Source organism: Streptomyces bungoensis, from assembly GCF_001514215.1.
In the GTDB taxonomy this organism is placed as follows: Bacteria; Actinomycetota; Actinomycetes; order Streptomycetales; family Streptomycetaceae; genus Streptomyces; species Streptomyces bungoensis.
In genome coordinates, this window is the sequence record NZ_KQ948851.1 from 707192 (window position 1) to 763976 (window position 56785).

Annotated in this window: 59 protein-coding genes and 1 pseudogene (2 of these 60 cut by a window edge); 37 read left to right on the top strand and 23 right to left on the bottom strand. The window is 68.9% G+C overall.

The features are described from left to right. From AQJ66_RS02805 to AQJ66_RS02835, 7 genes are all read right to left on the bottom strand, one after another. On the bottom strand, positions 1-83 hold the 5' portion of the coding sequence (locus tag AQJ66_RS02805; RefSeq protein ID WP_061915821.1) for a TraC family protein. The gene continues 1432 nt to the left of window position 1, outside the view; only the first 83 of its 1515 coding nucleotides appear in the window; it begins with the start codon at positions 81-83; its stop codon lies off the left edge, out of view. A gap of 28 nt (positions 84-111) precedes the next feature. After that, positions 112-564, bottom strand: coding sequence for a DUF6238 family protein (locus AQJ66_RS02810; protein ID WP_079060034.1), 453 nt, complete (start codon positions 562-564; stop codon positions 112-114). Between the two features lie 55 nt (positions 565-619). Then, positions 620-2092, bottom strand: a complete 1473-nt coding sequence (locus tag AQJ66_RS02815) for an SCO6880 family protein (protein WP_061915824.1) — start codon at positions 2090-2092, stop codon at positions 620-622. A gap of 81 nt (positions 2093-2173) precedes the next feature. Then, entirely contained in the window at positions 2174-3556 is a 1383-nt protein-coding gene (locus tag AQJ66_RS02820) for an SCO6881 family protein (protein WP_061915827.1), read from the bottom strand. Between the two features lie 37 nt (positions 3557-3593). Continuing rightward, complete coding sequence (locus AQJ66_RS02825) at positions 3594-4289, bottom strand: dihydrolipoyllysine-residue succinyltransferase component of 2-oxoglutarate dehydrogenase complex (protein WP_061915831.1); 696 nt, start codon at positions 4287-4289, stop codon at positions 3594-3596. Then, a complete protein-coding gene (locus tag AQJ66_RS02830) occupies positions 4289-4603 on the bottom strand; it encodes a DUF6112 family protein (protein WP_006143162.1) in 315 nt (104 codons plus the stop codon). The genes AQJ66_RS02825 and AQJ66_RS02830 overlap by 1 nt, the downstream gene beginning before the upstream one ends. A gap of 144 nt (positions 4604-4747) precedes the next feature. After that, positions 4748-5881: a C40 family peptidase gene (locus AQJ66_RS02835; RefSeq protein ID WP_061915834.1), complete on the bottom strand. Its 1134-nt coding sequence runs from the start codon at positions 5879-5881 to the stop codon at positions 4748-4750. Between the two features lie 515 nt (positions 5882-6396). On the opposite strand from AQJ66_RS02835, the gene AQJ66_RS02840 reads away from it, so the two are divergent. From AQJ66_RS02840 to AQJ66_RS02930, 19 genes and pseudogenes are all read left to right on the top strand, one after another. Then, entirely contained in the window at positions 6397-7152 is a 756-nt protein-coding gene (locus AQJ66_RS02840; RefSeq protein ID WP_006143159.1) for a DNA-methyltransferase, read from the top strand. A 254-nt stretch (positions 7153-7406) separates the two neighbouring features. Then, complete coding sequence (locus AQJ66_RS02845) at positions 7407-7949, top strand: DUF4913 domain-containing protein (protein ID WP_061915836.1); 543 nt, start codon at positions 7407-7409, stop codon at positions 7947-7949. Beyond that, positions 7946-8431: a hypothetical protein gene (locus AQJ66_RS02850; RefSeq protein ID WP_061915839.1), complete on the top strand. Its 486-nt coding sequence runs from the start codon at positions 7946-7948 to the stop codon at positions 8429-8431. The genes AQJ66_RS02845 and AQJ66_RS02850 overlap by 4 nt, the downstream gene beginning before the upstream one ends. 18 nt (positions 8432-8449) lie before the next feature. Next, positions 8450-9122: pseudogene (locus AQJ66_RS40925) on the top strand (hypothetical protein). Positions 9123-9138: 16 nt separating this feature from the next. After that, positions 9139-9879, top strand: coding sequence for a hypothetical protein (locus AQJ66_RS02860; RefSeq protein WP_061915842.1), 741 nt, complete (start codon positions 9139-9141; stop codon positions 9877-9879). Between the two features lie 180 nt (positions 9880-10059). Next, positions 10060-10353 carry an SH3 domain-containing protein gene (locus AQJ66_RS02865; protein ID WP_061915846.1) on the top strand — a complete coding sequence of 98 codons (294 nt, stop codon included), beginning with the start codon at positions 10060-10062 and terminating at the stop codon, positions 10351-10353. A gap of 95 nt (positions 10354-10448) precedes the next feature. Further along, positions 10449-10931: a hypothetical protein gene (locus AQJ66_RS02870; RefSeq protein WP_061915850.1), complete on the top strand. Its 483-nt coding sequence runs from the start codon at positions 10449-10451 to the stop codon at positions 10929-10931. Further along, positions 10928-11371, top strand: coding sequence for a hypothetical protein (locus AQJ66_RS02875; RefSeq protein WP_006143150.1), 444 nt, complete (start codon positions 10928-10930; stop codon positions 11369-11371). The genes AQJ66_RS02870 and AQJ66_RS02875 overlap by 4 nt, the downstream gene beginning before the upstream one ends. A 10-nt stretch (positions 11372-11381) precedes the next feature. Further along, the gene (locus AQJ66_RS02880) at positions 11382-11795 is read left to right on the top strand and encodes a hypothetical protein (protein WP_061915853.1); all 414 of its coding nucleotides are present in this window, start codon (positions 11382-11384) and stop codon (positions 11793-11795) included. Positions 11796-11837: 42 nt separating this feature from the next. Continuing rightward, positions 11838-12680 carry a winged helix-turn-helix transcriptional regulator gene (locus AQJ66_RS02885; protein WP_006143148.1) on the top strand — a complete coding sequence of 281 codons (843 nt, stop codon included), beginning with the start codon at positions 11838-11840 and terminating at the stop codon, positions 12678-12680. After that, the gene (locus AQJ66_RS02890; RefSeq protein WP_061915856.1) at positions 12677-13180 is read left to right on the top strand and encodes a hypothetical protein; all 504 of its coding nucleotides are present in this window, start codon (positions 12677-12679) and stop codon (positions 13178-13180) included. The genes AQJ66_RS02885 and AQJ66_RS02890 overlap by 4 nt, the downstream gene beginning before the upstream one ends. After that, positions 13177-14412 (top strand): MFS transporter, encoded by a 1236-nt coding sequence (locus tag AQJ66_RS02895; RefSeq protein WP_061915859.1) that lies wholly within the window; start codon positions 13177-13179, stop codon positions 14410-14412. Before AQJ66_RS02890 ends, AQJ66_RS02895 begins: the two co-directional genes overlap by 4 nt. A gap of 32 nt (positions 14413-14444) precedes the next feature. Further along, positions 14445-14747 (top strand): hypothetical protein, encoded by a 303-nt coding sequence (locus tag AQJ66_RS02900; RefSeq protein ID WP_040896681.1) that lies wholly within the window; start codon positions 14445-14447, stop codon positions 14745-14747. A 215-nt stretch (positions 14748-14962) separates the two neighbouring features. Then, entirely contained in the window at positions 14963-16189 is a 1227-nt protein-coding gene (locus AQJ66_RS02905; RefSeq protein ID WP_061916709.1) for an ATP-grasp domain-containing protein, read from the top strand. After that, positions 16186-17331, top strand: coding sequence for an MFS transporter (locus tag AQJ66_RS02910; protein ID WP_061915862.1), 1146 nt, complete (start codon positions 16186-16188; stop codon positions 17329-17331). Before AQJ66_RS02905 ends, AQJ66_RS02910 begins: the two co-directional genes overlap by 4 nt. Beyond that, positions 17328-17948 carry an HAD-IA family hydrolase gene (locus AQJ66_RS02915; protein WP_061915866.1) on the top strand — a complete coding sequence of 207 codons (621 nt, stop codon included), beginning with the start codon at positions 17328-17330 and terminating at the stop codon, positions 17946-17948. Before AQJ66_RS02910 ends, AQJ66_RS02915 begins: the two co-directional genes overlap by 4 nt. Before the next feature lie 31 nt (positions 17949-17979). Then, positions 17980-18849, top strand: a complete 870-nt coding sequence (locus AQJ66_RS02920; protein ID WP_061915869.1) for an SPDY domain-containing protein — start codon at positions 17980-17982, stop codon at positions 18847-18849. A gap of 30 nt (positions 18850-18879) precedes the next feature. Beyond that, the gene (locus AQJ66_RS02925) at positions 18880-19368 is read left to right on the top strand and encodes a hypothetical protein (RefSeq protein ID WP_061915872.1); all 489 of its coding nucleotides are present in this window, start codon (positions 18880-18882) and stop codon (positions 19366-19368) included. A 53-nt stretch (positions 19369-19421) separates the two neighbouring features. After that, positions 19422-20462 (top strand): SpaA isopeptide-forming pilin-related protein, encoded by a 1041-nt coding sequence (locus tag AQJ66_RS02930; RefSeq protein WP_061915875.1) that lies wholly within the window; start codon positions 19422-19424, stop codon positions 20460-20462. Between the two features lie 247 nt (positions 20463-20709). Here AQJ66_RS02930 and AQJ66_RS02935 read toward each other — a convergent pair whose 3' ends face one another. After that, on the bottom strand, positions 20710-21594 hold the full coding sequence (locus AQJ66_RS02935) for an HNH endonuclease (protein ID WP_061915878.1): 885 nt from the start codon (positions 21592-21594) through the stop codon (positions 20710-20712). Continuing rightward, a complete protein-coding gene (locus AQJ66_RS02940) occupies positions 21594-23075 on the bottom strand; it encodes an AAA family ATPase (RefSeq protein WP_061915882.1) in 1482 nt (493 codons plus the stop codon). Before AQJ66_RS02940 ends, AQJ66_RS02935 begins: the two co-directional genes overlap by 1 nt. A 581-nt stretch (positions 23076-23656) precedes the next feature. Between AQJ66_RS02940 and AQJ66_RS02945 the strand changes: the two genes are divergently transcribed. Beyond that, the gene (locus tag AQJ66_RS02945) at positions 23657-26434 is read left to right on the top strand and encodes a protein kinase domain-containing protein (RefSeq protein WP_061915885.1); all 2778 of its coding nucleotides are present in this window, start codon (positions 23657-23659) and stop codon (positions 26432-26434) included. 302 nt (positions 26435-26736) lie between these two features. On the opposite strand, the gene AQJ66_RS02950 is transcribed toward AQJ66_RS02945, so the two are convergent. The 3 genes from AQJ66_RS02950 to AQJ66_RS02960 all read right to left on the bottom strand — a co-directional run bounded on the left by AQJ66_RS02950 (position 26737) and on the right by AQJ66_RS02960 (position 33724). After that, positions 26737-28668, bottom strand: a complete 1932-nt coding sequence (locus AQJ66_RS02950) for a UvrD-helicase domain-containing protein (RefSeq protein WP_061915888.1) — start codon at positions 28666-28668, stop codon at positions 26737-26739. Next, entirely contained in the window at positions 28665-30659 is a 1995-nt protein-coding gene (locus AQJ66_RS02955; protein ID WP_061915889.1) for an ATP-dependent nuclease, read from the bottom strand. Before AQJ66_RS02955 ends, AQJ66_RS02950 begins: the two co-directional genes overlap by 4 nt. A gap of 977 nt (positions 30660-31636) precedes the next feature. Then, positions 31637-33724 carry a hypothetical protein gene (locus AQJ66_RS02960; protein ID WP_061915892.1) on the bottom strand — a complete coding sequence of 696 codons (2088 nt, stop codon included), beginning with the start codon at positions 33722-33724 and terminating at the stop codon, positions 31637-31639. A gap of 657 nt (positions 33725-34381) precedes the next feature. Here AQJ66_RS02960 and AQJ66_RS02965 point away from each other — a divergent pair. The 5 genes from AQJ66_RS02965 (at position 34382) to AQJ66_RS02985 (ending at position 36859) form a co-directional block, all read left to right on the top strand. After that, positions 34382-34735, top strand: a complete 354-nt coding sequence (locus tag AQJ66_RS02965) for an SPDY domain-containing protein (RefSeq protein ID WP_061915895.1) — start codon at positions 34382-34384, stop codon at positions 34733-34735. A gap of 102 nt (positions 34736-34837) precedes the next feature. Continuing rightward, complete coding sequence (locus AQJ66_RS02970) at positions 34838-35128, top strand: hypothetical protein (protein WP_061915897.1); 291 nt, start codon at positions 34838-34840, stop codon at positions 35126-35128. Between the two features lie 16 nt (positions 35129-35144). Further along, positions 35145-35966 carry an SPDY domain-containing protein gene (locus AQJ66_RS02975; RefSeq protein ID WP_006143135.1) on the top strand — a complete coding sequence of 274 codons (822 nt, stop codon included), beginning with the start codon at positions 35145-35147 and terminating at the stop codon, positions 35964-35966. A gap of 262 nt (positions 35967-36228) precedes the next feature. After that, complete coding sequence (locus tag AQJ66_RS02980) at positions 36229-36384, top strand: hypothetical protein (RefSeq protein WP_199880944.1); 156 nt, start codon at positions 36229-36231, stop codon at positions 36382-36384. Positions 36385-36391: 7 nt separating this feature from the next. After that, positions 36392-36859 carry an NUDIX hydrolase gene (locus AQJ66_RS02985; protein ID WP_061915903.1) on the top strand — a complete coding sequence of 156 codons (468 nt, stop codon included), beginning with the start codon at positions 36392-36394 and terminating at the stop codon, positions 36857-36859. A 10-nt stretch (positions 36860-36869) separates the two neighbouring features. Here the strand turns inward: AQJ66_RS02985 and AQJ66_RS02990 are convergent, their stop codons facing one another. Then, positions 36870-37439: an HD domain-containing protein gene (locus AQJ66_RS02990; protein ID WP_244162720.1), complete on the bottom strand. Its 570-nt coding sequence runs from the start codon at positions 37437-37439 to the stop codon at positions 36870-36872. 418 nt (positions 37440-37857) lie between these two features. On the opposite strand from AQJ66_RS02990, the gene serS reads away from it, so the two are divergent. Further along, on the top strand, positions 37858-39144 hold the full coding sequence (gene serS, locus AQJ66_RS02995) for a serine--tRNA ligase (RefSeq protein ID WP_061916711.1): 1287 nt from the start codon (positions 37858-37860) through the stop codon (positions 39142-39144). Between the two features lie 44 nt (positions 39145-39188). On the opposite strand, the gene AQJ66_RS03000 is transcribed toward serS, so the two are convergent. Then, the gene (locus AQJ66_RS03000; RefSeq protein ID WP_061915908.1) at positions 39189-40172 is read right to left on the bottom strand and encodes a phosphotransferase family protein; all 984 of its coding nucleotides are present in this window, start codon (positions 40170-40172) and stop codon (positions 39189-39191) included. 520 nt (positions 40173-40692) lie between these two features. Between AQJ66_RS03000 and aspS the strand changes: the two genes are divergently transcribed. Together aspS and AQJ66_RS03010 are read left to right on the top strand one after the other, a co-directional pair. After that, positions 40693-42015 carry an aspartate--tRNA(Asn) ligase gene (aspS, locus tag AQJ66_RS03005; protein WP_061915912.1) on the top strand — a complete coding sequence of 441 codons (1323 nt, stop codon included), beginning with the start codon at positions 40693-40695 and terminating at the stop codon, positions 42013-42015. Between the two features lie 128 nt (positions 42016-42143). Continuing rightward, positions 42144-42713, top strand: a complete 570-nt coding sequence (locus AQJ66_RS03010) for a nucleotidyltransferase domain-containing protein (RefSeq protein ID WP_055493660.1) — start codon at positions 42144-42146, stop codon at positions 42711-42713. A gap of 241 nt (positions 42714-42954) precedes the next feature. On the opposite strand, the gene AQJ66_RS03015 is transcribed toward AQJ66_RS03010, so the two are convergent. Both AQJ66_RS03015 and AQJ66_RS03020 read right to left on the bottom strand, forming a co-directional pair. Beyond that, on the bottom strand, positions 42955-43368 hold the full coding sequence (locus tag AQJ66_RS03015; RefSeq protein ID WP_061915914.1) for an NUDIX hydrolase: 414 nt from the start codon (positions 43366-43368) through the stop codon (positions 42955-42957). 155 nt (positions 43369-43523) lie between these two features. Beyond that, positions 43524-44774, bottom strand: a complete 1251-nt coding sequence (locus tag AQJ66_RS03020; RefSeq protein ID WP_244162721.1) for a hypothetical protein — start codon at positions 44772-44774, stop codon at positions 43524-43526. Positions 44775-45511: 737 nt separating this feature from the next. Here AQJ66_RS03020 and AQJ66_RS03025 point away from each other — a divergent pair. Beyond that, positions 45512-46366 (top strand): hypothetical protein, encoded by an 855-nt coding sequence (locus tag AQJ66_RS03025; RefSeq protein ID WP_061915922.1) that lies wholly within the window; start codon positions 45512-45514, stop codon positions 46364-46366. Here the strand turns inward: AQJ66_RS03025 and AQJ66_RS39880 are convergent. After that, complete coding sequence (locus tag AQJ66_RS39880) at positions 46357-46488, bottom strand: hypothetical protein (protein ID WP_267893341.1); 132 nt, start codon at positions 46486-46488, stop codon at positions 46357-46359. The two genes, AQJ66_RS03025 and AQJ66_RS39880, sit on opposite strands and share 10 nt — an antisense overlap. A 253-nt stretch (positions 46489-46741) precedes the next feature. On the opposite strand from AQJ66_RS39880, the gene AQJ66_RS36885 reads away from it, so the two are divergent. From AQJ66_RS36885 to AQJ66_RS03060, 8 genes are all read left to right on the top strand, one after another. Beyond that, positions 46742-46951: a hypothetical protein gene (locus tag AQJ66_RS36885; RefSeq protein ID WP_055493664.1), complete on the top strand. Its 210-nt coding sequence runs from the start codon at positions 46742-46744 to the stop codon at positions 46949-46951. Next, entirely contained in the window at positions 46935-47450 is a 516-nt protein-coding gene (locus AQJ66_RS03035; RefSeq protein ID WP_055493665.1) for a DUF6879 family protein, read from the top strand. Before AQJ66_RS36885 ends, AQJ66_RS03035 begins: the two co-directional genes overlap by 17 nt. Further along, positions 47447-48280: a helix-turn-helix domain-containing protein gene (locus AQJ66_RS03040; RefSeq protein WP_061915928.1), complete on the top strand. Its 834-nt coding sequence runs from the start codon at positions 47447-47449 to the stop codon at positions 48278-48280. The genes AQJ66_RS03035 and AQJ66_RS03040 overlap by 4 nt, the downstream gene beginning before the upstream one ends. A gap of 412 nt (positions 48281-48692) precedes the next feature. After that, entirely contained in the window at positions 48693-48830 is a 138-nt protein-coding gene (locus AQJ66_RS39270; protein WP_006143122.1) for a hypothetical protein, read from the top strand. A 14-nt stretch (positions 48831-48844) separates the two neighbouring features. Beyond that, on the top strand, positions 48845-50032 hold the full coding sequence (locus AQJ66_RS03045; RefSeq protein WP_061915931.1) for a cupin domain-containing protein: 1188 nt from the start codon (positions 48845-48847) through the stop codon (positions 50030-50032). Then, positions 50029-50934: an aldo/keto reductase gene (locus tag AQJ66_RS03050; RefSeq protein WP_061915934.1), complete on the top strand. Its 906-nt coding sequence runs from the start codon at positions 50029-50031 to the stop codon at positions 50932-50934. Before AQJ66_RS03045 ends, AQJ66_RS03050 begins: the two co-directional genes overlap by 4 nt. Positions 50935-50950: 16 nt before the next feature. Next, positions 50951-51769, top strand: a complete 819-nt coding sequence (locus AQJ66_RS03055; protein WP_244162722.1) for a phosphotransferase — start codon at positions 50951-50953, stop codon at positions 51767-51769. Positions 51770-51952: 183 nt separating this feature from the next. Further along, positions 51953-52180: a hypothetical protein gene (locus AQJ66_RS03060; RefSeq protein WP_244162723.1), complete on the top strand. Its 228-nt coding sequence runs from the start codon at positions 51953-51955 to the stop codon at positions 52178-52180. A 120-nt stretch (positions 52181-52300) separates the two neighbouring features. Here AQJ66_RS03060 and AQJ66_RS03065 read toward each other — a convergent pair whose 3' ends face one another. The 6 genes from AQJ66_RS03065 to AQJ66_RS03095 all read right to left on the bottom strand — a co-directional run. After that, positions 52301-52999 (bottom strand): hypothetical protein, encoded by a 699-nt coding sequence (locus AQJ66_RS03065; protein ID WP_006143115.1) that lies wholly within the window; start codon positions 52997-52999, stop codon positions 52301-52303. Positions 53000-53081: 82 nt separating this feature from the next. Next, positions 53082-53537, bottom strand: coding sequence for a hypothetical protein (locus AQJ66_RS03070; RefSeq protein ID WP_006143114.1), 456 nt, complete (start codon positions 53535-53537; stop codon positions 53082-53084). Between the two features lie 83 nt (positions 53538-53620). After that, positions 53621-55342 carry a relaxase/mobilization nuclease domain-containing protein gene (locus tag AQJ66_RS03075; RefSeq protein WP_006143113.1) on the bottom strand — a complete coding sequence of 574 codons (1722 nt, stop codon included), beginning with the start codon at positions 55340-55342 and terminating at the stop codon, positions 53621-53623. A gap of 59 nt (positions 55343-55401) precedes the next feature. Then, positions 55402-55872 (bottom strand): plasmid mobilization relaxosome protein MobC, encoded by a 471-nt coding sequence (gene mobC / locus AQJ66_RS03080; protein WP_006143112.1) that lies wholly within the window; start codon positions 55870-55872, stop codon positions 55402-55404. Positions 55873-56355: 483 nt separating this feature from the next. Next, positions 56356-56547, bottom strand: a complete 192-nt coding sequence (locus AQJ66_RS03090; protein ID WP_006143110.1) for a hypothetical protein — start codon at positions 56545-56547, stop codon at positions 56356-56358. Continuing rightward, positions 56544-56785, bottom strand: partial view of a collagen-like domain-containing protein gene (locus tag AQJ66_RS03095; RefSeq protein ID WP_061915939.1) — the final stretch only. It continues 1444 nt past the right edge of the window; only the last 242 of its 1686 coding nucleotides appear in the window; the start codon falls outside the window, past its right edge; it ends in the stop codon at positions 56544-56546. The genes AQJ66_RS03090 and AQJ66_RS03095 overlap by 4 nt, the downstream gene beginning before the upstream one ends.

Here is a 56785-nt window from a genome sequence, read left to right on the forward strand (position 1 = left end):
CGGCTGGCCCGGTCGGTGCCGTGCGGGGTGAACAGCGGGCTGGCGGAGGCGCGGCGGGCGCGGCGAGCGGGCCGGTGACTCATCGGGGGCCCTCGATTCTGCGGGTGGTGCTCATCGCACGCAGGACGTGGTGTGCGGGCGGAGGTCGGTGGGGGTGGTCTTGCGCCGGATGCTGTGCCCGGCGGCGAGGTGGCGTTGGCAGATGGTCAGCACGGGCGGCCCTTCGGGCAGCCGTTCCGGATGGCACGCGCTCGTCTCGGTGTCTGCCTGCGCTGGGTTGCCGGGCAGCAGGTGGAAGGCGGCGTGGATCTCGGTGGTGGCCTGCCACAACCGGGTGTGCGCGGTGGCGAGGTGGCGGCCTGCTGCAGGATGCGGGGGCCGCGTTACCTCAGCCAACTGGTCGATGAGCCGGTGTAGTTCGGTGAGGTGGGCGTGGAGGGTGTCGAGGTGGCCGCGATCCGGGGGCGCGGCACGGTTGAGGGCACGAGCGTGGTGGCGGACGCCTGCGGTGGCGGCCCGAAGGTAGGGGTGCGCGTCGGGCGTGCTGGGACGGGGAGGGATCAATGGGAGGTCCTTGCCGCCAAAGAGGCGGGAGCGGGGTGTGGGGGCGAACTGGCAGCTACAGGGTGGTGCGGGCCAGGGGGAGTGCGGCAACGGCGAACGCGTCGGGCTGCTGGTAGTTCAGCCGTCGCAGGTCGACGCCCGAGGTGACGGCGTGGGTCTCGATCTGGGCGCAGGCGGCGTCCAGGAGGGCGTCGGTCTCGGCGGTGACGGTGACGAGGCCGGTCAGGGCGACGTCCGCGTGTCCGGCGATGAGCTGGCGCTCACGCTGTTTGACGTCGGCGTACTCGACGGAGTCTTCCTCGCTGTCGACCTGCCCGCGGCGGGCGCGCTCGTTGGCGTCGGCAATGATCGCGGCCTTCTTGCGCTGGACGTCCCGCAGGGCGGACTCGAGCCCCTGCGGTACGTAGATGAGGGACAGGCTGCGTCGCACGCCGGCCGTGAACATGAGGCCGTGCATGAAGCCGGCGCTCGTCTCGGTGCGGGGCCAGTTCTCCACCCAATATGTGGCGTGCCGTGCGCTGTCGGTGGCGAGGCGGTCGTACTCCTCGACCTGGACGACGGGACCTGCGGCTGCGGGATCGGCCTCGGCGCGGCCGGTGTCGGACCACTGCTGGAGTGCGGCGAGGGCCCCCGGGTCATAGGCGGTGCGGATGACGGCGGCGATCTCCCGCGCGGTCAGCCACCCGGTGACCATCAGTCCGGCGTTGCGGGCCGCCTGGGCGATGGACGCGGTGGTCTGCTCCATGACGGTGAACGCCCCGGGCAGCCCGCCGCCGGCCTGCGAGATCAGCCGCCGGGCGGCCTTCAGATCGAGGGAGATGGCGAGGTAGGTCTCGTGGGGTGCGGCGGCGGGACCGGCCGAGGCGACCAGTTCGGAGTAGATCTGTCCGGCGACCGGTGTCTGGGGCTGCCCGTTCTGGGCCCAGTGGCGGGTGAGGGTGTCGCCGCTGTCGGGGACGGTGCGTTCCAGCACCTGCACGGTGGCGATGTGCCCGGTGCGGGCGATGCCCGCGAGCGCGCGTCCCCAGCTGCCCACGTTGTGGTTCTGGGTGGCGGGGTCGAGGAGGGCGAAGGCGCGGCTGCTGACCCGGGCGATGGCGGTCAGGGTCTGCCGGTGCGGGTCGTGCACGGCCGCGGCGCCGTTGGCGGAGTCGCCGGGGGTGACCACCTTGAGGGAGGCGGCCGTGCCGGGCAGGTGGAGGATGCCATCCTGCCGGGGCCGGGTGACGGGCCGGGCGAGCCAGAGCGTCTGGCCGGTGCGTCGGCGCTGTGCGTAGCGGGCGACGATCGGCGCCCAGTCGATCAGGGAGCGTCCGTGCCGACGGATCACCACGAGCGCACCGGAAGCCGCCCACAGCGGTGCCAGGGCGACGGCGCCGACCAGCCCGGTGGAGACCACCGTCATCAGCAGCAGCGCCAGCGTGCAGGAAACAAGGACGAGTTGCGGCAGGGAGAGGCCGAGGAGGATGCCGCGGCGGGACCGGTGCGGAAACTTCACCGTGACCGGAGCGACGGAGAGATCAGTCAAGGGGCGGTTCCTGAAGACGCGGGCGGAAACCCGGGGGCGGGGGTGCAGTACACGTCCCGCCCCCGGTAGACGGACAGGGGATCAGAGGCCGGTCGCAGGCGGCGGCGGTGAGGCCGTCCCGCTGGGCGTGGCGTTCTGTGCCCCAGGGGACGGCGGTGCGCCCTGCGGCGGCGGGGTCGTGGTCGGCGGCACTGACTGCCAGCCGCCTTGCTGGCCGGACGCGGCGCTCACGCCGGATCCACCCGGCCCCGGGCTGCCGCCCACCTGGCCGCTGGTGTCATCCGACACGCTCGTCGGCGCGGGCTGGACGGCCTTCTCCAGGCCGGATTTCATGGCACCGCCACCGGGCGAGCCGCCCGTTCCGCCACCCTGCGAAGCGTCCTTGCCGCCGCCGCTGTCGCCGGTCGGGTTGGCGGCGATGTCGCCGGGGAATCCGCCTCCGCCTGCGGCGTCGGGGCCTTGCGCGGCGGCGACACCCGCTCCGGCTGCCGCGCCGCCGGTTCCGGCGGTGGCGGCTGCTGCCGCGGCCTTGCGGGCGACGTTCTCGGCGTGGGCCTTGGCGATCTGCGCTCCTGCGCCGCCGGCGCGGTGGATGGACTCGCCGTCGGTGCCGTCGGCCGCCCAGTGCACGAACTTGAAGACGGCATAGGGGCACAGCAGCACCAGGATCATGATCACGATGCCGGACATGACGTCGGAGAGGGCGGCGATGCCGTCGGTGGCGTCGGTCGTGCCCATGGCGGCGATGCCGAGCACGAAGATCACAGTCATCAACAGCTTGCTGACGACGAGGGTGGCGGTGGCTTCGATCCAGCCCTTGCGCCAGCGGCGTGCGACTTCCCAGCCGCCGCCGGCGGACGCGAAGACGGCCAGGGTGACCATGACGAGGATGCCGACCTTGCGGACCATCATCACGCACCAGTAGAGGAAGGCGCCGATGGCGGCGCCGAGACCGACGACGACCGGGACGAGCCAGCCGAGTCCGGCCAGGGACCCGATCTGGCTGACCTTCACGATGCGGCGCACGGCCGACTCGATGCTCAGGTGCGCGGTCTTGAACAGGCCGTCGCTGACGGCGTCGACGACTTCGACGGCGACCGTGGTCAGGGCGATGGCGCAGAACGCGAACAGGACCCCTGACATGGTGCCGGTGAACGCCTGGGTGAGGGCTTGTCCGTCGCGTCTGACGGCGGCCCGGACGAGCTGCGCGCAGAAGGTGGCGACCAGCAGGACCAGGCCCAACGGCAGCAGCATCTCGTAGTTGTCGCGGAACCATCCGGCGTTCAGGTCGACCTTCGTGGTGGTGTTGACCGCCTTGGCGGCCAAGTCGGCCGCTGCCGCAGCCAGCTCACCTGCGGACTTCGCCATCCATTCACCGATGGCCTTGCCAGGGTCCGAGGCGAAATCGACCGCGTCGCCGACCGCACAGAGCTTGTCCGCCAGGGGGTAATCACAGAAACCCACGGGGAATTACTCCTCCTTATCTCGTGTCAGGCGCGGGTCACTGCGTGACGCTCGGAGCGATGGCGGCCAGGGCACAGTCGTGGCCGGGGCGGCACTGCACGGCGAGGGTCACGGCGCGGTCCTCGGCTCCGCCGCCGCCCTTTTTCCAGGCGATCTGCTGCGTGCCGTTGACGGTGACGACGTAGATGTACGCCTCGGTGATCGCCGAGGGGTCCTCGGCGAGGGCCTGCTTGAACGCGCCCGGGTAGTGGCCTTCGGTGACGCGGGCGGTGGCGTGCTGGTCCTGGTCGGCCATCCGCGACCACAGCAACGGATCAGGGACCTGGCCGGAGACGGACGCCCAGTCGGCGTAGGCGGGCTCTTGGGTCATCCACGCGCGCATGCTGGTGAGCTGCTGGTCGCGGCTGGTGTCGCGGGTGTCGTAGGACCACAGCATCTGGGCTGCTGCCTTGGCGTACGCGACCGGCTCGGCGATCTGCGGAGGCTTGGGCACGGAACCGGAGTCGGCCTCGGGTTTCGGGGCGGGGGCCTCGGAGGAGGACGGGCTGTGCGTCGCGGCCGGCCCGGCAGCGGTCGGATCCCGGTGGGCGTTGCCGCTGCCGGACAGCCAGGCGACGGCTGCGGCGATGGTGAGCAGGACGGTGACGACCAGAGCGACGATGGCGACGCGCCGGTTGGCCGACCAGCCGACGCCGTAAGAGGACAGCGAGAGGGTGGGGAATCGGTTCCGCATCAGTGGACCTGCGAGCCGAGGGTGGAGAAGAACGCGACGATTCCGTTCGCGGCGCCGAGGCCGAGGGCGGCGCCCGCGGCGACGACGGCGCCCTTCTTGCCGTTGGCCTCGGCCTGGTGGCCGCCGGTGTGGTGGCCCCAGGCCCACACGCCGAGCGAGACGGCGAGGGCGCCGACGACGGCGATGATCCCGAACATGTTGATGCTGTTGACGACGTTCTTCAGCACGCTCAGGCCGGGCAGGCCGCCGCCCTTGGGCGAGATCCCTGGGTCGTAGGCGAGCTGGATGACGCGGTCTGCGAGAGGGAGGGACATAGGTGTGGCGGGGCTCCTTGCATACGCGGGCCAGACGAGGGGCCGGCGAGAAGAGGGGAAGCAAAGGGGGGGGAGATGCGCGCGGGGCGCGGAAGATCGCCGTGACCGGCCGGCCTGTCCGGAGCGGTGTCCGGGCGGGTGGCGTCAGATGACGCGGCGGGCGGCGAGAATCGTCCAGTCCTTGATCGGGGTGATCCGGACCGGCTTGGTGGTGCGCGGTGCCTCGATCACGAGGCCCTCGCCGATGTACATGCCGACGTGCTCGGGACGGCTCGCGGTGCCGCGGCTGAAGATGAGGTCACCGGGCTTGAGTTGGGCGGGCGAGACCGCCTTGCCCTCGTTGACCTGCGTGTACGTGGTGCGGGAGAGGGTGACGCCGGCGTGCGCGTACGCCTGCTGCATCAGCGAGCTGCAGTCGCAGCGGCCCATCGGGTCGGGACCGTGGGCGTTGGTGCAGGATCCGCCCCACTGGTAGAGGGTGCCGAGCTGGTGCATCGCCCACTCGATGGCCTTGCGCGCCTTCGGGTGGGCGTCCTTGGGGATCTTGTATCCCTTCGGGACGCTGCCCTCGGGGATCGGGCCGAAGCCGGAGCCGTCCTGGCCCGGAGCACACCCGGTGGTGCCGGCGTCCGGGTCCTTTCCTGGGTTCGGATCCTTGGCGTCCTTGTCGTTTCCGGCGCCGGGGAAGGTCTTGGCGATGGCTTCCTGCAGCGCGGTGGCCAGGTGCTCCCACTGCGCGTAGGCGTCCGGCAGGCCGGACTGCTGGACGGCTTGGGCGGCCTGGGTGACGGTCATCTGCTGCCAGCCGTGCACCTTGAGCAGGTGCTTGTAGAACTGCTCGCTCGCGTACGTCGGGTCACGGATCTGCTCGGCGGTGCCCCAGCCCTGGGAGGGACGCTGCTGGAACAACCCAAGGCTGTCCCTGTCGCCGTAGTTGAGGTTGCGCAGCCGCGACTCCTGCATCGCCGTGGCGAGCGCGATGACCTGGCCCTTTTTGGGGACGTGGAGGCTGATACCGGTGGCCACGATCGTCTGGGCATTGGGAACCTGCTCGGCGGGCAGGTCCAGGCCCTCGACGTGGACGTTCTTGCCGGACGCCCCGTCGAGGATCTCGGTGACCTGCTCGGCGACCTTGCTGGTGTCGATGTCGTTCAGGCAGATGAGGGAGCTGCTGCTGCTTTGAACGGCGTCGGCGGAGGACGCCATCATCATGCCGGTGCCGGCGAGCAGGAGCGGGGAGAGGAAGACGACGCCGATGCCGGCGGCGAGCGCCTTCAACCGGAGCGGACCGCTCGCGGGTCAGCGAGGTCGGGCAGGGGTGGGTAGCGAGACGTCATGAGCGTGTCCTTCGGGGGTGCGGTGTCCGGCGTGCCGCGTGCGCGAGGCGTGGTGGAAGGGCGCGGCGGCCGGGGTGGGCGATCAAGGCGGACCGACGCGGGGCGAGTTGCCGCTCGCTCCAGCTGGCCGGGCCGTGAGCTAGGTGTGTCGGGGCAAGGGGGTACCTCCGTGAGGTGTGGCGGGGGAGTAGCCAGCGGCGGTGTGCGCCGGGCGGTTCAAAAACAGTAGATGCGGATTGGCGGTTGACCAAAAAGCTGGCGCGAGGTGCCGGAATCCGGCACCCCCGCACGGCACTTCTTGGTCGTCGGCGGATTCGCCTCTACAGTTTTTGGACTCCCCCTCGCCTCCTCGGTCTGCGGCCCTGGGCTTCTGCACGCCCACTTCCGGCCCGCGAGGACTCCTGTGCGAGGCGGCTAGTTCCCCCCGTGAATCCGCACCCGAATAGGGGCCCCTCTTTGCCTTTTTCCCTTCACCAGGGCGACGCCCTAGCCGTTCTCTCCGGCCTTCCGGACGGCTGCGTCGACTCCGTCATCACCGACCCGCCGTACAACAGCGGTGGCCGGACCGCGAAGGAGCGCACCACCCGCTCCGCGAAGCAGAAGTACACCTCCGCCGATGCCAAGAACGACCTCGCCGACTTCACCGGCGAGAACATGGACCAGAGGTCCTACGCGTTCTGGCTCACGCAGATCATGACCGAAGCGCACCGTCTGACGAAGACCGGCGGGACCGCGCTGTTGTTCACCGACTGGCGTCAGCTCCCGACGACGACGGACGCGATCCAGGCCGCCGGGTGGCTGTGGCGCGGCGTGCTTGCCTGGCACAAGCCGCAGGCCAGGCCGCAGAAGGGCCGGTTCACCCAGAACTGCGAATTCATCGTCTGGGCCAGTAAGGGGCCGATCGACGGCTCCCGGAACCCGGTCTATCTGCCCGGCATGTACTCGGCGTCGCAGCCCTCGGGCGCGCAGCGCCGGCACATCACGCAGAAGCCGGTCGAGGTGATGCGCGAGCTGGTCAAGATCAGCCCCGAGGGCGGCACGGTCCTCGACTTCTGCGCCGGCTCCGGCTCCACGGGCGTGGCCGCTCTGCTGGAAGGCCGGGACTTCATCGGCGTGGAGAAGACCGAGCACTACGCGTCGATCGCGGCCGACCGGCTCACCGAGACCATCCGCGAAACCCTCACGCAGGACGACGTGGACCTTACCGGCTGAGCCCCGTCCTTGCCTGCTGCCAAGGCGACCGGCTCCCCAAGGCGTAGCCGCCGGCGCAATACCGCCGCAGTGGCCGTGCAGCTCGCCGGATGGGCCGCGCGCAGACGCTTCCGTCCTTTTCTCATCCCGTGTCTCGTAGGAGGCCGAGCTTTTCAATGCCCGAATCAACAAAGTCGCCTGACGATGGCGAGCTGGAGCCGGTTCGTATTTCGGATCGACAGCTGGAGGGAATCGAGGCGAGCGTGCGGCGGCTCATGGAGCAGTCGGCGCAACAGGCTCAGCAGCTCGACCACCTCGCGTCCGCCCCGCCGCCCAGCGGATCACCGTTCGCCGCCTTCGGCATGCCAGGACTCGGCGGGCCGCCTCCCGCCGCTCCACCGGAGCCCCGCCCGATCCTGGAACTCGACGGAGAAGAACGCGAGGACGAACTCGACGCCCTGTCCGACTGGGTGGATGACTTCTTCCTCCCGGTGTACGGGGCGGAGGTCACCACCGCGGCACCCTGGTGCCTGCAGTGGCAGGAGCACGACGACGTCGTGGCCTGGCTCCACGCCCTGTGGCTCGCCTACCAGCAGCACAAGGATCCCGAAGCCGGGCTGTCCGGCCTGTTCGTGTGGCACCGGGACTTCCTCACCCACGCCGTCGCGGCGATCCGCGCGCCGGGTGGGCCGCTGTCGGCCTGCATGACCTCGCCCGACCGGCCCGCGCACCGCCTTCTGCCCGGTCCGCCGCCGTCCGTGCGCACGGAGACGGCGAACACGACACAAGCCGCCGAACCGGACGAGCCGACGTCATGACCGCGGGAGCGGGACAGCCCGCCTTCGGACTCAGTTTCGACCCCCGCGCGCTGACCGATCTCCTCCAGGCCCCCAGCGACATCCGCGACCTCACCCTCGCCTACCTGCAGGAAGTCGTGAACGCGCAGCGCTTCGGCCTGCGTCTCGACGGTGACCTGGAGGGATTCCGGAAGCTGTTTGTGGACTCGCGCAAGGACTGGCGCGTCGTCTACGGCGTCCGCCCGGCACCCGCGGAGTCCGCGCATCCCAAGGAGATCCACGTCGTCGCCATCCGGCCGCGAGCAGGCAACGACGTCTACGACGAGGTCGGCCGCCGCCTGGGAATGACCCGCCGGCCGCTGAGCGCCCGCACCCACGCGGCACGCTCGCGTTCCCCGCAGCTGACCACCCGCGCTCCCGTGCCCCGGCCCGGTCCGCCGCCCACCGCACTGCCGGGGCTGCCCCGTCCCGCCCCAAACCCCGCGCACCATCACACCCGCTGAACGCACCGAGGTCCGCCTATGCCCACTCCACCCGCGCCGACACCAGGTCGGCGCGCGGTCTCCCCGCTCGACCACCGCCTCCAAGCCGTCACCGGGCACGACATCGACACCCTGTGGGCCTACCGCGACCGCGGCGTCCTCGACGAGCAGCACGCCCACCTGGTCGACCGGCACCGTGAACTGGCCAAGGCCCAGACCAGCGTCACCTTCTACCTCCGGCTCCTCAACCGCCTGTCCAGCGGCGAGTTCGACGTCGACAGCGGTGGACCAGCTGGAAGAGGCCGCCGCCGCGCGGGACGCCGCCGCCCGGGCGGTGCTCGCCGCCCTGGAGCCCATCGAAGCCGCAGCGGCGGCTTCCGCGCCCGACGCACGGCAGCTCTCGACGGATGACCAGGCGGCGCTGCTCGCCATCGCCGGCGGCGCCAAGCTCTACGAACACCTGCTGACCGGCCGGATGTCCGTCACAGCCGCCTCCGGTACCCGCATCCCCCACGCCAAGCTGCAGCAGTTGGAGGACGCCGGCCTGGTCGTCCGGGACACCGGCCACCCCGTGCACGCAGGCCAGCCGGTCGCGCTCACCGACGCCGGACGGGCCGCGCTGTTCGCCGCCCGCCGGGCTCCCACGGTGCAGGCGCCGAAGGTCCCGGCTCGCCCCGGCGCATCGCGGCCCACCCCGGCGCAGCGGCGCTGACTTCACCGAAAGGCCCTTGTTGTCTCCCACCGACCCGGCGCCGGACCGGAAGTCCCTCCCCGAAGTCGACTTCGACCTGGACGACCTCGACGCCGACGAGGAGAAATACCTCGACTTCTACCGCAAGGTCGCCGTCCACGAGGACATGCTCGTTCCCCTCGCCGAACACCACGACGGCCCGCACAGCTACTACGTCCTGTTCGACCGCACCACCACCTGGGGGCACCCCGGCATGCCGCAGGTGCTCGCCGTGCATCTGCAACGGGACCGCGAGAAGCGGACGTTCAGCTTCGAGCATGCCCCTCTGCCGCTGCCCGCGATGGCGCAGTCCTGGCTCATCCACCGTGGCTGTCCGTCCGATGCCATCGCCCTCGCCCCACTGGGCCCGCCGCCAGCGGACGAGGCCACGCGCGCGCTGGAGTTGCGCCTCGCCGGCGAGGGCGACCACTACGCCATGGGCTACTCCTACACCAGCGACGACCCGGACGACATGGTCATCGTCGTGGCCCTGCGTGCCCTGGACGAGCGAGCTCCCTCGCCGTTCCGCGTCGTGGTCGAAGAGGTCGACACCGAGACGTGGACGCACACCCTGCGCGAGGGCGGCTTCGACACGCTCGGCGAGGCACTGCAGTGGTGCGACGACCGCCTCGCGGGCGAGGCCGGCCCTCTTCCGCCGGTCCGCCCAGCAGCCGCAGTTAGCCGCCCGGCCGGCTTGCCGAAGGCTCCTGCCCCGCGCCCGCCCGGCCGCTCACGCTGAGCGTCAAAGCCGACCAGGGCGGCGCAACATAGCCGACGATCGCCGGTTAGCCAAACCGGCGAATATCCGGACTCTTATACAGCCGCCGGGACAACACCCGCGGCACCTTCCCCGCAATCCCTATGCCTTCACGGAGGTTTCTTCCGCATGCGCTCCACCCGAATTGCCATATCCGCAGCCATGCTCGGCGCACTCGCTCTGCCTGTGCTGTCCGCCACCACCGCCAGCGCGACCCCCGCGAGCAGCTGCTCGTCCCAGCCGCCGCTGCCGTACGAGGTACACACCAAGGCCGTGACCATCCGGTCCAAGGCCACCACGAAGTCCACCGCGCTCGGCGTGCTCTACAAGAGCCACAAGTTCACCGTGCACAAGAAGAGCGGCAACTGGCTCTACATCACGGACAAGACCACCGGGGTCAAGGGCTGGGTCTCCGGAACGTACGTCTACCGCGACGTCCGAATGTGCCTGGACTGACAGAGCCCAGCAGGTGCCCGTAAGCGGCTCAGCCACCGGGTACGGCAGCCCCTCCCACCCCAGGGATCGGCCTTTCCAGAACAGGAGATTTCCCTTTGCCCGATGGCATATCCGATGAGTCTGAGGATGTCGTGGGCGTGCTCACCGAACGGATCGAAGCGCGCTTCGACATGGGCATGGACCAGTTGAAGGCCGCGGTCGCCGCCGCGCCGACCGCGAATCCCGATGCCACCGACGTCGTCAAGTGGCATGGCCTTCTCGTCGAGGCCCAGTCCGTGCTGGAGCGTGCGGAGGACGACCTCCTCGCTGCGCTGCAAACCCAGCCCAGCGAGATCGACGATCCGACGATGGGCCTCGCCCACCGGGTGAACGCGGCCGTCACCGCCCGCGACGGCCGAGCCATGGTCGTGCGCTGGCTCCTCGACCCGGACGCCCCGGGGAAGAAGGACCTCGCCGCCCAGCGCCTCGCCCGCCTCCGGCCCCGAACCGGCCCGGCGGTGCAGACCAGCGCTCCCCACCGGCCCGCCGGCACAGCCGCACCGGCATCGGCGTGGCGGCCGGCAAGGACCGCCCGATGAGCCGGGACAAGGCCAGCACCATGGACGCCGACCTGCAGAAGGTCTTCGGCAACCCGCTACCCGAGCTGTACGAGACGGCTGCCAGCCCAGGTGCCTCGCCCGCGCTCGCCCGTGCCCTGGAGCTGCGTTCGTTCCTGGCGCTCACCGAGGAGCAGGTCGCCCGCGTCCGCGACCGCGTCCACGCCGACATGGACCCGGACCGCGACATGGGCGAACTGTCGGCGGACAAGCTCCGCTTCGACGCGCAGTGGCTGGAAGCCGCACTGGAGGCCCGCGACGGCTACCGCGCCGCCCTCGGCGGACTGCTGCGCACCATGCCCCCGCCTGCCCAGCAGGCTCGGCCCGTACGAACGGCTCAGCTCAGGGCCACCGCAACCCTGCCCCCGTCTGCCGCCCCGGCACCGCAGCGTGCCGGGGCGGCCCGGGCCCGCCGACCGTGAAAGCCCACGCTTGCCCCACCTCACGTCCACCGACATAGCCGGACGGATCGAGGACTTGTACGGCGCGCCGCTCGCCGACCTCGAAGCCCACGCCCAGGACCAGCCGCCCGGCATGCTCTCCGCCCTGCTCGGCATGCACGACGACCTCGCCCTCGCCGAGCGCAGCATCGACGTCCACCGCGACCACCTCGCCCGGCTCATCCACCCCGAGCGGCAGATCGACCCGCACGATGTCTCCCACCTCCTCGACGGTGCACGCCGGCTCGCCGAAGCCGTCGCCGTCCGCGACGTCCAGGCCAAGTCGGTCGCCGCCGTCCTGCAGAGCCTGGCCCGCGTCCCGGCTTCGACGCCTGCCCCGCCGGCTCCCTCGCCGTCCGTTCCAGCTCCGCCTCTACCGGTGCCGAGCCCGGCACACAGCCGCTGACCCAGGCGATCTCTCTCTTTCCTTCACCCAGGAGTTCCTCCCTTGGCCATCACCGCTCTGCCCCCTGACACCGACGCCGACATCGCCCGGGTCACCGAGGCCCTCGCCATGATCACCCCACGCTGGAACGTGAGGATCCTCCTGGCCCTCTCCGGCCCGCCGCTGCGCTACAGCGAGCTGGCGGCCAAGGTGTCCTGGCTGCAGAACGGCCAGCTCCACCCCAAGCTCAAGTCTCTGTGCGACGCCGGACTCGTCGAACGCACCGAACACACCGCACGGCACGTGAGCTACCGCCACACCGAACGTGGCGCGGCCCTGCTGCCGGTCCTGCCGGTGATCGTCACCTGGGCCGAGGAACACCTGGAGAAGGCGGACGGTCCGCTGCCCGCGATCGAGCAGATCGAGGACGGCCTCACCCTGCTCACCCGGCGCCACGCCGCCGCCATCCTGTGGGTGCTCAAGTCCCGACAGGAGGTCAGCGGCCGGGCTCTGGCCCGGATCGTGATGCCCAGCAGCGACTGGACCAACATTTATCCGCCGCTGCGGCAGCTCGTCGCCGACGGCCTGGTCGACACCGACGGCATCGGCCAGCCCTACCGGCTGTCCGCAGCCGGCGACGGCCTTGGCCCCGTGCTCGGCGCCCTGTCCGCCTGGTCCGCCGGGCAGAGCCTCGACCAGGCGGCCCAACACCCGGTCTGGGGACACCCGCAGGCGAAGCCCGCGCCGAGGCCGTGGCTCAGCAGCCAGCCACGGCCGACCCCCGCGGCGCTCCCACCCGCTCGCACGACCGCATCCTCTCCGGCGTGGCACCACCGCGATCTCTTCTCGCACGCTACGACCGCCCGCCCGAAGGCAGCCATCCCGGCGGGAGGCCCGCGCCGATGAGCACCCCCTTCACCCCTGCCGAAGTACGCCACGCCGTCGAACTTCTCGCCTCGCGCTCCTTGATCCGCCTGGTCACCGAGATCGACGACAACGGCGCCATACCGCCGCGACGGCTGGCCGGCACCCTGCCCGACCTCTCCACGCACCAACTGCGAAGCGCCTCCGACACGGCCCGCGCCCACGGCCTCGTCCGGATCGCACCCGGCTCCGGTCTCGAACTTACCGAGGCAGGAGCGGAGTTGGCCGACCTGTACGACGCGATGGCTCGCTGGGCCCGGCGTCACGCCGTCCCGGCCCCCGTCTGCGAGTTCAGCCGCCGTATCCGGCACGTCCTCGACCTGATGGCACCGTCGCTCTCCACCGAGCGCGCCGACGCTCTCTCTCCGCTGACCGGCGACGGTGCCGAGGCGGGGCTGGCCCGTGCCCGCACCCTCCTGATCCAGTGGCTGGCCGACAATCCCCAGGTGGCCAGGGTGCCCGAGCCTGAGCCGGTCGCGTGAGCGCAGCGGTCACACCGCGGCACGCACGCCACACCGGCGGGCTGATGCGCAGCATCTACCTGCCGCGCACGGCGGACGCGTTGGCGTTCGCGATGTCCACCTACGGCATCCCGCTGCTTGTCCTAGCCACGACGCGATCCGCTGCGCTGACGGGCGCCGCCTTCGCCCTGGAGTGGATTCCGCGGCTGGCTGCGTTCGGGTGGGCCGGCTCGGTCGTTGACCGGCGCGGTGCCTCGGTGGTCTTCCACCTTGCCTCCCTGGGGAGGGCGCTGGCCCTCGCCGCTGGCGCGGTCCTGCTCCACCTCCACCCGTCCGGCACCGTGGCGGGCGCGACCGTGATGGTGCTGGCGGCGACGACCGGCGTGCTCACCGAGTTCAGCTATATCGCGGCCGAGACCGCGGGCGCCGCCGCCGGACGGCGAGCAGGACGGCGGGCCCACCGTGTCCAGGCCGTCCTGCTTGGCATCGACCAGACCGCAACCATGGCCGGGCCGGCGTTCGCCGCAGTGCTCCTGCTCGCCGGGCCGCCGCCGATGCTCGCAATGATCAGCGTGCTCTCGCTGCTGGCTGCCATGCTCGCCCTGCGCACCCCGCCCTCGCCCGTGGCACCGGCCCGCGCGCCGAAGGGGCAGTCCGGCGCCGGACTGCTCACCGGGTGGCGCACCATCCGCTCGCTGCCCGCGCTCGGCTGGCTCGTGACCGGGCTGACCCTGTCCAACCTGGCCACCGGCCTTCTCCAAGCGGCCGGCCCCGTGATCGTCGTCAAGCACTTCGGGCAGTCCACCACCGCCGTCGGCCTCGTCTGGTCCGCCGCTGCCGCAGCGACGCTCCTCAGCGTCACATTCTGCCGGTTTGCGATCGACCGCCTCGGTCTGTGGCCGGTCGGCGCCGCCTGCGCCGCCCTCGCCTCACTCGGCTGTCTCGCCGCCGCCCAGGCCCCCGACTACCGGTCCTACCTCGTCCTAGTCGCGGTCCTCATGGCGGGCGAAGGAGGCATGACGGTCGTCCTGCGCACCCTGCGCTCCCGCCTGATCCCTCCGGAGAAGTTCGGCAGCACCCTGTCGGCGACCATCCTCATCCTCCTGCTGCCCTTCCCCGTCGCCGGCGTACTCACCGCGCTCACCCCGCCCGACGCACTGGGACACGTCATCACCGCATGCGCCGCCCTGCAGGCCATCGGCCTGTTCTGCTCCTTCGCCCGCCTTCGCACCGATCCCGTCCTGCGCACCTGACCCTGCTGCGTCCTCAGCCTGTGGAGAACTTCATGTCTATCGCCGCCCTCGGATCGCACCGCGCGACCGGTCGCACCATCACCGAGCAGTTCCACGCCTTCGACGCCCACAACCCGAACGTCTACCGGGCCCTGGAACGCATGGCCGCCCGCCGTCTGGCCTCCGGCGCCACACGCGTCGGCGTGAAGGACCTCTTCGAGGACCTGCGCCGCCAACTCCCGTACGGGGTCGCCGGGCTGAACAACAACTTCACCGCCCTCTACGCCCGTCGGCTGATCAGCGAAAACCCGCACTGGGCTGCGGCGTTCGAGTTGCGCCGCCGTCGTGCCGACTGACAGCTCCCGGTTTCCTCCCGCCTGAGCATCCTCGGCCGGCACCGACTTCGCCGCTCAGCCCCGCCGGCACCGCTCGCGGCGGCTGCTCGCCGGACACTCGCAGCGGCCCTGCGCCGCCGAGGTCCGCCGTCCACATATCCCTGCCCCCTCTTTAGATTCTGAGGAGCCTGTTCTTGTCCGACCGTCCTGTCGTCCTGGTCGTCGCCGCATCCGATATGGAGGCCGAGGCGTACCGCGGGTACTGCCTTCAGTCCGTGGCCGCCGCCTACGACGTCGTCCTGATCACCGGCGAAGAGCCCTCCTGGGAGACGCCGTACCTGCGGGACTGCGTGGTCGTGTCCGAGCCGACCGACCAGGCGGCGCTGTCCGCCGCCGGCCGGGCCTTGGCCGACCGCTACGACCTGGCCGGCGTGTTCACCTGGACCGAGTGGTACCTCGTCCCGGTCGCCCGCCTCGCCCGCCAGCTCGGCCTGCCCACCACCGCCCCGGAAGCCATGCAGGCATGCCGCAACAAAGCCACCTCCCGTACGTTGTTCGCCCGGCACGGGGTTCCGTCGGCAGCCTCGGTGAGCGTGCGCACGCGTGCCGAGGCCGAGGCGGCGGCCCAGCGGATCGGCTACCCAGTCGTGCTGAAGCCCGCCGCGCACGCAGCCAGCATCGGGGTGATCCGCGCCGACACCCCCGAACAGCTCACCGCTGCCTTCGCGTTCGCCGACCAGGCGGCCGGGCTGGGGCTCGAGTCCACCAACGTGCTGGTGGAGGAGTATCTCGACGGACCCGAGGTGTCCGCCGAGTGTGTCACCTACGGCGGTGAGACCACCGTGGTGGCCGTCACCCGCAAGACGGTCAGCGCCCCGCCGTATTTCGAGGAACTGGCCCACTCGGTCGACGCCGCCGACCCGCTGCTCGACGTGGTCGCCCCGGCGGCACGCGCCGCGATCCACGCCCTGGGAATCACCGACGGCGTCTGTCATGTCGAGATGCGGCTGGTCGACGGCCGGCCGCGGCTGGTCGAGGTCAACGGCCGGATCGCCGGAGACATGATCGGCCACCTCGTCCAGCTCGCCACCGGCATCGACCTGCCGCGCGCCGCCGCCGACATCGCCTGCGGCCGTGCCCCCGACCTCACGCCGCCCCGGTCCTCGGCCGCCGCGATCCAGCTGCTCTACCCCGACACCTCCGGCACCCTACTCCGCCTCGGATTCGACGGCGTCAGCCCGCGCTGGCTGGAACGCGTGCACTTCCAGCACCAGGTCGGCGACCAGCTGCTCCTCCCGGCCGACGGCGGCAACATGTTCACCGCCCGTATCGGCTACCTGATCACCACCGCGCCCACCGCGGACCTCGCACAGGCCCGCGCCAAGCAGGCTGTCCGCCATCTCCAGGTCGACGTGGCGCCGCACACAGCAGACGAGCCTGCTCCGGGTGGCCGCCCCGCATGAGCCGCACCGACGCTTCCGTGCGCCGCAGCGGTGTCCTGCTGACCGGCTACTTCCTCGGCCTGGGCGTGGTGATGGCGGTCTGGGGCGCCCGCATGCCGGCCGTCCAGCACGCCGCCCACCTCACCACCGCCGGCCTGTCCCTCGTCCTGCTCGCCGCCGCTGTCGGCATGGTCGCCGGACTGCAGGCCGGCGGTCGACTCGCCCGGCCCGACCGACTTCCCCTGCTCCTGATCGGCGGAGCTGTCGCACTGGCAGCAGCCCTCGCCGTGCTGGGGCAGTGCCGGACGCTGGCCTCGCTATTCGCGGCGGCCTTCGCCTTCGGTGCCGCGCACGGTGTCTTGGACGTCGCCGCCAACACCGCGGCGGTCCGCTGCCAGAACGCCGCCAGCCGGCCGGTCATGTCCTCCCTGCACGCCGCGTACTCGATCGGCGCCCTGGGCGGTGCCGCCCTGGCCGCCACCACTGCGCGCACAACCCACAGCACCCTGTTCCTGGCCACCGGCCTCGCGCTGACCGCGACCGTGCTCGTGGCCGGTCCGCGCACCCGCGCGCTGAGCGGCGCCGACCAGCCCAAGCTGCCGCAGCCCCAGGAGGCCGGTCAGGGCCGGGCGGGAGGGGTGTGGCTGTTGGGTGCGCTGGCGGCTGCGAGCCTGCTGGGGGAGGGGGCGGCAGCCGACTGGGCCGCAGTGCACCTGCACACGCTGCACGCCACAACCGCCCTCAGCGCGACAGCGTTTGCCCTCTACAGCATGGGCATGGCGATAGGCCGGCTCACCGGCGACCGGCTCACCGCCACCATCGGAGCCCCTGCCGTAGTCCGCACCGGCGCGGCGCTCGCCGCCGCCGGACTGGCCACCGGCGTCCTCGCCGACAGCGTGCCTGCCGCGCTGGCCGGCTGGGCGGTCTTCGGACTCGGCCTGTCCGGCACCGTCCCCTCCTTGATCACTGCCGCCGGCAAACACGGCCCCAGAGCCGTCGCCACGGTCTCCGTCACCGGCTACCTCGGCCTCCTCGCCGGCCCCGCCGTCATCGGCGGCCTCGCCAGCGCCACCACCTTGCCCACGGCCCTGCTGCTGCCCGCCCTCCTCGCAGCCGCTCTCGCCGCCCTCACCCGCCGAGCCCTGGAGAACACCACCCTTTGACCCGCCCCACCGGCCTCGACGCCGTCATCCTCGACTACAACGGCGTCCTTGGCCTGCAGCCCACCCGCGCCCAGTGGCTACGGCTGGCCCGTACCGCTTCCTGGCCCGAAGACGATCTCGCAGCGTTTCAGCGCGCCTTCTGGAACGCCCGCGACCTCTACTACGCCGGCCAGCTCAGCGACCTGGCGTACTGGGCCCGCGTCATCGGCTTCCATCCAGGCCCCCGCCTGCTGCGCGAACTCCTTGCCGCAGACACCGACATGTGGACCGCAACCGACGCCGGCGTCTTGTCCGTCGTGCGTCGCGCCCATGGCAGCGGACTGCCGATGGTGCTGTTGTCCAACGCACCCGCCCACCTCAGTACGGTGCTCGACACCCACGACTGGCGCCGCATGATGACCCAGGCGCTCTACTCCGCCCGCCTGCAGCTGTGCAAGCCCGCCCCGGCCACCTACCAGCAGGCACTGCAGGCCACCGGGGTGAGAGATCCACGACGCGTGCTGTTCGTGGACGACCGCCCCGACAACTGCCAGGCCGCCGCCCGCCTGGGCCTGCGCACGCTGCACTACACCGGCTCCACCGACGCCCTCCGAGCGGCTCTGCTGCCCGCCGGCTGACTCATCCGCCCACGCCGCCACTCAGGAACCCGTGTCCCTTCACGACGACCGTCACACGCTCGACGGAGACGTCTTCGTCTCCCCGCGCCATCTCGCCGGCAGCACCTGCACCGGCGACCCTGCCCTCGTCCCGCTCCTCGACCATGGCTGGGACCTTCAGTACGACGACCTCGGCAACGTGTACGTCAACGCCCCCGACCGGCGCGTGCGCTTGGGCTACCTGCCCGAAGGCGAGGACGACGGACTCTGGCGCATCAACGCCTACAAGGACCCATTCGGCCCCCCGACATGGGGCGTGTGTTTCAACGACCGCGTCCCCACCGAGTTCGTCCAGGCGTTCACCACCGCCATCGCCACCGCCTACGAACAGGGGCCGGACACCTACCTCGCCAGGCCGGTCTCGGGAACCGACGAGCACGATCCCTTCCTCGCCGTCGTGCCTCTCCTGCAACAGGGCTGGCAGATCGACCGTCCCCGCTGGGGCGTCTTCGCCGTGCAGGCCCCGGACGGCCTCGCCGGCCTGGAGTTCACCACCGGGGACCTCGATCCGGAAGCCGAGCTGACCACCCGTGACGCCCGCTGGCAGCTGTGGGCGGGAAAATCCATCGACCGGCCCGTCTGGTACGCGACGGCCAGCACCGACACCCCCGTCGCCCTGCTCACCGCAGTCACGCAGTGCGTCGCCGACCCGACCCCGCTGCCCCGGTGGCGCCAGGAAACCCTCAGCTACATCGAGGGCATGGCCCAGCTCACCCCCATCATCCCGCCACAGCCGCCGGCCCCAACCCCGCTCGACGTGCAGCGGGCTGCCGCCTCCCGCCGGCCGGCCGCGCTGCCGGCTGCGAGTGTCCCTCGGTGGAGCACCACCAGCCGACCAGCCCTACCCAGCCCGCGCCGATAGCGCCGGTCCGTTCTCGACTGGAGTTCTCTCTTGCCCCTGCACGCCGCCGAGTTCTTCGCCAAGCTGTGCCTCCCCTTCCACGACCACGCCGTCGTAGGCGCCACCTACTTCGCCGCCCCGGTCCCGGGCGCACCGCTGCGGCTGCGAATCGACTTCACCGCCACCATCCACGCGGACACCTACGGCGGACTTCGTGTGGCGGTCAGCCACCCGGACCGCGGAGAAATCGACGCGGTCGCCCTCAGCTTCCTCGATCACGGCACCTTCCACCGCCGCGACGAAGCCAACAACACCCGGCCGAACACCAAGCAGTACGGCACGTTCAGCACCAACCGCCACCCCGGCCAGCCACCCTGGGAGGGAGCCGTCACCACCGGGCTGCGCGACGCCATCGAGCAGTACACCACCGTCTGGTTCCCCGGCGCCTGGGCCGCGTCCACGCCCAGCCCCGCGGCGAGCCGGACCGCGCACCGGGCGCCCTACCCGCCGGCCACACGCAGCCAAGCCCGCACCCGCTGAATCCCCGTGCGGTGACCGACCTTCCACCAACCGATCAAGGAGCCCTCTTCCCCGTGCACGCTCGTTTCGTCCGTGGCGCCGTCCGATCCGCCGCCGTCGCCGCCGCGGTGACCGGCACCCTCACCTGGGCGCCGACCGCGAACGCCCAACCCTCCGAACCGACACCCTCCGCGTCGGTCACCGCTGCCGACACACCGGCCCCGGACGCGGGCAGCGTTGAGATCACCACCAGGGACACGGCCGGAGATGTGCTCCCCGACGCCGCGTTCCTGCTGCTCGACTCAGCCGGCCAGGAGGCCGGACGCGGGACAACCGATGCGCGGGGGAAGCTGACCTTCCCCGACCTCGCCCCGGGCGTCTACCGGCTCAAGGAGACGGCCTCCGGCAGCCCGCTCCACGAGGTTGTCGCCGACCAGGACGTCATCATCACGCCCGGCGCGACCACGCGGCTGACGATCATCGACCCGTTCAAGGCCGCCAAGGTCCTCCTGCAGGCCAAGGACGACAAGACCGGCAAGCTCCTGCCCGGCGCAACCGTGAACATCGGCACCGGCACCTCAACGCTGCTCACCCTGACGACCGGCGCCAAGGGCACGGCCTCCGGGGAGCTGCCGGTGTCGAGCCGGAAGACGGAGTTCTGGGTCAAGCAGGTCAAGGCACCTGCCGGATACGACCTCTACAAGCCGTCCAAGACGTTCACCGCGGGCCCCGGCTCACCGGTGACTGTGACCGTCACCAACACCAAGACTGCGACCAGCCCGAAGCCCGACCCCTCGGACAAGCCGACGCCCAAGCCCTCCGGCACCCCGTCCACCCCCGCCGACAAGCCAGGCAGCGACACCCGCGGAACCAAGCCCTCCGCGCCGGGCACCGGCACGTCCGATGTCGACTCCTCGTCCACCGCCGCCGCACCGGACAGTGACGCCACGCCGACGACCCCGGCAGGATCCCTCGCCCACACCGGCACCGACGGCACCCCCTGGATCGCCGCAGGCGCGGGGCTTTTCGTCGTCGTCGGCGCCGTCACCCTGGTTGCCGTGCGCCGTCGTAGGGCTGCCGAGTCCGAACCGGACGAAAACAGCGAGACCCACTAGCCGAAGATCGACCGCCGCCAGCAGGCCCCCGAAGCGCATCCGGGGGCCTGCTGGCGTTCTTTCGACACGGATCCGCTGGCGTACTCACAGCCGCCGGTGACCAGGACCGTCGCGGATCCGCCGCCTAACCCGCGGGAGTGCGACCGGTCCCTGATGCCGCGTACGGCGCTGAGTTGTGACGTGCGGCGATCGGGCGGATGCTGACAGGGAAGCAGGATAGGCATGTGAGGGTGCCCCTTCCGCCCGCTTATTCGAGGTTCGTCTCCACGCTTGAGCTGCGCCAGCCGCCGTTGACGTACCACTCGTCGGCAGCCAGGGCCTTGAAGAGGGCATAGCCCATCGTGTTGGGGTTACCCCGGTAGCGCCAGCCCTCGGCCTTGCGCTCAAGCCAGAAGGCGATGTCGTTGGTGTGCGCCATCGTGAGGTCGTGGTTGGTGGATGCGATGTGGCTACTGACCAGGAGGCTGTATCGGTAATCCAGGTCGAACACCTTCAGGTGGGTCTGGAGGCGTTCGGTGAGTGTGTCGCTCCAATCGGAGTGGGGGGAAACGAAGAACTTCATGGACGGCTGCTCGTTGCCGCGTGGCCTCCTTAGGCGAGCGCGGAGCCAGGGGTGGTGGGAGAAGTCGTCGAAGTAGGGGTGCAGGGTCTGGTCGCCCGCCTTGACGGGGACGGTGACGAGCTTGCCGGTGTTGCAGTCGCGGCAGGCCGGAATGAGATTGACCGGGACCACGCTGAGCAGCGGGTACTTGTTCTTGGGTAGGTGGTGATCGAGCGTGGTCACCAGGCCCTCTCCACAGAGGGGGCACCGGTTGTCCCGTCGACGGCCTTCCTCGTCGGTCGTACCTCTGAGCGCCTCGTAGATGCGGCGACCCGGAGTGCGGTCCTTGACCATCCGGTGGGTGTAGACCCCCTCTAGGGCCTTGCGGTCGCGAGGGGCAGTAGGCGCGGTGGCGAGGCCGGTGAGGGTGTGAAGGGCCTGGCCCTGAGCCGCTACCTCGTACGCGCTTGCCGCATCGGCCACCGCGTCGGTGAACGACTCCAGCCGTTCTCGGCTGCTGGGGCGGGCGTTGCCGATGCAGGTGGTGTAGACGTCGCGAGCGTCGAAGGGCGGAGGGTCTATGTGCTGCATCAGCCGTTCCCCTCTACGTCGTCGCGCTGGCCGAGCAAGGCGCTGAGCACCAACTGTGCCTCGCTGCCCAGCCGTCCGCTGAAGTGTTCCAGGACAGCGTCGTAGGAGTAGCCGACGTCGACCAGACGCCGCAGCTCCTGCAGAAAGCCGGCCTCGGTGAGTTCCAGACCGAAGACCTCGTGAGTCAGCACACCGACGTTCTCGCCGTACGTTTCGATGCGGGGCTGCGCGGCTCCGAGCTGCCCGCCGTAGCGCCAGAGCTTCCAGACGCAGTGGGCCGGAATTTCCTGGAGCACAACCGGAGAGTGCGTGGCGACGATGGCCAGCCCGTTGCGCTCGGCGAGCAGATCGGACAGCGCACGCATGAATGCGGCCAACAAGGGCGGATGGAGGTGGGTTTCCGGCTCATCGATGATGACGAGGGTCCGCTCACTCACGTGCTCGATGAGCCGGGTCATAGTGAGCAGAACGAGCCGGTGGCCGGCGCTGAGGCGGCGGAAGAGCTGCCGGGCCTTTTTCTCGCGACTGTTCAGGCTGGCGGTGTTCTCGAAGTTCTCCAGCCATTCCTCCTCCAGGAGTCCGCTGCCCGGATAGTCGAGGGTGCGCAATGCCCTGATCCATTGTGGGCTGCGCTCGCGCGTCAGACATGCCTTCATGGCCTGCGCGAAGTCTTTCCTGAGCCCGCCAGGGGTCTTGAACCTTGGGGACCGTGAGCCCTGAACACGCAGGCCCACATAGGAAGCGATGAACATCTCGTCGCCCTCGACGAGGGGGAAGTCGTCAAAGGCGCTGAACGAGACGGCCACCAGGTTGTTGAAAGAGCGGCCCTCGCGGCCGTACTCGATGATCCGCCCGAGCTCCTGCGGCTCCGGATCGACCGCAGCGACGGCGCGGGCCAAGTGGGAGAGGACATATGACTTCCCCACGCCGTTCCGCCCGGTCAGGGCGTGCACGTTGCTGGCCGGCCGGGAGCCCGGCTCGACCTTGAATTCGAACCGCACGGAAGCCGTCGCCGGTGGCAGCGGCGGCTCGTAGGCGATGTCGAAGTTCACCCGGCGCGCTCCACCGCGCGCGATGCGCTGCAGCTGCCCGCGTACGGTCGACATCTTGACGAAGCGCAGTAGCGAAGTACGGGTCACATTCTCATTCCGCGCGAGGCGGAAGGAGTCATCGTCGTAGGCGATGTCCCGGAGCGCGGTGAGCACTTCCTCCCGGACGGCACCGGGCATATCACTCAGCGCGTAGTAATAGCTTTCATCCTGTCCCACGGAGAACCACCGCGAGCTGTCCAGCCGGCTGAAGCGCTCCGGAAGCAGCACGTTGGCTACATCCTCGCCGTCCATCGCCACGTGGCCGATCTTCACGGTGCCGACCTCGGTCCAACCCTCCCTCGTGAGAATGCGCAACGTGAACATGGTGCGGTACCCGTCGTCGTCCCAGGCGTCGTGGACGAGGAGCGCATCGAAGAGATCCTCCGCCATGGCGCCACCTTCGGCCCACCGACGGTCGCCATAAATTACCCCGAATCGCACGGCTCTTTCCGCCCTCCCCGCCTGCTGTGCTCCACCGTGACCTGCGATCTTAGGCGGCGGCGCGCGCACGGCTGTGCGGGGGAGCGGACGTTGCGAACTCAGCTGCCCGGCAGGAAGGGCGCCGCTGGGGATTGTAGGATCTCGCCGCTCTTGGCATGGGCCATGCCCGCTGACCAGTGGCTCTGCCGCGGTCTCAGGCCGATGGCACAGCCACTCAGTCTCACGAATGTGGCATTTCCTCACGGTCTCGGCGCGGTTCCATGACCCGCGAGCGAGCGGAGTCGGAGTATGCCCGCATCGCGGACGAGCTCCTTGTCCTCGAGCATCTGACGCGGGCCAGGCCGCATGGAAGCGAAAATCTGTTCGCACCACGGGATGCCGCGAGGGCGTGGGACCGTGACGGGGAAGGGTGGATCCGTCCATAAGGTGCGGAGCGAAACTCCGTGATCAACGCGTGTCGTGTCCGGCTGTGCGCGACAATCGCTCCTCCGGGCGTGGTGCCCGGTAGGCACGATGCACGGGGCGGGGCGATGGAAGACGTACGGGAGCTACTGGCCGAGTACGGTCAGTGCCACAGCACCGAACTGTCGGAGCCGGACCGTCACCGGCTCCTCGTCGACGTGGTCATAGCCCTAATCCGGCGCACCGACGAGGAAGCAACGGTGGACCACCGAGCGCCGGACGAGCCGACCGTGTTCTTCGAACTCGCCGGACGCGACTACGCGATCACCGTGACGTCTGCATCCGGACCCGATGTGGCCAAGGCCGCCAGGGCCGCCGCACGGGCCCGTGATCAACGCGGGCTTGGGCCGGGCGTGCGGTGGGTCCTGGTGTGCGCGCGAACTCCAGGGCGTGCGGTGGACGATGGCCTGCGTGCAGCCCTGAGCGGGCACGGCGTGCTGCTCGACCGGGACCATCTGGAGGCTGCCCTGTGTGGCCTCGCGCCGCTCGCGACGCTGGTCCGTTCTGCTTTCCGCATGCCGCGGTCACCGTACACACCGCTGCACGAACTCCTGCTGCAGGAGCCGGAGGAGCCGATCCCCGCCCTGTCCTTGCCGACGCGTCCGGCCGGACCGGTCACCGTGTCTGCCCGAACGGCACCGGGCATCACGGCCTCCGTGGTCCTGGCCGGGGAGGACTGGTTGCTGCGGCCGAATGGTCTTGCCTGGGAATCGCCGGCGCGGGCGCTGATCACCACCGAGTCGGGGCTTGTGGATGTGGATCTGCAGCGGGGTGGTGTGCGGTGGCGGCTGCCGTTGCCCGGCGTGCACGGCGCCGCCGTCGTGCTGCCGGGCGGAGGCGTTTGCGTACTGTGCGGGTCGGCGGTGGTGATGTCGCGCGACGGCGTTGTTCGGGCGGTGGGCGGCGGGTTCGAGGCGAACTCCAGCCTGGTGCTCGGCCCCGATGCGAGCATGTGGGTGCTGTCCGGATCCGGGGCCACGTTCGGCGCCGGCACCGGATCGACCCTGGCGCTCACCCAGCTCGGCGACCAGGTAGGCGATCAGCGGCGGTTCTCCATCGCCTTCGACGCGGCGGTGCGGTCGGCTGCCTGGCTTGACGGGCGGCGCTTCTTCCTTGCTGCTAGCGGCCACAGTGCCGTCGTCGACCTCGCCGTCGGCACGAGCGTCGGTGGGCGAGAGGAATGGATGCAGACCCCGGTGTCCTACCCCGGGCACATCGCCCGCAGCGACAGCGGAATCGTCCTGGTGGCCGGGAGGGCCGGCTCCGGCATCGGCGTGGAAGTGCACACGCTCGACGCGGCGGTTCGCAAGGACGACCCGGTCGCCGAGGTACAGCTGGGCGAGGTGCTCGGCCTCGCCCAGAGCCGGGAGGGTGGGCCCGCATACCTGCTGGGTTCGCTGCCTACGAACGATATCGGCACCGTCCACCCCGTCCTCATGAAGATCACAGGCCACTTCCCCTCCGGCTCTCCCGCCCTTGAGGAAAAGCACACGCCGCCGCCCGCCGCCGATCCGTACGCCGCGGTACGCCAGCAGGCCCGCGGCGTGAAGAAGGACTACGCGCTGGAGAAGTTCCCGCTGCCGGACGGCGAGGGTGGCATGGGCATCGTGCACCAAGCCGTGCACAAGCCGACGAACACAGTCGTCGCGTTCAAGAAGCCGAGGTCACTGCGCGAGAACCTGACTGCACGGATGTTGCGCGAGATCGAAGTCGCACAGGCCCTTGGCGGCAACCGTCACGTCATGCCGGTCCTTGACTTCAGTCCCCGGGCCGAGTGGTTCGTCATGCCGCTGGCCCAGGCCACCGCCGAACATCTCCAGCCGCAACTGCAAGACGACGGCCAGGAGCTGAGGGCCTTGGTGGACGCGGTCGCCGCTGCCCTGGCCGACGCCCACCGCCTGGACTACCTGCACCGGGACATCAAACCCGCCAACATCCTGCAGCTCCATGGCCGTTGGGTCCTGGGCGACTGGGGCATCGTGCGCCGCCCCCGCGGGCAGACGACCAACCCCAAGCGCACTGGCACCAAGATCGGCACCGCCGAGTTCGGCGCCCCCGAGCTGTCCATCGCGCCTCACCACGCGACGCCCGCGAGTGACATCTACAGCCTGGGAAAGGTCATCGGCTGGCTGCTGACCGGCACCGACCCTGAGCCGAACATTCCTCTGCTGCCGCCACCGGGGCCGTGGCGCAGCGTCGTGCGGCAGTGCTGCTTCCGGGATCCGTCGCAGCGACCGCAGACGATCGCCGAGTTCCTCGACCTGGTCGAGCGCGAGGCGTCCCAGGACCTGGACCTGCCCGTCGCGCGGGCCCAGCAGCTCGTGGCAGCAGCCGAGGAGGGGGACACCAGCGCCGCCAGCCAGCTGCTCTCGCTCGCCGCCGATCACGGCGACGACTACGAGCTTTACCTGGACGTCCTGCCGCGACTAGACATCGACCTCACCGCGCCGCTCCTGCTCGCCAACACCGAACAGGCCCTCAGCCTGATCCACGCGATAACCGGGCACGTCCAGGGCGACGGCACCGGCTGGCCCCACTGGAACGAATCCAAGAGAGCCATCGCGTGGCTGCGCGGCATCGCCCGCCACGCCGCCCGGGAGGAGGAGTGGGACGTGCTGGAGGAGGCAGCCCGCGGTATGTGCACCTGGGACGCTGCATCCAATGAGTTCGACCAGCAGATCGCAACCCGGGACTGGCTGCGCCATTTGCACGGCCAGGCCGCTCAGATCCTCGCCAGTGTGCTGCGGGAACACCCTGGCAGCGCACGTTACTACTACGAGCTGACTGGCGAGCGCGGCGTGGACATCGCCATCCGTAGCGCCATTAACTCCGCGGCCAGCAAATGACCACGCAGCTGTCGGCACGACAACCGCGGCCCTCGCGGCTTGTTCGCACATGCCGGACGAACTACCTGTGGGCGGTCCGACCCATGCTCGACCTGTTTCAACGAGTCACGGACTGACCGTCCAGCCTCAGCTTCGTGGCCGATCGGCCGTCAAGTGGCCGTCAGCCGTGAGATTCGGTCACGGAATCTTAGATCCCACAGGTGCGGGATCTCGTAGCTCGCGTCCTGCAGCGAGGCTGGGACCTGCGGCTTCTCAAGGGCGTCTCACACTGTGTCGGATGGGGCAGTCTCACGGGCCTGTCCCTATCCTTGATCGACTTCGGGCACTCCCGCCTCGGTGAGCATCGCGAAGAAGGCCGCGATGGGGCCGGTGCGCTCGGACCGGTCCGTGGTGAAGACCAGCCGTTGAGCTGCCCTGGACAGACCCACGAAGAAGGTCGATGTCCCTTCACGCGGGTCGCTTCCGAGCGCCCACCACTGCCTGCCGTGAATACCAAGGAAGAACACGGTGTGGTATTCGAGGCCCTTGCTGCGGTGGGTGGTGAGCAAGACGACGGCATCGGCGGACTCGAACTCGTCGAGCACCACACCCCAGTCGTCTGCCCCGTCAAGCACCGTCTCAAGGCGCGCCTCGAATGCGCCGGTGACGAGATCGAACTCCTCACCGGGTGCCGTGGCCTTCATGTAGCGGCGCAGAGCCGCGCTGTCCACGAGATCGAGCACCTTTCGGACGGCGTCGGCAGCGGACGTGGTCGACGGAGGGTGGGCCTGAAGCCAGGCACGGAGCCGGGTGGTCAGGTCGCTCAAGTCCTCGCCGACACGCTGCTGGGCCGTCTCGTCATCGGCTGCGCCGTGTACACGCTCCAGAGTCGCCGATACCTCCTGCCACAGTGCGGCGAGGCCACGAGGCTGGTGCGCCAGCCGGAGCAGCCCCACGAACAGGCGAGTCGTATCGCTCTTCAGCAGGTCTTGGAGGGTTATCTTGCCGACCCGCGCGTCATCGTTGCGGACTCGGATGCCGTGCGCGGCGAGGCGAGCACGAAACAGCGGCTCGAAGTCTTTGACTTTCTGCCGTGCGATGAGCGCGAAGTCCGCCGGCATACGGTCCGAGCCGGCGATGTCGCGGGCGATCCAGTCGGCGATGAACCTCGCCTCCCTATCTCCGCCGGAGAACGTCCACAGCACGGCCGGCTCGTGCCCGTCCTCGGCAGTCGCCTTCGAGGTGGCCCGCACTGTGGTCGGATCGAGTTTGCTGGCGATCACGTGCTGGAGTTCGACCAGGGCGTCGCTGGAGCGGAAGTTCCACGCCAGCCAGTAGGCGGTGGCTTGGAACGTGCTGGTGAAGCGCTGGACGGCCTCGGGCACAGCGCCGGCCCAGCCCATGATCCGTTGTTTGCTGTCTCCGACCGTGGTCACCGCGGCCTCCTCGCCGAACACTGATGCGAGGAAGGAGAACTGCGCGCTGGTCGTGTCCTGGAATTCGTCGACGAACACTATGGGATAGGTCATCCGTAGGGCGCGGCGGAGCCTCGGCACCGCACGGACCAGCAGCTCGGCGAGCCGGTTGAGCATGACGAAGTCGACTTCCGCCTTCCCCGGCCGCAGGTAGCGGGCGCGCCACCACTCGCGTGCGGCGTAGGAGACGGCGTCGACGGCATCGTCCGTCGGCACACTCTCGGGCAGGCTCCATCCCCCGACGATGTCGGAGACGAAGCGTCCCGGTTGGAACCCGACCTGCCTGGCTAGCGCCTGTGGCGCCGAGAAGGCGACGGTGTTGAGGAAGGCCCTCACCTCGGAGTCGGGCGCCATGCGGATGTCGTACCCGTGGCTCATCCGCCAGTCCGGCGGAAGGGCCGGCGCGAACCGATCCACCAGTCCCTTGGTGAATGCGTCGAAGGTCATCGACGCGAAGCGGCTGGCGTGTTCCGGGACGCGGGCGGCGACGCGGCGCCCGAGGTTGGCGGCAGCGTCCCGCTTGAAGGAGATCGCCAGAATGTGCTGCGGCCACGGGCACAGTCCGGTCTGCAGGAGATAGGCGGCGCGCTGAGCGAGGAACTCCGTCTTGCCCGCGCCCGGCCCGGCCACGACCGCCACATTCCCGGTGTCCCGCAGGGCCTGCCACGCGGCCGGCTCCAGATCCTCGATACCGGCCGGGCGCCAATCCTCGACCGGGATCAGGGTTGTTGGGCGCAGCGTCGGCCTTCTCGTCGGGACGAGGCGGTCGGAAGCGCTCACAATGACACCTTCTTCCGGATGTGCTCCACGATGGCCACGAGCACCTCCGGCGCGTTCAGCCGGAGCTCCTCGTCACTCAGGCGGCCGAGTGCGCTCAAATGGGTGCTCGGTTTCGAACGCGACAGGAACAGGTAGCGGTACCACCGCAACCACTCGGCCCGTGTCTCATTCCAGTAGAGCGGTCTGGTCCCCTTCTCTCCCAGGACCGTGGTGGTCGGATCACTGGAATCCGGCCCGCGCTGGTTGGCTTCAAGGTGTCTGTAGGCGTTTTCGAACGCGCACAACATGGCGTAGTCGAGGTCGAGCGGCTCGGAGTAGAAGACGGCGAATGCGCGCAGGTGTTTCAGGATCGGCTTGATGTGCTTGAGATGGAGGCCGTCGTGGATGTCGTCGACCTCGTCGTAGTCGGTGAGACCTTCCAGTGGGTCGAACCCGTTGTCCATGAGGCGGTTGCAGGCATCACGTAGCCGGGCCGGGCCCGCGCCGACTTTGCCATAGTCGAGGTCCAGCAGGGTGGCATGGGGGATGTCCAGGTCATTGAGCAGCCTCCACATGTGGTTGGTGTGTCGGCCATCGAGCGGCACCATCGCGATGAACGATGGGTCCAGTTGGACACCGTGAGCCTGGGCGATCCGGGGGATGACGAGTTGCTCGGTGTCGCCTTCGCCGAGCACCACGAACTTGGCGAAGTACAGCTCCGGGTGGGCGCGCACTGCTTCGCGTACGTACTTTCCCGCCTCGGTGGTGTCGCCGGGGAGGGTAATCTCGCGGACCGATGTGGTCGCGGTGGCTGGCTCCGTGCGGAAGTATCGGACGTCTTCGGGCCGGATGCGGGGCATGACGCTGGCGGAGTGGCTGGAGAGGATCGTCTGTGTCGCCGTGGTGCCGCTCAGGTCTTGCAACTGACTGACGATCCGGGACAGGTAGAACGGCGAAAGGCTGTTCTCGGGTTCCTCGACCGCGATCAGGGTCAGGTGCGGCAGGTGAGCGGCTTGCAGTGTGAAGTCATCGATGTGCTGGCCGGCACAGACTGCGGACTCGACGTCGATAGCTGCCGCCACTAGGGCGAGGTGCAGAAGCGACCGCTGCCCGTCGCTCAGCATGCGGGCTGGCCTGGGCCGACTGTTGTGGTCGGGCTCGAAGACGAGTTCGGAATCGCGGACCAGCTGGTTGAAGTCGCCGTCGAGGAGTCGCAGCTTCGGATCCGCGTGCATTCCCGCGTCGTGCAGCTCCTGCCACCGGGCCGTCAGCGCGCCTTCGACCGCCTGGACCACGGGCTCTTCAGTGAACTTCTCGGCGACTTCAGCCGCGTGGCCACTGACGAGGTCACGCAGGCCAGTTGACCACTGCGCAGCGCGCCACAGCCGGCTGCGGAGGAAGGCCGTCACCTGACGCACGCCGTCACGGGACGCCGGGATGTAGATCATCTGGATACGACTGCGCTCCGCAGCAGTCAGCTGCACGTAGTCGTCCTCGTCGTACTCCTCGGCAAGGGTGTTGACGATCACGCGTGACTCGGTGATCGCCCCCTCCACCGTGCCGTCATCGACCCATTCGGCCCGGAGCGCCACCCGGACCTTCAGGTCGCCGTCCTCCGTGGCGGCCATGCGACGGAAGAACTCCGGTACCGCTTGGGATGCGCTGGCCTGTTGCTGGCGTTCCGCATTCACCGCGGCATCACCATCGTCGTCTTCTCCGACTTCGTCGTTCTCCCCGGTGCCGTCGAGTTCGGGGAAGGCGAGCACTGCTTCGATCGTGAGCTCGCGGCTGGCGGGCAGGTCGGTCTCGTTGACGGGCACGTGAAAGTCGTCTACACGTACGGACCGCTCCTGCCCGGATATCCCGAACAACCGCAGTAGCGCCTCGCAGGCCGCGGTTTTGCCCGAACCATTGGCGCCTATGAAGGCAGTCATGCCCCGGTCCAGGCGGAGGGAAGTGCGCCCCGGCCCAAAGCACTTGAAGTTCTCCAGCACGAGCTTCTCGATGAACATTCGTCACTTTCCGGAACAACGACGTCATGAACGGCGACTGCGCACATGACGGTATCGAAACTGTGTGATCTCGGTGCCATATCGATCAAAGTCGGCGCCGGTCCTGGCTGAGGCGACACCAGGAATCGCAGCTGACGAGAGCCGTGCTAGAGGTGCGGCTGCCCTACCCCGTACCGGATCCTGATCTCGCGTCGACTCGCTCCGTAGAGCGAACAGGCTTAGCAGCCGGTCTCGGATTCGTGGCCAAACGGCCATTGAATGGCCAGCTGACGTGAGATTCGGCCACAGGATCTGAGATCCCACAGGTGTAGTTCTCAATCTCGATGTCATATACCGGCGCTGTGACCTGGGCGTTCTAGCGCTGTCTCAAGCCGCGTCATGCGGCAGAAGTCTCAGATGGTTGGCGTTTCCTCGGCTCGGACCTGTTCTTCGCGCTCAGGGTGTCTCATAGGGCATGGGCCCTCTGGCCGGCGTCGTCGACTTGTTCGGGGGAAGGAGGAACCACCGATCTGATGGCTCCTCCAGCTCCCAGGTCGCTACAGATACAACCGGCTATTGCCGGGGATGGGTCCATCCCGCAGCACGGATCTTGTTATCGGGAGGCGTCAGCGCTGCCCGCATCCACTCCTCCGCTCGCGCGACCGGCTGTGGCTCACGACGGACGGCGACCGTTAGGGCCCATCGCCAATTGGCAGTATCGGTTGGGCGCGTCCGGCGGTGCCCACGAAGACGGGCCGTCAGCGACTGGGTCGTACGGCCGCAGTATCGGGGCCGGTAGGCCGCGTCGAGCATGAGATACAGGGTGGGGCCGAGTGGCAGCCCTGCTGTGGGATCCGCAGGGCCGACCGGCCAGGCGACGACTGGGTCCGCTGTGGCGCTCGGGTCCACGAGGGCCTTCTGAATTGGGGTGGCTGCCAGGACAAGGCGCCAGCGCTGGACAATTGATTGGTCCGCGGTGAGCGTGTGCGGAGGCATCGTCACACCTCGCGCCGGTCTGCATCGCGAAGCCGTGTCGGCTCGGTCCCGGCCGGTGGACGCACGTCGAGCAGTGCTTCCTCAAGGTCGCGCAGGTTTTGGTGGACTTGCTTCCAATCCGCCCGGCCACCCATTGGATGCTCCGTCAGCGGGGAGGGAAAGTCCGCGGCTTCTGCCGTAAGGCGGTCTACCACAGCACGGGCCTCGCCGATGGTGTGGAGGAGGTTGATGCGGCTCTGTTCGTTCCGCTCCTCCCGCGTGATCTTCTGCTCTGCCTCCCGCTTCATCTGTTCCTGGCGGCGCTTCTTCTGCTCGTCGGCAGCACGTTCGGGGTTGGCCTGCGTGAACAGGTGCTTCTCAAGGAGGATCTCGTGGGTGGCGCCGTCCGGGATCGGCTCGCCGACCTCATCGACGTGGGCGTAGGTGTAGTGGGCCTGAACGGATTTGCCTTCGCCGGTGCCGCCAGCCTTGTTGGGGTCGAAGGTCTCCACCACGGTCTTGGCCTGCCAGCGGCCCCGAACCGTTGATGTCCACGGGGCGAGGACAACGGGCGGGGTCGCCCGATACGGCACACGGCCATCATCGACCTTGCTGCCGGTGTCGCGTGTCAGCACGGCGTCTGCCATCAAGGCGGTGCCAGAGAGCACAGTGAGGGTGTGCTGCGCGTTGGCGTCGCCGTCGTCGGCGAGCTTGCGCAGCGTCTCGGCGCTGGCTGGCGTGGGTTCCCACTCGCCGAAGACGCCCGGGTACAGGACGCCCCCATTACGCCAGGCGCGGCGGGCCACGTCGGTGGTGGCCGGCTTAGCAGCCCGCCAGGGCATGTCGATGAGCACACCGAGGAACCCGGCGTAGCGGTCGTCGCGAACCTGCCCGAAGCCCCGGTCGCTGCGAATGAAGCGCTTGGCTTCGTCGAAGATCCTGTACCGCGTCAGGGTGTGGACGATCAGCACGGCCCGCCATAGCGGGTGGATGCGGCCGTTGGGGCCGTGCATTGGGTCGCTGTCCCAACCGGGCACGAGCGAGGTGATCTCCTCCGCCGTCAGTTCCTCGTCGGCGACCAGCGCTGCAAACGCCGGGCTGACCATCTGCCGGTGCAGGAGATGGTTGACCATCCGACGGGCAGTCATGGCGTCCTGGGCTGCGTCGCTCCAGCGGTTGATGCTGATATGCCGGGAACTCTGTGCCGTGGCGACGGCAGCCGCAAGCACGTCGTCGGCGTCATCTTCGTTAAGGACGGCGCCCACGATCAGGCGGACCGGCACGGCGCGGGTCTGGAGCTGACGCAGGGTGGCCATGGTCATGCCGTCGCGCGCCAAAGCGGCGTTGTGGCGCTCGGCATCGCGGTTGTATGCGCGGCGGCGCGCGGTTCGGGATGCGGCGAAGTTGTTGCCGATGGTGCTGACGATGGTGCGGGTTTGCTCAGCGGGGGTCGTCGCCTCCGGGTTGTAGTGGCGTGCTGCGGCGGCGCTGACGTAGCGCGAGGTTCCGTCGATAAGCGCTGCGGTCATCGTCGGCGGGCTGTTGTCGGCGTAGTGGGCCTCGGTGAGTACCGCCTCGACCGGGGTCATCACACCGTTGCTGAGGACGGAGTCACTGTAGTCGGCCCCCTCCTGAAGCAGCGTCTCCCGTGCTACGGCCTCGACGACTTTGCGTGCATGGGCGGGGCTGTCGTACTCGATCTTGAGCTGCGCCAGCAGCTCACCGGATGCGTTCCGGACACCAGTGGGAGCTGGCGCCGGAGGGGCCTTGACCTGACCGGACAACCGCGGGTTACCGAGAACTGTGGAGAGGCTCTCTGCATCAAACAGGCCCTCAAGGACCAGGAGTTGCGTGGCTCCCGCGTAGAAGGAGTTAAGGCCGTCGACCTTGTCCTTGTGCGTGGCCAAGATGGTCAGGCGCGGGATGTCGAGGAAACCGCCGACCGCCACCTCGATCGCCTCGTCCGTGAGGTTGATCCGCGGATTATTCCGCATAGCCCGGCGGAGCTGGCCCAGTTCCTTGGCCTCCGCAACCGGAAGCGGGCCCGGGACGCGATCGATCTGGACGAGATCACCGTTCTCGTCTGTCAGCTGTACAGATGTGGAGCTCACTGATGAGACCTCGCTCGTCAGGTGCCCCGCCGCCGTGTGCGCGGGACGCGGAGACCGCACGTGACATTCCGGGGACAACGAGGCCATTGAGAGACGAGGCCGGATTCCAACCGGCTGTCTCAGGACCCCCTGCAGATCTGCTGCCAGCACACCAACCTGTCGCGGTGTGCCCCGCCCGTTCCTGATCACGCAACTTGCTCACGACGGAGCGTAGTCGAACCGACGGCAGGCGAGGGTGAGTTGACGAAAGTTCCACGTGCAACTCTGTGACAGCTGCGGGTACGCGGTCCAGCGAGGCCCTGGCTGGCCGACTGTGGCCCGGCAACACCGGGACGACCGCCGTGCCCAACCAGCAGCGCGCTCGGATCCATGTGTTCTTCGCGCCGAGTGTGCCGCATGTGACATCCGGCGGGAAGCGACCGATGCCTGCGACGTCTCACCGCGACCTGCAAGTCTCAGGTCCGTGTCGGATCCGACTTCGAGCCGACACCAGTTGTGAGATTCCGACGTGAAACGTGAGATCCCACAACAGGGGTGGGCCGCCGTAGTTCGCCGGGGGCAGACAGGAAAGATCGCGGAAAGACTGGCCAGCACGGGCGAGAGCATGTCAACGTGGACGACCTTGTAAGAAACCCCAGGTCAGAGAGGTGATTGCCTGTGACCGTGGCTCCCGCCGGCCCCGGTTTCTCCACCACCGTCGAAGCCCTGCGACGGCGCGAGTGGCAGCTGGGTTCTGGCCAGCCCACGCTCGTCATGGACCAGTTCTCCGCGGAGGACTTCAACCTCATCGTGGACGACCGTGCGGACGTACACGTCAGCTCCAAGGACGGCCGGTTCTACCTCGGCTGGTTCCCGCTCGGTCGTCCCGGCACCGACGGCGAGGGATGGAAGATCGCCGTCACCGGCACGGCCAACGTACGCGGCTACCAGCTGTCGTTCGACACCGAGACGCCGGCCGACATCGTCGCTGCCGCCGTGGCGCGCGTGCTGGAAACCTCACGTCGCGTATGACAGTGCCCCACGCGTAGTCCTCGCTGGGAGGGTGGCCGGCTGACTGCCAGGCCGCCGGCTGATTCCACCGCTCACCGTTTTCCTCACCCAAGGAGGCCGTTCATGACGTCCACGGAGATGACCGTCGGCGATCTCATCGACCTGCTGTCTGGTTGCGACCGCAGTGCTCCCGTCCGCCAGGCCATGAACCCGTTCTTTCCGATGGCACACCGCTTGGCGCAAGTCGTGCAGTCCGTGGACGAGACCGGCCAAACCGTCGTCTACCTCGCCGAAGGCCGAGACGAGGGCTCACAGCTCGGCCATCTGCCGCCCGAGGTCGCCGTCGCTCTGACCTGGCAGGGCGACACGCAGGCCCCGCCGCGCCGCCCCCGCCGCCGTGCCGGCGGCAACTAGACCCGCACCGAGCCCTTTGGAGGCGCCCCTGTACCCCGAATTCCCGCCCAACCCGTCCACTCCACGCGGCGGCCAGCTCGCGTTCTGGGTCGGCCCCCGGCACCTGGCCGGTGACGATGGGCGCCTCTACGACACCGTCGCCGACACGCTCGCCGGCCTGGGCTGGACGAGCCTGACGATCGTCCGTGGACGGCACGAGCCGGACGAAGCACCCGAGGACCGCCAGGTCCTGCGCAGCACCGTCCTGCACATCAGCCCCGACGCGCGCTGCTGGGCGCAGTGGAGCCTGGCGGACGAGCCGTTCCACCTGGGCGACTTGCCGATCGCCTGGCAGATCTCCGCCCGTGCGGACACGAACAACCCGCTCGCCCAGTGGTCGGCCTACTTCACCCCCGACGTCCCCGGCGAGGCCGTGACCGACTTCCTCGTCGCGCTCGACGCCCGCGACCAGCCCGCCCTGCCGCTCGCCGGCCCCGAGCTGGTCCTCGACACCGTCGCCGCACACGGCTGGCTCCGCGACATCGACCAGCCCCAGGCGGCAGCGACGGACCCGACGTTCACCTCGCACATCAGCCTTGGCGAGGTGCCGCCGCTCATCCAGGACGCCGACCCGCGCACCCTGGTCGCCGAGGCCGACGCTGCGGGACCGGCCGGATGGCAGGCATGGGCCGAGCCCGCGCTGGGCACGCAGTGCCTGTGGGCGGCGTCCTTCGCAGCCAGCGTCCCGCACGACCTGGTCGCCGCGTTCGCCGCCTCGCTCAGCTCGACCGCACCGGTCCTGCGCCGGGTGCTGCCGGCGAGCACGCGGGACCGGCTCCTGCGCGCCCCGGCTGGCTGAACGCCGGGGTCCGTCCTTCATTCGACGCATGAAGCCCGGCCTCCCCGATTTCGGGAAGGGCGGGCTTCATGCTGCTGTGTTTGCCGGTGCGCTGAGGGGTCCGGACCGTGACGGCAGTATGTGACGACAGCGGCGACAGAGCCCGTAATCCCCACCAGCAGTGCCATCTTGCCTGCCCAGACGATGCGTTCCACGATCTCGCCCCGATTGTCAGACCGGAGTGCCATCGTTCGTCCAGGTTCACCCTTACGACGACCACCTCATGGTCAACCCGCACATCTGGGGCCAGCCGGCCAGCGCCAACCCGCTACTCCAGCTCCGCAACATAGACGGCGGGGAGTGGTTCCAGCGGTACGGCGACAGCTTCGAGGCCGTGTGGGCATCCGCGCGCCCCTGGGCGCCCGACAGACAGGAGTAGCACTGCCGTGGGCAGGACCGAGTACTACCACGACCCCAAAGCCCCCAAGGCCAACACCCTTATCCCCGCCAGCAACCTGCTCGTGGTCAACGACGAAGGCGCCATCCTTCTCCAGCGACGCCGCGACACCGGCCAGTGGGCCCTGCCCGGAGGAGCCCAGGACATCGGCGAGAGCCCGGCGCAGTGCGCCGTCCGCGAGTGCGAGGAGGAGACCGGCATCGTCGCGGAGGTCACCGGCTTCCTCGGCGTCTACTCCAACCCGGAGCACATCATCGAGTACACCGACGGCGAGATCCGGCAGCAGTACGAGGCCGTGTACATCGGCCGGCCCGTAGGGGGCAAGCCAACCGTCAATGAGGAGGCCGACGGCGTGCGCTGGGTTCACCCGGACGACCTGGACAAACTCGACATCCACCCGAGCATGCACGAGCAGATCGGCCACTACCTGACCGGGGCTTACCCCTACCTCGGCTGACCGCTCGGACTTACAGCTCCACGCCGGCCTCGACCGCAGCCGCCCGCACCCGATCCACACTCGCGTGGATGTGCGGGGCGGCCCGGCGGATGAAACGCCCGACCACGCTGTCCTCGCCGTAGCGGCCCAAGATCTCCTGCAGCCGCTCATGGGGCGTCGTCCGTCGGCCGTCCGGCGTCGTGGTCATGTCGCAGTAGACCAGCGCGTCCACGGGGAACGGATCATCCAGGAGGGGGAACTCGTCGGCCAGCTCAGTCCGGAGGTCACGCTCCTCGGCTTCGAGCAGCGCATACGAGTGGTTCGCGACCAGGCGGACAACCCGTCCCTCCGCCCCGTGCACGTCACGGAGGTACCGTGCTCCGTCCAGCGGATGGAATCCGGTAGAGGCGAGCGGGGGCGCGTAGCCGATGTCATGCAGCACCGCAGCGGCTTCCAGCACCTCGGCGCTGTTACCGGCCAGCGGCGCCAGCGTCTGGGCGCAAGCGGCAACCCCCTGCGAGTGTGCCCACCTGCGCGGGAGGCTGCTACTCAACAGCTCACCAGCCAGTTCGTACGCCCAGTCAACCTTGGTCGCTGCCACCTGGGGAGGATATGGCAGCAACGGCGAGGACGTCTTGGACATCCTGGCCGTGCGCAAAGGGGAAGCCTGTACGCTGCGGGAGCCGCCGAAGCGTTTCTCGATTGCGGACCCGATCGCGGCGTACGTATCCTTCCGGGCAACGCGTTGACGGAGACGAGTAGCCAGGGATCACGCGAGCCGAGAGAGCTGCTGGCAGCTGGGAAGGCAGCCTCGCGCCCCAGGGCGAATCCCCTCCCGAGTGCGGGGAGGAACGGCCTCAGGGAAGGTCCAATGCCCCGCCGGTTGACCCCCGTGACCGGGTCGTGATGAGGCCACCATCTGCTGGTGGCGAAGGCGCGGTGGCACCGCGAGTTGCCCCTTCTCGCCCGCGCTCCCAAGGGATCACGTCATGATGACTGATCGAACGGAGCACGGCAGGATGATCGATGTCACCCTGATTCGCCAGAACCCAGTCCATGTCCGGCAGGCACTCGCCAAGCGGGCGGTCCACGTCGACCTCGACGAGTTTCTTCGACTGGACGACGACTACCGACAGGTGCGGGCTGAAATGGAACGCCTCCGTGGGGAGCGCAAAAGGATCTCGGGCGAGATCGCGAAACGGCAGCGGGTTGGCGAGGGCGTGGCAAGTCTGCACGGCGAAGCATCGGCCGTGGGCGAGCAGCTGACCGCCGTCGAGGCGCGGCTCATCGAACTGGAGCAGGCGCGTCGGGCCTTCCTTGATCCGCTGCCGAACCTACCCGACGCGGACGTGCTGGCCGGGAGCAAGGAGAACAACGAGGTCATTCGTGAAGCCGGCCAGCGTCCGGAGTTCGGTTTCACGCCCAGGGACCATGTGGAGCTCGCTCGAACTCTGGGCTTGGTCGACTATGAGCGGGGCACGAAGCTCGGCGGCAGCGGCTTCTGGATCTACCGGGGTGACGGCGCGCTCCTGGAGTGGGCGCTGCTGAACCACTTCCTGGAGGCCCATGTGCGGGACGGCTATGAGTTCGTGTTGCCACCGCACATCCTGACCTTCGCGGCCGGGTACACGGCGGGCCAGTTCCCCAAGTTTGCGGACGAGGTCTTCGCCTTGGAGCAGGGGGAGCACGGTCCGGAGCGGTTCCTGCTACCGACCGCGGAGACAGCGTTGGTCAATCTGCACCGGGACGAGACGCTGCCCGAATCGGACCTGCCTCGGAAGTACGTCGCGTACACGCCGTGCTACCGCAAGGAGGCCGGCGGCTATCGCACGGCTGAGCGGGGGACCCTGCGCGGTCACCAGTTCAACAAGGTCGAGCTGTTCCAGTTCACCCGCCCTGACGCCTCGGACGCCGCACACGAGGAGCTTCTCGGCAGAGCGGAGGACTTGGTAAAGGTACTGGGCCTGCACTATCGGATCACGCGACTCGCGGCCGGCGACACCAGCGCAGCGATGGCCAAGACGTACGACGTCGAGGTGTGGCTGCCGAGCATCGAGGCGTACGTCGAGGTCAGCTCGGTGTCGAATGCCCGCGATTACCAGGCGAGGCGTGGCAACATCCGCTACCGGCCCCAACAGGGGAAGTCGACGTTCGTCCACACGCTGAACGGCTCAGGTCTGGCTACGAGCAGGCTTGTGCCCGCGCTGCTGGAGCAGCACCAGCGGGCCGACGGCACGGTGGAGGTACCCGACGTGTTGCACAAGTGGATCCCGAGCGGCGTCCTGACAGCACCGCCCTCGGCCTGAGCTGAGCGGGCTGTCTGTCGAACACTGAACGGGTGGGCCCCAGGTCAGAGTGACCAACCACGCCGGTTGGCCAGCCATCGCAGTGTGACCTCTCCGCACCACGTCTGGTGCTGGCGAAGATGCGGTGACCAGTCTGCTGCGGGCTGTCCGCCGGAGGTGAGGAAGAAGCCGGAGAGAGCGGCGAGAGCCGCATCGAGTTGTTCGTCGGCGACTCCGCGGGCGGTGGGGTGCTGGGTGAACAGGGCGGTGGCGTCGTGTCCGTCGGCGTAGGCGGTGGCCAGGAGCAGGACGAGGTCGAACCAGCTTGCACCCAGGCAGGGCCAGTTCCAGTCGCAGATCCACGCGGCGCCGTACGCATCGATCAGCACGTTGTCCTGTCGTAGGTCGTGGTGGAGGACGGCATTGCCTGCGACGGCCTTCCGCCATCCGCTTTCCAGGCTGGCCAGCACGTCCAGTAGGTCGAGTGGTACCCAGGAAGGCAGGGCGTTCGTGGGCGTGGCGCCTCGGGCGAGGTTGCGCCAGTCGGCGAAGTCACCGCCGTCACCCACCGGCTTGAGGCCCACATGCTGGAGTGCTGTGGGTGGGGTGGAGAGTGCCTCTGCTGTGATCCTGTACGCGTCGAGAGTGGCCGTTAGCTCATCAGACTTCCACGGTGTGGTGGGCATGCGGCCACCGGGGACAGCGTCGATGCCGAGAACGACCCATCCGTCGTGCTCCTCGATCCACTGCAGGCGTGGCGCCGGAATCTCTGCCGGGAGCGCCTGGTTGATCAACGCTTCCCTGCGGTAGGAGTTGGCCACCACACTGTTGTCGAGGCTCTTGACCGCCTTGACGAACAGAGGTCCGAAGGCCCCGCGGAGTACAGCGGCGAAGCCGCTGGTAAATCCGCTCCCTGCGCTGCACCCGGCCTCTACTGAGCCTCCGAGGCGTCGGGTGATGAGCTGGCGAACATCTTGTGGGAGGTCCTTCCAGTCTGGGCGTACCGCTGTGGCGTTGTACTGAAGGCGCGAGGTGATGATGTCGGGCATTCCGTCAGGATGGGGGAGCTGTGTTTCCCGGCGCCACGAAATTGTCACGCGGATCCGTGTCCGTCCATTCGCTGACTGAGCCCCGTAGGCTGCGCCCCGGGTAGCGTCATCATCAGTGCGACTACACCTCCTCCTTCCTGGCGCCGTTGATCGTCAGGTGGCCGCACCTGCTTCCGAACCTGCCCACTGGCACGATCACGACCTAGCAGTAATCTCGCTGTCGTCTCGAGGCCCTGGCTCGCTATCCTCCGTCACAACGCGATGACGGAGACGAGTAGCCCGGGATCACGCGAGCCGAGAGAGCTGCTGGCAGCTGGGAAGGCAGCCTCGCGCCCCGGGGTGAAGACCCTCCTGAGTGCGGGGAGGAACGGCCATGTGGTCCAATGCCCCGCCGGCTGGCCCCGTTACCGGCCACGAATGAGGCCGCCACTGTCGAGTGGTGGTGAAGGCGTGGTGGAACCGCGAGTCCCCTTCTCGCCCGCGCCCCCAAGGGATCACCATGACGCCCTGGAGGGCTGCGATGATCCATACGACCGATCGTGTACTGGTATCTGACCTGCACGAGCACTTGGGTCGAACCGTTTCCGTGTCGGGCTGGGCGCACACTCTGCGCCTGCTGAGTAAGGTCCAGTTCGTCGTCGTACGCGACCACACGGGCATGGTGCAGGTCACCCACCGGCGCGGCGGCGCAGGCGACGACATCGAGGCCGCCCTGCAGCAGCTCACCCCGGAGTCCGCGGTGCGGATCACCGGCCGCGTCGTCGAGAACCCGATCGTGAAGCTCCACAGCCTGGAGATCATCCCGGAGCGGGTCGAGGTCCTGAACCGGGCCGCGACACCGCTGCCCATCGACGAGCACACCAGCCTGGAGCACCGCCTGGACTGGCGGTTCTTGGACGTACGCCGCCGTCCCGCCGCTCAGCTGATGTTCGCCGTGCAGACCACCCTGGAGCAGGGGATGCGCGAGTACGCCTATGCCCAGGGCGCCACGGAAATGCACACCCCCAAGCTCATGGGCACCGCCTCGGAGTCTGGCGCCGAGGTCTTCGAACTCGGCTACTTCGATCGCAGCGCCTATCTCGCCCAGTCGCCGCAGTTCTACAAGCAGATGGCGATCTCGGCCGGAATCGAGAAGGTCTTCGAGATCGGCCCCGTCTTCCGTGCAGAGCCGTCGTTCACCTCCCGGCACGCCACCGAGTTCACCGGCGTCGACGTCGAGCTGGCCTGGATTGACGGCGTCGAGGACGTTATGGCGTTCGAGGAGCAGATGCTCGCCCACGCCATCACCAAGGTCGCCGGTGCACACGGCGATGCGGTCCGGGAGCAGTTCGGCGTGGAGATCACCGTCCCCACGACGCCCTTCCCCCGCATCACCATGGCCAAGGCGCACGACATCCTGCGCAAGGGCGGATGGGACGCGGAAGGAACCAAGGAGGACCTGGCCCCGGAGGGCGAGCGGAGCATCAGCGCCCACATCCAGCAGGCCACCGGCCACGAGTTCGTGTACATCACCCACTACCCCGTGGGCATCAGGCCCTTCTACCACATGCGGCCGGCCGACGACCCGAGCGTGACCCTGAGCTTCGACCTGCTCTGGAAGGGGCTGGAGATCACCACCGGCGCCCAGCGCGAGCACCGCTACGACGTGCTGCTGAAGCAAGCCGCCGAGAAGGGCATGAGTCCGGAGCCGATGCAGGACTACCTGAACGCGTTCCGGTACGGGTGCCCACCGCACGGCGGGCTGGGCATGGGCCTTGGACGCGTACTCATGGTCTTGCTCGGTCTGGAGTCGATCCGCGAGGCCACCTTCCTCTTCCGCGGACCGAACCGGCTCACCCCATAGCTGGCCTCTGTGCATGGCTGGCCTACGTCGGATTTCCCTTCCGGGGCCTCGTTCACTGAGAGCATGGACAGGTGAGTATTGAGGGAGTGGGGCGCTGGGTGCCGGCTCGTCCCGAAGATCTAGCTGTCATGTTCGCTGCGGCCGACTTCCCGTGGTGGATCGCTGGCGGGTACGCGATCGAACTCGCCGTCGGCCGTGAGCTACGCCCGCACGGCGATCTCGATGTCCTCGTCCTCCGACGGGACCAAGCTCGCGTGCGCGATCTCTTGACCGACTGGGACCTGTACGTGGCGGACCCACCTGGCATGGGTCGGCTGCGCCCGTGGCGTTCTGGGGAGACTCTTCAGCCGCCCCTCCACGACACCTGGTGCCGACGCACGCCTGAGGCACCCTGGTCCGTGCAGCTCATGCTGGACGAGGCGGAGGGCACCCATTGGGTCTCTCGGCGTACCCCACGGATCCGGCTTCCGATCGAGCGGTTGGGACGAAGAAGCGGGACTGGTATCCCCTACCTGGCGCCCGAGGTGCAGCTCTACTACAAGGCGAAGGCGACACGGGAGAAGGATGAGACAGACTTCGAAGCGGTACTGCCGCTGCTCGGCGAACCTCAACGCATTTGGTTGGCGAACGCCATCGCAGTAACCGTGCCGGACCACCCATGGCGGCAGCGTCTTACGCCACCGGACGCACACAAATGAGACGTCGGCCGCCGAGCGCGGTCCGCGGGAGACACGAAGGTGGCACGAGAGTTATACAACCTGAAGCCCTGGCACTCCATGAGTGAACACTTGGTCGACGAGGCAATGGCGACGCCACGCTAACCAACCGCAGGCAGATCAGGCCGATTTCAGTGTCCACGACCAGTTCCTTAGCTCGTCGGGAGGGCGGTCTGATTACCCGAAGCTGCCTCGTCCTCCGTCCGCAGCACGCACCGAGGTGTTACCGGCTCAGTGCGGCGTCGAGATATACCTGCACCGCGTCGAAGAGGCCATATGGCACGTACGCGGGAATCTGGGCATGCCGGACCCATGCCACCTCAGCCAGTTCATCGTCGTCCGCCACGTAAGGAGCGCCGGACTCTACGACACAGGCCACGTAGGTCATCTTCCGGCCAGTCTTGGGGTGAACCCGTTCTCCGAGGACCTTGAGAGCGGTCACCTCCATGCCGACCTCTTCGCTCGTCTCTCGCACGGCTGCTTGCTCAGGGGTCTCCGTCCCGTCGATCTCGCCCGCCGGGAACTGCCAAGACAGTTGACCTTCCGCGACCCGGCGGCGAACCATGAGCACGGCGCCGTCCTGTACCACGATCGCGGCTGCGATGCCCGGTCGCTCTTGTGCCGTTTGCTCGGTCATACGTCTTCCTCCAGTGCTGCCAGCATCGGCGGGTAGATCGTGTCGACGGACATGAAGCGGCCCTGTAGGTTTTCAGATCCCGTGTCATTTTCTCAGTCGCGATGTCATGTGACTGGCCGAACTGACACGGGATTGAGAATCGCTGGCCACTGCCGTCACTCGTTTGAGGACTCCGTTGCCAGCGGGATACCGCACAGCGGGCAGCCGTTTGCGTGGTCGTCCTGACAGACGTAGCCGATGGCGCCATCCACGCACCATTCGGCGGCCTCCTCGGACAGCAGGTCGGGCCCGGCAAGGAGCAGCCGACGAAATTCCGTGGTGTCCGCAATGTCGGCCGGCCGGTTGGTGAACCACTCGTCGAACCAAGGCTTGTCCCGGTGTATGCGCCAGTGCGCATTCTCCCGGTCGTCGACAGCCGTAAGGAACCGATCGACGATGCGCCCCCAACTCGGTGCTCCGAACCAGCCGTTGTCGAACGCGCACAAGGATTCGACCAGGGTTCGCAGACCGAACTCCTTCTCGCTAAGGCAGTACCTTCGCCCCCATGAGATCGCGACCTGTGCCATCTCCGCGAGTTCTACGCGCGGATCATCCTCGTGTGCCGGGTCGTCAGGGTTGTGGCAGGCCAGCCCGAGCTCGAGCACAGACTGCCCGGTCGGTAGAACCCGGGACGGGTTGACGATCGCGAGACCGAGACCGATCCAGTCGACATGGTCGAACGACAGCATCGAGCGCACGAGTCGGGTGGTTGCCGCGTTGATCCGCATCATTGTGCCGTCGTGCAGCGGACTCTTCCCGGCATGCCAGTTCTCGACGGGTGTGTTGCGCCACACGGCGAGCGTGATGCGGGTGGCAGCGAGCCACAGCAGGGCGTCGTCGTCGAGGTGCCCGAACCGCTTGGCGCACTCCTGGGCGCCGTAGGTGATCAACTCTTCCGGTTTCGGCCACCTGTGGCTGTCGGGCCCTTCAGGCCCTTCAGGCGCGTACTCGTAGTCATCGGCGTACTCGTCGAGGATCGCGCTCAACTCGGCTGCGCTGTAAGCCTCGCTGTACTCGGAGCTGTCCGGCTCCTCGACGGTGTACATGTCGTGGTCCCAGGAGACGTACACGTCGCCCCAGAGCACGACGTCATCGCACTCGTTGGCGTTGTCCGTCACAACCGGCCTGATGGTGATCGGGGCAGTACGCCCGTCGGTTCGCTCGCCGTCCTTCTCGGCGGCCCATGCGGTGATGACCCCGAGCGGCTTCGGAAGGAGAGGACCGACCTCGGTGATGCTGAACGGCTCGTCGTCGTCATCGGTGTCGAACCGGCTGTTGACGAACGCGACCGCCTCGGAGGGCGTGCTGACGATGGACTGGCTACCACTCTCGTTGTCAACCACTCGCCACAACGCGCTGTTCTTCACGATGCTCTCCGATCGCGGTGAGTGCACCCGGGGCGGGTGCGATGCGCCGGGTCGCTCGGCACTGACTCCAATTATGGGCTGATCAACCCGTCCGTAGTCCCGCAGGCGCTTGTCAGCGACGACGCTCGGGACGTTCGTGTGCAACGAAGGTGTGTGAGTGGGTGGAACGGATGGTTGCCGATGCAGGTTCGTGACGCCCCGGGCCGCGTTGCAGCCTGCTGGACAGCCTGAGGAAATGACACCGATCTGAGACAGCCGCCTGCCGACACAACGTGAGACTCAAGGGAAATATCCAGGTCACAGGGTCGGCGCCTGACACTGAAATTGAGAACCTACAGGCCCGCCGCATTCTTCGCCACCCAAGCCGCTCTTCAACCGCATCATTGTTCGTTGCGTCCCCTGCCAGGTACACGCAGTGGACACCCGTCGCCGGATGGATCCGCTCAACCAGACCGCGCCGTACAGCACAGCACACGCCCGTCTAATCCAGCGTCTCGCCGGCCGTCGCGGTCCCTCCTGCCGCAGATCATCCCGCCGCAGCTGTTCCTGGCTCCGTAGAGGGGGGAAGTTGCCGCAACCGACCTCGTCCTTGGCGAATGCCAGGCGCTCCGCCTCTTCCCACTCGATCAACTGCCGCACAGGATGCCGCACATCACCCACTACATTAATCAACTTACGGGTGCTTTCACCTGACGGCAGGTCGCCCCTACCCCACAGCGAGGGCCCAAGGAGTCCAGATGACGCTCTCTTCGCCTGGTGCACGGGCCGTGGACTTGCGTGTTGAGCCGGTTGATGACGTTCTCGAACACGTGGAGCGGTCCCTTCAAATGCAGTTGGTCCGTGACACCGTGGTGTGCAAGCGGCGCTCGGTTGGGGGGCGGACGGACCGTGGAACGTGGGTGAGGGTTGAGCGGCGCAGCTTCGACCGGATCGGAGCACAGGGCTGGAACGGCACCGAGGCCGCAGCGGTCTTGCATGGAGTGTCTATGCCGAAGTGGTACGCGGGGCTGGCGTGGCGCGAGCGGGACGAGCCGGTGATGTGGCGGGCAGACGAAATGGTGCTGGTCACCGCCCCGCCCGTTGGGCAAGCCGCTCTGGTGATCGAGGATCCTCAACTGTCGGACGGCTGGTGGGCGGCACTCAATGCTTCGCTGGACGCACTCGCCGCGCAGCGCACGCACCGCCTCGCCACTCCGGACACAGAGACGGCCACCCAGGAACTGGTGACTGGGACGATCCGAGCAGTCTTCCCCGAAGTAGACGCCACCGTGGATGAGTGGACGCCGGCACATGCGGATCTGACGTGGGCGAACGTGACCGGGCGCGAGTTCTGCATCATCGATTGGGAGGATTGGGGGATGGCGCCGCGCGGACTGGACGCGGCCACCCTCTGGGGGAACTCCCTCGCCGTCCCTGCCCTGGCACAACGAGTGTGGGCGGAGCGTCGGCCAGACCTGGAGAGCAGGTCTGGCCGGCTGATGGCCCTGTTCTTCTGTGCGAAGGTCGTAGGGCCGCACGCCCATCCCCAGGATCCCCGCTTGGAGCCCGCCCGGGAGGAGGCGGCGCGGCTCATCGCCGAGCTTCACTCCTGACGGCGGTTGCGCAGGAGGCTGCGGTAGTGGCGGACGGCCTCCTCGTCCACCGCGAAGCTCTGGGCGTTGGTCAGCTCTCGCAGGTGGTCGGGGTTGTCCGTGCCGACCGCTACCGCGTTCACGGGCGGGAGGTGGTAGGCGGCCCTGAAGGCAGCCTGCACCGGGGTGGCCTGCTGCCGGGAGCAGGTAGGACGGGGTCCCTCAGTCAGCCCCCGCACCCTGCCGCTCCTCTTCCTCCCCTTCGGCTGCGCCCCTCCGGCCGCATGGGTTTATGCGAGGACACGCATAGTCGTGTTCGTGCATAGACGCTGCGCCCCGCCCCCTCTAACGTCATGGGCAGGCGGCCCAATCGGGGTCAGAGCAAGGGGGTTTGGCATGTCCGAGCGTTCGGCACTCACCCGGCTCACGGGCAATGGCAACGGCGAGTGCGGAGAGAAGGACTGCCCGAACGTGTACCGCACGGCCGCGGGGTCGTTCGTGGTGCAGGGTGACGTGTCCGACGCCTTCACCCCGCCCGCCGGGGAAGGGCTTGTGGAAATCCCGGAGGCGGTTCTCAGGGAGGCGTTCCGTGCACTTGGATGGTGACGCCTGGAACGACTGCTTCGATTCCATGGAGCGTGAGGCGTGGAGGCTGGAGACGCTGCCCGTCTACACCATGCCCCAGGAAGCGGAGAAGTTGAAGCGATTCCTCGCCGGGGAGAAGTCGCCGGACGATTACACATCGGCCTGGATGGATGAGGTCCGGCAGTGGGCCTCAGAAGGAAAGAGAGTCGGCAGGGTGCACGTCGTGACCCGCCCGCTCTCGGACTACCTTCGGTTCGAATTCGAGTACTACTACCGGCACCACGTGAAGGCGGGCGAGGATATCCGTATCCTCGACCTCACCGACCGGGAGAACCCGGGACTTCCAGATCAGGACTTCTGGATGTTCGACGAGTCCAAGGTGGTCCTGATGAACTACCGGGCGGACGGGACACAGATAAACCGGGAGCTGTACGAGGGCGACCCGGAGCCCTACCGGCAGTGGAAGCGGATTGCCATTGCTAAATCCGTGCCGTTCCTGGAGTACGTGAGCAGCGGGTGACGTTCGATCCTGAGCAGCTCGGGCAGCCGAAACAGGAACTGGCGGCCCTGCTGAAAGAACTACGCAAGCGAGCCGGCCTCACTGGGGACCGGCTCGCTCGGCGTTGCAACATGTCCCAATCGAAGATCAGTCGGATCGAGAATGGGAAAGTTCAGCCGAGTCTGCTGGATCTGGAAAGGATCCTCCGGGCCGTGGTGGCTCCACCCGAGGTCATCGAGGAGGTCGTTGCCCTCGCGAGGCTGGCCAACACCGAATGGCAAGACCTGCGCTCGCTCCGGCGTAGGGGCCTGGAGAAGAAGCAGACTGAACTTGCCGCCCTTGAATCCTCGTCCACGGAGTTCCGCTTCTTCCTGCTCTCGATGATTACAGGACTGCTGTCCACCCCTGAGTACATCCGCGCCAGCCTTGCCCATTCTCCGGCCGATGTCACTAAGACGATCGCGAGGAAGCTGGAGCGGCAGGAGGTTCTTTACGACACGAAGAAGCGGTTCACTTTCATTCTCACCGAGCAGGCTGTGAGGTGGCCACTCCTGCCCCCGGCTGCGATGGCGATGCAGATTGACCGGCTGGCCTCACTGACCCACCTTGCGAACGTGAAGCTCGGCGTCATCCCCATCGCGGGATACAAGCCCATGGCTCCGATGGACACCTTCACCATCTATGACGACACCCTGGCCACCGTGGAGAACACCACCGGTGTCGTGATCCTGAGAGATCCACGTGACATCGAAATGCACTTGGAACTGTTCTCCACGCTTGAGGGTTATGCGCTGTTCGGGGACGAAGTGCGAGCCTTGTTGGCGGAGTGGTCCGCCGCCTGCCGTTCATGATCTTTAGTCCATGACGGGAAAGAACTACACAGCCGTCGCTTTGTAGGCCAATGATTTCCCCCATGGCAGCGACCGGGCGAAACGAAAAGTGGGTCCGCTACGGCGTGGGGTGGCGGCTGGGGTACCGGCGGAGGTTCGGCCCTGACGCTGGTGTGCGCTCATGACGACCGGGTGCATGACTCTCCGGGTGTCATACGACGGGGGCCGGATGTACGACTCGGTGCGCATGGTGCGGGTGAACCACCGCAACGCAGTGATCTCGGGTTCGCCGACCAAGTCCCCGCCGTGCGGGTGCCCGCGGTGCACAGGGCGCCCATCGTCGCCAAGGTCGGCGTCCGCCGCGCTCGTCGCTGTCCCTTTGCTTCCTGCCGGAATCCCGGTGGGAGTCCCCGAGAAGAGAGAGGTAAGTCCGATGGTGGAAGAGAACACCACGTCGGCCGCCCCCGAGGGGGGTGGACTGCTCGTCGCGAAGCGGAAGATCGTGGCCGCGCGCACGCGTGCCGAGCAGGAGTCGGACGTCAGCAGTGGCCGTTCCGACGGCAACGACTGACGGGAGCGCCCACGTTGCGTGATGCAGCCTCGTGGGCGGGGCGGCTGGGCGGGGACAGGTTCCTCGCCCAGACGTACCACCGCTCGTACGCGCACTTCCCCGGGGTCGCCGACGTGGCGGGTCTGTTCTCCTGGGACGACCTGAACCGGATCATTGCCACGCAGCGGCTGGAGCCGCCCCGGCTGCGCCTGTCGGCTGACGGCGAGATGGTGCCGCTGCACCGCTACGCGATCCCGACAACGAACCGCCGCGCGGTCACCTGGTCCCGTATCCAGCCGTCCGACTTCCACGCCCAGCTCAGGGACGGGGCGTCGCTGGTCCTCGACGCGGTGGAGAAGATCCACCCCGCCGTGGGGGCGGCTGCGGAGGGGCTGGAACGCTTCCTCGGGACTTCCGTGCAGGCCAACGTGTACGCCTCGTGGACCGAGCGGGAGGGCTTTGGCCGGCATTGGGACGACCACGATGTCGTCGTGGTGCAACTGCATGGCTCGAAGCGGTGGCGCCTGTGGGGGATGACCCGTGAGGCGCCCACCTTCCGGGACGTGGAGTCGCCGGAGGAGCCAGAGGGCGACCCGGTGGCGGACCTCGTTCTGTCCCCGGGTGACGTGCTCTACCTGCCGCGCGGGTGGTGGCACTCGGTCACTGCCGATCAGGGGACGGAATCCCTTCACCTCACGTTCGGCATGGTCCCGCACACCGGCGCTGACCTGATGCTGTGGGTCGTCGATCAGCTCCGGGCGTCCCTCGCGCTGCGCCGGGACATCCCGCGCTTCGGCTCGCTGGCGGAACAGTCGGACTTCATCGACGCCGTACGACGTGAGGTGGCCGACATGATGGCGGACCCCCGCCTCGTGGAGCGGTGGGCGGAGTCGATCGACACGACAGACCTGGGCCACGCGATTCCGTCCCTGCCCTACGTGGACGGACTCCCCGCACGGAGAGAGATCACGGTCAAGCTCACCGCTCCGAGAGGTCGCCTGACGGCCAACCGCGAACAGGGCACGGTCACCTTCTCCGCGGCGGGTACCGCGTGGGACTTCGCTGAGTCCGCGGCGCCCGCGCTGGGCACGCTGCTGACCAACCAGCCGACCACGCTGGGGGAGGTGGCCGACTCCGCCGGGCTTGAGGTCAAGGAGGTGGCCGAACTGGTCTCCGTCCTCATCGACGGCCACGCCGTCGCAGTCGTGGGGACGGCGCTGTGACCGCCGCGCTCTGCCTGGGGACATACCGCGTGCGTGCCGTCAGTCAGGCGGCACGCGCCGCCCTGGCCGCAGGCAGCCCCTGGGTGGACACGGCACCCAACTATGGTCGTGGTCAGGCGCATGAGGAGCTGCGCCCGGTGCTCGGGGAATACCCGACCGTGCGGGTAGCCACGAAGACGGGGTTCTTCACGGAGGAGCAAGGCCGCAGCGCGCTGGCTGAGGGCGTGCTCACCCGGGAAGAGGCGGCTGGTAGGCACAGCCTTGAGCGAGGCTTCGTCCGCTGGCAGACGGAGCGATCCTTGGCCGCGCTCGGGCGCGTGGACCTGGTGTTCGTGCACAACCCTGAGCACCACGGGCACGGCCTTGACCGCGCCGCTCTGCACGGGCGTGTGCGGGAAGCCTTCACGGCGCTGGAGGAGTTCGCCCATGCGGGCAGGATCGGTGGGTACGGCGTCGCCACTTGGTCGGGCCTAACCTCCGGAGCGTTCAGTGTCGCCGAGTTGCTCGCGCTCGCACGCCAGGCGGTTGGTTCCGCCGAGCATCACTTCACGGGCTTGCAGATGCCCGTCAGCCTGATCATGGATGCCCCGATCACACAGGCCCTGAACGGCGGCGGACCACTGGTACAGGCGAAGGACGCCGGGCTGATCACGTTCGGCTCCGCGCCCCTGCACGGGGGCGAACTCCTCGACGCCATGACACCCGAACTGGTGAACCTCATCCGCCCCGGCCTGTCGGCCGCAGCCGCTGCCCTGCTGGCCGCTGGCTCGTGCCCCGGCCTCGATGTCGTCCTCACCTCCGCGAGCACCCGCGAGCACTGGGACGATGTGGCCAAGGCTCTGGCTGCGCCGCTGACGGCCCAGGAACTCAGGAGGGTGACGGATGAACTCGCCGGTGAATGAGGAGGTACGAGCCCTGATGGAGGCAGCCCACGACCGGGCGGCCAAGGCACTGGGCCTCGCCTGCACGGGTCCCCTGGCGTGGGGCTTCCTCGGTGTCACCCTCGGACGCCGAGCGGAGGACCGGTGGCTACGGGTGAGCCGGACGGCGAAGAGGAACGCGGGCAGGAAGCCGGGGGAGGGCATCGTCGGGGCTTCCCAGCTCCTACCCGAAGGCGTCCCGCGTCCCCGCCTGCACGGGGTGCACGACTGGACTGACGGCGAGTGGGCCTTCGAGGCCGAAGTCCTGGACTACCTGACACAACCCGTGGTGTCCCCGGACCGAGCCGACATCGATCACGATCCCAGGTTGCCTGACGAGTGGTGGGCGGGCCTTCGCCAAGCCCTTGCCCTGCTCGCTGAAGCGGAGGGTATGAAGACGACCGTCCGGGACGGATGGATCGAACGAGCCTTCCCCCAGTTCCTTGGCATCCCGGCCCCCGCCAAGGTGGATCGGGTGACCGGTCACGGTGACCTGCACTGGGGCAACCTCACCGCCGAGCCCCTGTGCCTGCTGGACTGGGAGCGGTGGGGCCTGGTGCCCTTCGGTTACGACGTGGGACTCCTCCACGCCAACAGCCTGCTTGTACCCGACGTAGCCGCCCGCATCCGCAAAGAGTTCGCGGCCATCCTCGACACCCCCGCCGGCCGAATCGGGGAACTCGCGGCCCTGGCCGAGATGCTGCAAGCCGTAGCCCGTGGCTGGTACCCCGACCTGGCGCCCCACCTTCTCGCCCGAGCGGAGGCACTCACGGGAGTGCGCCCGCCCGTTCCGGTGCACTCCGAGGTGAGCGCCTGACTGCGCCCCTGCGCGCCTCGTGGCGCGGTGGACTCCCAGCGCCTTGGCAATGCTGGTGACGCTCTCGCCCTTGTCGCGTCGCGCACGGGCTATGGCCAGCTTGCTGTCCCCACCCGGCCGCGGGCATCACCGGAGGACCCAGCGTTGCCGGACCGGAGACTGTCGTACCGGCTGTGGACGGCCGTGAGCTCCTCAACGGCGACCATCAGGCTGCTCTTGGTGGAGGGCAACCTTGTCGGTCGATCGCACGTCGCTGTGGACGTACACCTGCGGGCCTTCACTGCGGATGCCGGCGTCACGGGCCTGCAGTACGAGGAGCTGCGAGCTGTGTACGAGGAGGCCGCCGCCCTCGGACACGAACCGGGCGGGATGGAGCACGCGGTATGGCGGTTCAAGTCGAGGGCCGTCTGACCCGCCACCCTAGGCCGGCCGCTGCTCGGCGACGCCCAGCACGCTCACCCGGATGCTCTGAATCCTCGGATCGACACGGCGCCCTCGACCGTGGTGGTCGAGAGCGCCGTTGCGGGCGCGTCAGCGGGTTGCTGTCGCCTTGGCGAGGGCCTTGTCGAGATGCTGGCCGACCAGGGCTGGCGCGCCGGAGACGATGAGGAGCAGGCTTCCCTCACGTATCGCGGTCTGCTTGACGACGCTGTCCTGCCCACCGGAGGTGAAGGTCATCAGCTGGCTCCACTGCTGGTCGCCGAGCCGGGGCGCGGTCGTCTTCTGTGACGTGACGTTGATGGCGGTGCTGCCGGAAACGACTTGGTAGGTCGGGCAGCCGGTCATGGCGTCGAAGATCCGATCGATGCCGTCGGACAGCTTCGCGGAGGTGTCGCTGTACAGCTCCTCGGAGACCTCCGAACCGGCGCTGCCGCCGGTGTAGGTGAAGGACACCTTCGCCTTGTTGGGGAAGTCGAGGGAGCCGCTGGCCGCCGCGTCGCCGCCCAGCTTCTCCAGGGCGGGGCAGCCGGTGACGGTGACGTCGTCGTGGCTGGAGGTGTCCTCCGGCTTGCGGGTGTAGTCGGACCCGAGGTCGCTCTCGTCGAGCAGGCGGGGCTGAAGCGCGGCCGACGACAGCGGGTCGTCGCTCTGCTTGGTGGTGGCCGGGTGGTCTGCGGGGGCGGAGGACGGGGAGGTGGACTTCGCCTGGCTGGTGTCGGCGGAGCAGGCGGGCAGGGTGAGGGCGGCGGCGGTGAGGCCGAGGGCGGTGATGGTGAGGCGAACGCGCATGGGTGAACTGACCCCTGTGGTGCTCGGTGACGGTTGGACAGTGCGGGCCCGTGGGCCCGAGAAGGGGCCGAAGGAGTGGAGGTCAGCGGTGGCCGAGGTGCCGCAGGCAGTCCTCGAACGTGGCGTGGATGGCATCTCCCGGGCCGGAGTGTCGGTTGAACCACGCGGTGTCGAGACGGGTCTCGTGCTGCTGGTGGCCGGCCTGGCAGCGCAGCCAGACCTGGTCGTGGGTGGAGAGGATGAGCCACTCGCGGTAGGCGCCGCACTCGGCGCAGGCGACGACCTCGCCGTCCAGGACGAGAGGCCACGGCCAGGGCATCACCCGGCCGTCGAGCTGGTCGTGGCTGGGGACGCGCAGCTCCGGCGGGAGGAAGTCGTCCACAATCGGCGCCGGCTCCGCGAGCTGATGCTCCTGCTGCATCTGCAGGACCGGTGGCACCTGGTCGGCCATCCGCAGCCACGCCTCGTACGCCCGGCGCTGCACCTCGCTGAACTCTTCCTCTTCCGCGCGGCGGCGTCGTCGTATCCGGTGAAACACCCGGTGTCCTCCCTCGTCTCGTCCTGCACGCGTCATGATCGTGCGCGAAGTCCGCTGACCTGTTCAATTCACAAAGTCCACAGTCACGACCGGCCACGCCCAGGCCGGGCCTGTCCGGGGATGTGCTGCCCGGCGCGCTGTGCCGAGCGCTGTGCGGCGTGAGCGTCGGGCACCATGCCGGTGGCATCCGCAGGCAGGTCCGCTGCCCGGCGCAGCCGCCACACCAGGACGTCGCTGACGGACTCCGCCGTGTCCAGCTCCCGCCGACCCGCGGCGTCGGCGAGCAGGGCGGCCGGGTCGTGGCCGGCGGCTTCGGCGTCGGCGAGGGTGGCGGCGAGCGCGTACCAGCCGGGCTCGGCGAGGATCTGCTCGGCCAACTCCGGCAGCGCTGTGCGCAGCACCGTCGTCTGCCGCTGCCGCAGCGCCCGGCCCAGGCGCCGGCCTCGCTGGTAGAGAGCACCGAGGGGTTGAGCGGCGGCGGCCTGGTAGGCGGCGCGCAGATGTTCGGCGGCCTGGCGGGCGGCGGCGGCCTGCTGGGCGTGGTTCTTCTTCGCGTGCCAGTGGGCGGCGGCGGTGATGAGGAAGAACAGCATGTCGATCGCCATCGCGGTGGTCGCGCCGTCCTCGCCGCGGCCCAACGCCGGACCGCTATAGACGAGGTCACGGGCGGCCTGCCGCAGCGCTCGGTCGTGGCCACGCTCGGCGCGGACGTGGGAGCGGGAGGCCCGCTCGAACGCGAAGGCGGCGTCACGCAGTTCGCGCCTGGTGCGGGCCGCGGAGGTCTTCGCGAGCGCGTCCAGGACCTCGCCGGCAGCGGCAATGTACGCGGCGGCGATGGCGTCGTCGCCGTGCTCGATGACGAGCACCGCGTTCCACGCGGCCGAGGCCGTGCGTCGGCGGGCGGCGGCCGGGTCGCTCGGCGCCGCAGGGGCGGGCACATCTGCCGGTGTGGCGTCCTGGTCGCGAGTGTCGGCGGACCAGCGCTCCCGGATACGGGGCAGGGACAGATCGGGGGCCAGGCGGGCGCCGGGGTAGAAGACCGGTTCGCCGTCCTTGTTGCGGTCGTCGGGCAGGGCGACCTTGTAGCCGAGCAGGTCGCCGGAGGGGGCGACGCGCTTACGGATGATCAGGCCGGCGGCGGCCAGCCGGTCGAAGAACTCGGTCTCGCTGCTGGCGCCGGCCACCGCGCGGCGCACGGTTTCGCGCAGTTCCTCCCGCGCGGTGCGCTCGCGGCCCTGACGTTCGGCTTTGTGGCGCTCGGCGCTGGTGGGGCGTTGGGCCGCGGTGCCGTCGCCCTTGTTGAGCCGGCGCAAGCCCAGCTCCGCTTCCAAGGCGCGGGCCTGGGCCTGGGCGCGAGCGGCGTCGTGGTCGAGGTCGGGCTTGTAGCCGTCCTCACGGACGAGCGTGGCGACGATGTGAATGTGGTCGTCGGCATGCCGGACGGCCACCCACCGGCAGCCCGCGCCCTGTTCGGGGTAGTCGATACCGGTGGCGGCGACCATCCGGCGGGCCACCTCGCCCCACTCCTCGTCGGTCAGGATCCGGTCCTCGGCACTGTTGCGGACGGACAGATGCCACACGTGCTTCTTCGGCCGGTCAGCCTGGTCGATGTTCTCGACGGGTTGGTCCAGGAGCTGCTGGAGCGGCTTGAGGGTGGCAGACGGGTCGCGGCCGGGGTCGGGAGCGTTGTGGTCCCACGAGGCGACCAGGTGCGGGTCGATGTGCTCCTCGTGCTTCCCGGGCCCGTAGAGGTAGTAGAGGAGACCGATGGTGCGCTGCCCGCGCTTTTGTATCCGGGGGATCATGCTGCTGTCCGAGGTCGTCGCTGGGAGTGGCGGGATGCGGGGCGGTAAGGGGAGCCAGCTCAGCGCTGCTCCAGCAGTCGGTCTGTGGCTGCCTGTACGCGGGTCACTGCGCGCTGGACCGCCGCGACGACCGCATCGATTTCCGCCGGCTGGCCGCCGGAGTTGATGGCCCGGGCTATCTGGTTGAGGTTGTTGCCGACTTGTCCGAGGTGCCGGCGTGCGGCGAACAGCTCGGCGATCAGCTCGCGGTGGCCGGCGATGGCGGCGGCGGTGCTGTCGAGGTCGTGAGCGGCGGCGAGCCCGCTGCGGGCGAGGAAGCCTGGCAGGCTCGTACGGGTCGCGGTGGCGGCAGCGCAGAGCAGGGTCTTCTCGTCGCCGTTCAGGCGGACGCTGCAGACGTAATCACGCTTGTGCGAGGGCGGCTTGGGCGAGCGCTTGCGCGAGGTTTTCTTCGCGGCGCGCGGCTTGCGCAGTGAAGGCGTCTCCTCCGGCTGCGATCCGCCCTCGGTCGCTGTCTCACGGACCAGCACCCCCCGGTGCTGGTCCGCTCTCGCCACCCCCGGGGCGGGCTTGGCCAAGGCGCGCTTCCCCGACGGGGAAGAGTGTCTTGGCCGATAACTTGCTCGCCCCGAGACCGAGTTGGAGTTGGGAGCAGGTTCCGGGGCGGTGCCGGTCTGGGTGGGGTTCGTCATCAGGATTCGGGCCTCGTGGAGCGGGTGTGCTGTTGGATGCTCGCGGCCAGCGCGAGGACGTCGGCCGGTCCCGTAAGGACGCGGACGGATCCTTCTGAGTGGCCCTGGACGAGCCACTGGCCGGTAGGCGCGAGGACGGCGGCGTGCAGGAGTCTCCGGCGGACCAGGACGTCCGCCCAGGCGCTGGCCTCGACGACCGTGGCCTCGGATGAGCGAACAGGACGCGGAATCAAGGCGTGTCTCCTCAAGCGGGGCGGGTGGCCCGGCACGGAGCCGGGCCCCCCTTTGCGATTAGGGGGCCTTGAGCGGGGTTTTGCCGGTTCAGCCGCACTCGGGGCAGCGACCGACGTGGCTGTTGAGCGCGCGGGCCATCCGCTGCTTCGTCGAGGCAGCCTGCTTCGCGCTGGACTTCGCCGCCGGCCTGCCCTCGTGCCGCTTTGAGTGGGCGAGCATGAAGCTGATCTCCCGCTCGTACTCCGCACGGACGGTGTCGAACTGGTGGCAGGTCTTCATCGGGCGGAGCTCCTTGTCGTCGTGGTGGCGTCACTCCGCAGTTCCTGGAGGACGAGGCTCAGCCGGTCGTTCCGGCCGCCCTTCAGGCCCTCACGGCGGAGAATCTCCCGCAGCTGGACCCGGGTGACGGACTCGTTGCCGTCCCGTTCGAGCAGGGCAGAGACGTGCGGACGGACCTGCTGGACGAGCTGGTCCACCGACTGCTCGAGCTCCCGCGGCGCGCGCTGCGTCTGCGGGC

Coding starts and splice junctions, on each gene's coding strand:
- AQJ66_RS02845 (WP_061915836.1), top strand. CDS start 7,407: ATGGAGCAGTCGGCGCAACAGGCTCAGCAGCTCGACCACCTCGCGTCC.
- AQJ66_RS03055 (WP_244162722.1), top strand. CDS start 50,951: ATGGAGGCAGCCCACGACCGGGCGGCCAAGGCACTGGGCCTCGCCTGC.
- AQJ66_RS03075 (WP_006143113.1), bottom strand. CDS start 55,342: ATGATCCCCCGGATACAAAAGCGCGGGCAGCGCACCATCGGTCTCCTC.
- AQJ66_RS03015 (WP_061915914.1), bottom strand. CDS start 43,368: ATGACCGAGCAAACGGCACAAGAGCGACCGGGCATCGCAGCCGCGATC.
- serS (WP_061916711.1), top strand. CDS start 37,858: ATGATCGATGTCACCCTGATTCGCCAGAACCCAGTCCATGTCCGGCAG.
- AQJ66_RS03025 (WP_061915922.1), top strand. CDS start 45,512: ATGACGCTCTCTTCGCCTGGTGCACGGGCCGTGGACTTGCGTGTTGAG.
- aspS (WP_061915912.1), top strand. CDS start 40,693: ATGATCCATACGACCGATCGTGTACTGGTATCTGACCTGCACGAGCAC.
- AQJ66_RS02970 (WP_061915897.1), top strand. CDS start 34,838: ATGACGTCCACGGAGATGACCGTCGGCGATCTCATCGACCTGCTGTCT.
- AQJ66_RS02875 (WP_006143150.1), top strand. CDS start 10,928: ATGAGCCGGGACAAGGCCAGCACCATGGACGCCGACCTGCAGAAGGTC.
- AQJ66_RS02865 (WP_061915846.1), top strand. CDS start 10,060: ATGCTCGGCGCACTCGCTCTGCCTGTGCTGTCCGCCACCACCGCCAGC.
- AQJ66_RS02900 (WP_040896681.1), top strand. CDS start 14,445: ATGTCTATCGCCGCCCTCGGATCGCACCGCGCGACCGGTCGCACCATC.
- AQJ66_RS02830 (WP_006143162.1), bottom strand. CDS start 4,603: ATGTCCCTCCCTCTCGCAGACCGCGTCATCCAGCTCGCCTACGACCCA.
- AQJ66_RS02905 (WP_061916709.1), top strand. CDS start 14,963: ATGGAGGCCGAGGCGTACCGCGGGTACTGCCTTCAGTCCGTGGCCGCC.
- AQJ66_RS02940 (WP_061915882.1), bottom strand. CDS start 23,075: ATGGCGGAGGATCTCTTCGATGCGCTCCTCGTCCACGACGCCTGGGAC.
- AQJ66_RS02850 (WP_061915839.1), top strand. CDS start 7,946: ATGACCGCGGGAGCGGGACAGCCCGCCTTCGGACTCAGTTTCGACCCC.
- AQJ66_RS03010 (WP_055493660.1), top strand. CDS start 42,144: ATGTTCGCTGCGGCCGACTTCCCGTGGTGGATCGCTGGCGGGTACGCG.
- AQJ66_RS02890 (WP_061915856.1), top strand. CDS start 12,677: ATGAGCACCCCCTTCACCCCTGCCGAAGTACGCCACGCCGTCGAACTT.
- AQJ66_RS02935 (WP_061915878.1), bottom strand. CDS start 21,594: ATGCAGCACATAGACCCTCCGCCCTTCGACGCTCGCGACGTCTACACC.
- AQJ66_RS03065 (WP_006143115.1), bottom strand. CDS start 52,999: ATGCGCGTTCGCCTCACCATCACCGCCCTCGGCCTCACCGCCGCCGCC.
- AQJ66_RS02825 (WP_061915831.1), bottom strand. CDS start 4,289: ATGCGGAACCGATTCCCCACCCTCTCGCTGTCCTCTTACGGCGTCGGC.
- AQJ66_RS02980 (WP_199880944.1), top strand. CDS start 36,229: ATGGTCAACCCGCACATCTGGGGCCAGCCGGCCAGCGCCAACCCGCTA.
- AQJ66_RS36885 (WP_055493664.1), top strand. CDS start 46,742: ATGTCCGAGCGTTCGGCACTCACCCGGCTCACGGGCAATGGCAACGGC.
- AQJ66_RS02955 (WP_061915889.1), bottom strand. CDS start 30,659: ATGTTCATCGAGAAGCTCGTGCTGGAGAACTTCAAGTGCTTTGGGCCG.
- AQJ66_RS03000 (WP_061915908.1), bottom strand. CDS start 40,172: ATGCCCGACATCATCACCTCGCGCCTTCAGTACAACGCCACAGCGGTA.
- AQJ66_RS02910 (WP_061915862.1), top strand. CDS start 16,186: ATGAGCCGCACCGACGCTTCCGTGCGCCGCAGCGGTGTCCTGCTGACC.
- AQJ66_RS39270 (WP_006143122.1), top strand. CDS start 48,693: ATGGTGGAAGAGAACACCACGTCGGCCGCCCCCGAGGGGGGTGGACTG.
- AQJ66_RS02945 (WP_061915885.1), top strand. CDS start 23,657: ATGGAAGACGTACGGGAGCTACTGGCCGAGTACGGTCAGTGCCACAGC.
- AQJ66_RS03090 (WP_006143110.1), bottom strand. CDS start 56,547: ATGAAGACCTGCCACCAGTTCGACACCGTCCGTGCGGAGTACGAGCGG.